Here is a 55,304-nt window from a genome sequence, read left to right as displayed (position 1 = left end):
GCGCGCTGGGGGACCACGCCGGAGGGCTGCTTATATTTTCGGTCGCTCGTCCGCCCGGCGCATCACCAAGCGTCCCCAATCACCCACAGTGGGTGATGGAGACGGTCACTCGCGGGCGGCGGGCTAGGAGAGGTCCTTGGTCGTCCGCTCGGCGTCGCGCCGGGCGGCGAGCTTCGCGGGATCCGCGTCGGTGACCTGCACCAGATGGGCACCCACGGACAGCGGGGCGAGAAAACCGTCGACGATACCTTCCGGCATGGTCCAATCCATAGTGGACAAGACCCGGTCACCCGCGGTGATTCCGGATTTCTCCGCACTCGCCCGGCAACGGGCCAGTATCTGTTCCACAGTGGACGCTTCGAGCGCCGGCGTGTCGTCCGGGACCGGGAAGGCCGGGCTGAAGGTGTCACCGCAGAGCCTGACCTCGGCCAGGTAGTCGAAGGAGCCGTCGCGCGGTGGCTCGGCGAGGCCACGCCCGAGCGGGTCGAGCGCGACCACCGCGGTCGTTTCCGCCGGACCCGACGCCTCCGGCGTGACGAAGGCCACTCGCGCCCCCGCGGTTTCCCCGGTCACATCCGCGCCGCACCACCACGCGCCGAGCAGCACGCCGGCGGTCTGCCAGTGCGCGGGCAGGAGGACCGCCACCGCGTCGCCCGGCTCCACGTCGAACTCATCGACCAGCCAGTTCGCCGTCTTGGCGGCCCAGTTCGCCACCGTCGCCACGGACAGTTCGATCCTGGTGCCCGCGGCGTCGTCGTAGTGGGTGAGCAGCGGGCGGCCCGGCTGAGCCAGGAGGGGGCGGAGCAGGTGATCGGTCAGGCTCATTTCAGTCCACGCATTCCACACCGTTGACACTGGTCGTCTGCAGCGGCGTGTCATAAGCCGCCGGGGCGATCCTGCCACCTGGTGTCCCGCCGTCCGGCGCCGCCGCCCTGCCCGCGAGTGTCGAGAAATACCGGCGGACCGCGTCGGGGTCGACCTGGACGATGCTCTGCTTGCCGTCGGGGCTCCAGCCGTTGATCGTGATCACCGGGATCGTGCCGAAGGTGATGCCGCCCGAGGTCAGCCCCTTGGCCTGCTGAGCCAGTTGCAACAGGTCGAAGCCGGGGTCCACGACGAGCGAACGGCTCAGCGCGTCGGTCAGCCCGCTCATCGTCGCCGGATTGGTCAGAGTGCCCGCGGTGAGCACCTTGCGCAGGGCCGAGGTCAAAAACGCCTGCTGCCGCTGGATCCGGTCCAGGTCGCCGTGCGGCAGGTTCTTCCGCTGACGCACGAAGGACAGCGCGTCACCACCGGAAATGGTCTGCAGGCCGCCGCGGAAGTGGGCGCCGGAGTCCTTGTCGTCGGTCGCGTGGTTGAGGCAGACCTCGACCCCGCCGAGCGCTTCGGTGAGCAGATAGAAACCGAGCAGGTTGACCTCGGCGTAATGGTCGATGCGAACCTGGGTGAAGTCCTGGACGGTCTGGACCAGTGCCCGTCGGCCGGCCTGGTCGGAATCCCGTTCGATCGCGGCGGCGTCCTCCTGGCCACGCAGCCGCGCGGCCTCGGCGTTCTTGGCCACCGCGTACACCGAGTTGATCTTGGCTTGGCCGCCCTGCGGAACGTCCACCCAGGTGTCGCGCGGGATCGAGGTGGCGGTCGGTTTTCCACCGCCCCGCGGCACCCGCAAGACGATCAGCGTGTCCGTGTTGAGTCCGTCCGCCTGCTCGGTGCGCAGGCGCTTGAGCACCGATGCCGGGAGCGGGTTGCCCTGACTGTCGGTCCGCGCGTCGGTCCCGACGAGCAGGATGTCCTCCGCGCCGTCGTCGGTGGGCGGGGCCTTCACGTCAGGTGGCAGCGCGAGGACGTCGCTGGTGTGCACGTCGCTTTGGACCCGGTGGTAGGTCAGGAAGCCGTAGCCGGTGGCCGCCAGGGCCACCACCGAAAGCAGGGACAGCGCCACCTTGCCCGCCGTCCGCACGGGGTGGTGCCTTTTCCGGACCACGGGCTCCGCGTCCGTTTCCGGTGAGATTTCCGTTTCGGTACCGGACACCTCGGCTGAGTCACCGACGTCTTCGTTCGAGACGGGCGCGCTGTCGTTTTCGGGGTCTCCCGAGGGATCCGGCCGCTTCGCGGTCGTCTCGTCCTCGTCCACCGGCCTACCCCCTCTTGGCGCTTTTGCTTTCAGGTTAAGGCAAAAGGGTCAGTTCACACAGGGAACTTCTCCGCCGGTAATGGGCTGCGGCGTGCTCGATGGCGGCACCGCTGTGGTGGAGACCACTGGATTACTCCGTCTGGCCGCGCCATTCGGCTGCGCTTTGGGCGCCGAGGAGGACGGCCGTGCCGGGGTCGTGCTCGCCGGCGTGCTCGTGGCCGCCGGGGCATCGGCGATCTGGCCGTCGACGAAGTCGTGCACGGCTGCCGGGTCGACCTTGAGCACGTCCGCACCGCCGATCGTCGCCGGGCCTTCGATGGGAATGGTGTGAAATTCCACGTTCCCGCTGTCGAGGCCGCGCATCTGGGCGGCGAACTGCACCACGTCCCAGTTGTCGGAGAGCACCACGGATTTCTTCACAGCCGCGATCACGTCCGAAATCCTGCCGGGGTTCAGCAGCATGTCCTTGGACAGCACCTTGCGGGCCAGGCCGGACAGGAACGCCTGCTGGCGCGCGATCCGGTCGAGGTCGTAGTTGGGCAGGTCGTAGCGTTGCCGGACGAACGCCAGCGCCTGCACACCCTCGATCGTCTGACGGCCGCCGGGCAGGTCGATGCCCGACTTCTTCTCCTTGACCGCGTGGTTCAGGCACACCTCGACCCCGCCGATGGCCTTGGTGATCTCGTCGAAGCTGGCCAGGTTGACCTCGGCGTACCGGTCGATCATGTGCGGCCTGCCGATCAACCGCTCCAGCGTGCTGATCAGGTTCTTCCGGCCGGCCATCTTGGCTTCCTTGTCGATCTCCTTCGGGTCGGTGACGCCGTGCCGCTGGAGTTCTTCCGCCTTGTCGTTGTAGGCGTAGGCGAACGCGCTGTTGAGCTTGTGCTTGCCGTAGTCCTGTCCGACATCGACCCAGGAGTCACGGGGGAACGAGATGGCCACCGCGTGCCGACCGTTCTGCGGGATGTGCACGAGGATCATGGTGTCGGTGTTGCGCTCGCCGTCGTCGTCCCCGGCGTGCAGGGCGTCGAGCACTTCGCGGGGCAGTGGATTGCCCTGGTTGTCGGTGCGGCTGTCCATGCCGACCAGCAGGATGTCGACGGCGCCGTCGAGCGGCACCGCGTGCGGCTCCTCGGGTTCGAACACCTGGGTCGTGGTCAGCCCCTCGTTGGGGTCGCCGACGAAATGCCAGCCGTACCAGGTCATCGCCAGCACCGTGATCGAAACCAGCGAGATCACGACCTTCCCGCCGCGCCGCAGGAACACCACGAAGGGGCGAGCCCGTCTCCGTTCCGGCACCTCGGGCACCTCAGGCGCGGGCTCCTCCGTCGCCTCGTCGCACGTCGCTACCCCCTCCGTCACCCCGTTCCTCCTGCCCCCGCCCGTTCTGTACGGTTCAACATTACTGTCGTCGCTTCAAAGACTCCGGCGGACAGGCGTACGTTGCATTTGCCGAGCAAAACTTTTCCAGGAGGGTGTCGATGCGGGTACTGGTGACCGGCGGAGCGGGTTTCATCGGGTCCCATTTCGTCCGGCAGATACTGTCGGGGGCCTACCCGTGGCTGACCGGCGCCGAGGTGGCGGTGCTGGACAAGTTGACCTACGCGGGCAACGAGGCCAACCTCGCACCGGTCGCCGCGGACCCGCGGCTGCGGTTCGTGCGCGGCGACATCTGTGACACCGACGTGGTCGCGACGCTGGTGTCCGGTATGGATCTCGTGGTGCACTTCGCGGCGGAGTCGCATGTGGACCGGTCCATCCACGGGTCCGCCGACTTCGTGCTGACCAACGTGCTCGGCACGCAAACCCTGCTGCAGTGCGCCCTGGAAGCCGGAGTGAGCCGTTTCGTGCATGTTTCAACGGACGAGGTGTACGGCTCGATCGAGACCGGTTCGTGGTCGGAAGACCACGTACTGGAGCCGAATTCGCCGTATTCCGCGTCCAAGGCGTCGTCCGATCTCATGGCGCGCGCGTTTCACCGCACGCATGGACTCCCGGTTTGCGTGACCCGGTGTTCGAACAACTACGGTCCGTACCAGTTCCCGGAAAAGGTCATCCCGTTGTTCGTCACGAATCTCCTGGACGGGCGGAAGGTCCCGTTGTACGGCGACGGGCTGAACGTCCGGGACTGGCTGCATGTGGACGATCACTGCCACGGCATCAACCTGGTGGCCGAACGTGGCCGGGCGGGTGAAATTTACAACATCGGTGGCGGGACCGAACTGACCAACCGGCAGCTGACCGAGCGTCTGCTCGCGGCGGTGGGGGTCGGCTGGGAGATGGTCGAGCCGGTGACCGACCGCAAGGGACACGACCGGCGCTATTCGGTGGACATCACCAAGATCGCCACCGAGCTGGGTTACCAGCCGCGGATTCCGTTCGAGCGGGGCATCGAGGAGACGGTGGCCTGGTACCGGGACAACCGATCGTGGTGGGAGCCGCTGAAGGAGCGGGCCGTGCTGGTGGGCGAGTGATGACGGGCGAACGCACCCCGCTGAGCGTGCTGGTCCCCGGTGGGACCGGCCAGCTGGGCACCGCGCTGGCGGCGCTGGCGTCACCGGAGGCCGAGGTGCGGGCCCCGGGCTCCGCGGAGCTCGACCTGACCGAGACCGGCGCGATCGTGCACGCGGTGAGCACGCTGGCGGAGGAGTCGGACGCCGACGGGCGCGCGCCGGTCGTGATCAACGCGGCCGCCTACACCGCCGTCGACGCGGCGGAAACCGACGAGCGGCGGGCGTTCGCGGTGAACGCGGACGGGCCCAGGGTGCTGGCGGCCGCCTGTTCGTCACGCCGGGTGCCGCTGGTGCACGTGTCGACCGACTACGTGTTCTCCGGTGACGCCGAGCGACCGTACGAACCGGAGGACGCGGTGAACCCGCGAACCGCCTACGGCCGCACGAAGGTCGCGGGTGAGGACGCGGTGCTCGGCTCCGGCGCACAGGCGTGGATCGTGCGGACAGCCTGGGTCTACGGTGCGGGCGGTTCGAACTTCGTGCGGTCCATCCGGCGGCTGGAGGCCGAACGCGCTGAACTGTCCGTTGTGGACGATCAGCGTGGTTCCCCGACCTGGACCGCCGATCTCGCCGCGGGTCTGCTGGAACTGGCCCGCCGCATCGTCGATGGCGCGGCTCCCGGGCGCCGGATCCTGCACTGCACCGGAGCGGGCGAAGTCACCTGGTACGGGTTCGCGCGGGCGATCTTCTCCGAGATCGGTGCCGACCCCGACCGCGTCCGGCCGTGCACCACGGCGGATTTTCCCCGTCCCGCCCCACGTCCCGCCTATTCGGTGCTTTCGGGCGAGTCGTGGCGCGACGCCGGGCTGACTCCGTTACGCCCCTGGCGGGAAGCGCTGCACGAATACCTTTCCACCGAGACCCTGGCCACCAGTTGATAATCGACTGTTTTCTCGAGTAGCCGTGGAGGAAGGGCTGTTTACTACGGATAGTCCGTAGTAAACAGCCCTTCCTCTTGTCTGCCGTCGCCCGTCGTCCGGCCGGTCAGATCCGGAAGAGGGCTTCGGCGTTGCGGTGCGTGATCTTTTCCCTTTCTTCGTCGCTGATGGGAAGGCCTTCGAGGAAGGCTCGCGTGCCGTCGAGCGTGAGATACGGGTAGTCGACCGACCAGAGGAGGCGGTCGATGCCGATGGTGTCGCGGATGAACCGGAAGTGCGGCGCGTCGAACATGCCGCTGGGCGTGACCCACACATTGCCGCGGTAGGTCTCGGTGATGGTCCTCGACAGGCCAGTGACGCTGGTCGGAAGGACACTGTCCAGCCGGCTCAGGTAGAACGGCACCATCTCACCCCAGTGCCCGCTAATGACCTGCAAGGTGGGAAATCGTTCGAAGACCCCGGACAGGATCAGCCGCAGCAGGTGGACGCCGGCTTCGTGGTGCCATCCCCAGCCGCCGAGGGAGAAGCCGGCCGTCACCTCCTCCGGCAGACCGGCGTAGTAGGCCTGCTGGACCTGGGGGAGTGGATAGAACGGGTGCAGGTAGAGCGGTACCCGCAGGTCGGTGAGCTTGCGCAGCACCGGTTCGTACCGGGGATCGTCGAGGAACGTCTCGCCCGGACGCCCGACGATGAGCACGCCCTTCAGGCCGAGCTCGGTGATCGCCCGGTCGAGTTCGTCGGCGGCGGCAAGAGGGGCTTGCCAGGGCAGCACCGCGAAACCGCTCAACCGGTCTGGGTGAGCGGCGATCGCCTGGGCCAGCCGGTCGTTGGCCGCTCGGGTCAGTGGTACGGCCTCGTCGGCCGGCGCGAACTGAGCGGGGCTGCTGTAGGAGACGATCTGCACGTCGATGCCGTGGGCGTCCATGTCGCGGAGCCGGTTGTCGCCGAGATCGGCGCTCAGTCGCACGGCTTCGCCCATCTCCACCACGACCGGCCGGTGCCGGTCCCGTGGCGCGGCGGTGGCGGTGGGTGAGCTCTGCCACCGCAGGTAGGGCGCATCCCTGTCCATTGTGGACTTTGAGGCGCGCGTGATCGCCGGGTCGGTGGCGTGTTCCTCGACGCAGATCAGTTTCATCGGTATCTCCTCGGTTGTCGTCAGGTTCACGCCGCGTCGAAGGCGGGCTTGAGCACGTCCTGGCACCACTGGCGGAACGTGGTGGGGGTGGTGTTCTCCGGCGTACGGGTCACACCTTCGTTCAGACCGTTGTTTCCGGCCAGCAACATGTCGACCATGGCCTGCGCCATCGGTTCGGACCAGCCGTAGGCGAGCAGGTCGTCCTTGAGGGAGTCTGCCGGGGTCTGCTCATAGCCGACCGGGATGCCCAGCGTGTCGGAGATGATCTCGGCCATCTCGTTGAACGACAGGTCTTCCGGGCCGAGCAACGGCACTTCGGCGAAGCCGGTCCAGTCGCGATCGAGCAGCAGGCCGGCGGCCGCGGCGGCGATGTCGCGGGTGGCTACCGTCGGCATCTTGCGGTCGCCGGCCACCGGGGAGCCGAACCTGCCTTCGGTCTTGATCGCGCGTACCGAGCGCAATGTGTTGTCCATGAACGCCGGGTTGGTCAGGGCGCGGTAGTTCACGCCGCGGCTCGCGATCAGGTCGTCCATGGCCAGGGTGGCCGTGACGTACCCGGCGTGCTCGGCGACGGGCAGGCCGCGGCCGAGGGCCGAGACGCCGACGACGTGTCCGACGCCGTGCTCGACGAACGCCTCGACGGCTGGGCGTGCGAAGTCGACGTAGGCGGCGTGCGCGCTGGGCGCCTGCCGGTCGGCCGGAACCAGCCAGAACACCGCGTCGGCGCCCGCGAAGGCCTTGTTCACCACTTCGGGGTCGTCATGTGAGCCGGGGACGACCTCGACACGGTCGCGGACGGTGGGGTGCAGCCGGGACGGATCACGGACAATGACCCGGACCTGTTCGTTCGCGTGGATCAGACGGTCGACGACCTGGCTGCCGATGGTCCCGGTTGGAGTGGTGGTAACGATCATGTGAAGCTCCCTGGCGCACGTTGGACCTAAGTAAACTCTACTGTACCGTTTCCTTTGCGAGGAAGGCACCTGTCATGGCGCTCAGGGGCGAGCGGCTGCGGGAACACATCCTGTGGACGGCCAAGGACGTGTTCATCGAGCTGGGTTTCGAGCGGACCTCCATGGACGTGGTGGCCGCGCGGGCGAAGACCTCGAAGCGTTCGCTGTACGCGCACTTCGAGAACAAGGACAAGCTGTTCGGCGCCGTCATGACGTTGGTGCGTGAGCTCTATCTCGGGAAGCTGCTGCGGACCCCGGCCGAGTACGGTGACGACCCCGCGGAGGCGATCGCGCGGTTCTGTGGCCGGCTCCTCCAGGTCCAGTTGTGGAATTCGGCGCTCCGAACGCTGCGACTGGGCATCGCCGAAGCCGAACGGCTGCCCGGCGTCGCCGCGGAGTACTACGAGTCGATCTTCGAGATCCCGCAACAGCGGCTGGCGGACTTCGTGGTCGAGCGCTACGGCGTCGACACCGGCGCGGCTCATGAGATCGCCCAGCGGCTTCTCGGCCGCGCGGTCTACCCCGTGTTGATCGGCGCTCTGCTCGGGGTGGGCGAACCTCTGGCCGAACGGCCCGAGGAAAGCACGCTCGAGACCGACGTCGATCTCGAACCACTGCGGGCCGCCGTCGCCGCCTTGCTCCCGCCGCTTCGGTAGGCGTTGCGGAGCAAGGGGCGTTTACTACGGACTATCCGTAGTAAACGCCCCTTGCTCCCAAAACAGGCCCCGGGCTACCGGCCGGCGGCGGTGCGGTAGGCGGCAACCGTGGTGACCGCGCAGCGGCGCCAGGTGTAGGCGGCGGCGTGGGCCCGGCGAGCGATGGATTCGGACGCGAGGCGCGGTTCGGAGACGGCGGCGCGCAGGGCTTCGGCAAGTGCGTCGACCTCGGCGTAGGGGACCAGCCGCGCGTAGCCACCGGATATTTCCCGGAGCGCGGGGACATCCGTGCACACCACCGGGACATCACACGCCAGGGCCTCCAGAACGGGCAGCCCGAACCCCTCGTCCCGCGAGGGCAGGACGAGCGCCGACGCGCCCGCGACCACCTGGCGAAGGTCGACATCGGACAGGTAGCCCAAGTGCCGGACCCGGTCCGACATCGCGAACGGCCCAGGTCCCGAGAACAGCAGCGGCGGCAGATCCGGCGCGGCGGCATGTGCCTTGAGCAGCCAGTCGAGCCCCTTGCGTGGCCCCGAAGCGCCGACGAACAGCAGGTATTCCGACGGCAGCCGCAGGCGTTGGCGCATCTCGGGGGTGGGAGTCCTGGCGGTGAACCACGCCGCGTCCACGCCCAGCGGCGTCACCATGACCTTCTCCCGCGGCACGTCCAGGCGGGACGCCACGTTGTCGGCGACGGCCGCGGTCGGCGTGCACACCACGTTCGCCCTGGCCACGCCGAGCCGGACGAGGGCGGGCAGATCCCGGTCGCTGGGGGCCAGTTCGTCCGGCGCGTCGAGGAAGGCCAGATCGTGCACGGTGAGCACGCTCGCCGCGCGCAGAGTCCCGGGCAGGACGAAGTTCGTGCCGTGCACCACATCGGCGAGGCCGGCGAACAACTCGACCGGTGGAAACGACGAACGCAGCCAGCACGCCCGCAGGAGCCGTGCCGAAACCGGCATGCCGCGGGCACGGGCGCCGTGCGGCAGGACGTACCGCAGCCGCCGCCAGCCGCGCAGTGTGAACGCCACGGCGCGCATGTCCACATCGGACAGTGAAGCCAGTTCCTCGGCGAGCGAGGCGGTGTACCGGCCGACCCCGGTCCGCCTTCCCAGCAGCGGAGTGCCGTCCAGCAGGACCTTCAGCGGCTTCGTTCTCGTGCGAAGCGCCTTCGATGCGGGCGACGATGGGCCGGCGGGTCTGGGGTCAACCACGCCCGCGCGCCACTTTCCGCACGCGCCCGGCGACCCGTCGCACCAGCTCCTTCGGCCCGCCGTCGGCCAGGTACTCGCGGATCAGGGCGAGATCACGCCGCATGACCTGGCCGCCGCTCAAGGGCGCGGCGACCACCAGATCCTCCGCGCCGGGGAGCCGGTCCGCGGCCGGGCGCGGGTCGCGGCAGAACTCCACCAGCGGTTCCAGTGCCTTCGGCCAGGCGTACCGCTGAGCGACCCTGGCGATGCGCTCCACACAACCGGCGGCGAAATCAGCGTCGTAGAGCGCCCGTTTCAGTGCTTCGGCGAGCGCGGCCGGGTCCTCGGCGGGTACGACCACCCCGAGCCGTTCCTGGCGCACGAGGTCCGCGAAGGCGTCACCGTCGGTGGTGACGATCGGCAGTCCCGCCCACAGGTAGTCCAGCACCCGGGTGCGGAACGCGAAGGTGGTCTCGACGTGCTCGAAGTGCGTGGTCACCCCGCAGTCGGCGTCGAGCAGCCAGTTCTGCCGCTCGTGGTAGGGCACCCATTGCTCGTTGAAGAACACGTGTTTGCCGGTCAGCCCGAGCGTGTCGGCGAGCCGGACCGTGCGCGCGCCGATGTCCATCTCGGCGACCTCGGGGTTGGGGTGGCGCATGCCGAGGAAGACCAGTCGCACGTCGGAGTGCTCGTCGCTCAGCTTCGCGATCGCGTGAATAAGGGTCAGCGGGTCGAACCAGCTGTAGACCCCACCGGCCCACAGCACCACGCGGTCGGTTTCGGCGAGGCCGAGCGCGGTCCGCAGGCCCGGCCCGGTGCGCACGGGCGGTTCGGGGGAGAGTCCGAACGGGACGACCGCGAGCAGGGACTGCGTTGTCGGATCGGCGTCGTAGAGCCGTGGGGAGAGACGGCCGAGCGCGGCCAGATGCCCCAGCCAGAACAGCCGCTGCCGTTCGGACGCGCAGATGAAGAAGTCGCCGCGTTCGAGTTGCGCGTCGAGGACCCTGGTGACCCCGGCCAGGTCCGCGGAACGCTTGTCGTCCGGCGCGCTCTTGCCTTGTTCGAGCAGCTCCAGATGCATCGGATCGTAGAGGTCGCAGACGACGATCTTGTGCGACTTCTTCAGCGCCGGTGCCATCTCGAGTACATGGCCCTGAAGAATCACGATGTCCGCCCACTCGACCGGCTCGGTGAGGTCCCGCTTGCGCGCGGCGCTCACCGGGAACGGCGCGGGCGGAGGCGCGGCCAGCGGATTGACCGTGACGAGCCGCACCTCGTGTTCGGCGGAGAGCACCGTGGCGATGTTCCACGCGCGGATCGCCGGACCGGCCATCCGGTCCGTGATGGCGTCCCCGGTGATCACCAGGACACGGCGCCGTTGCCCGAAGAGTTTTTCGATGCCGAACGCCTGGACCAGGATGTCGTGCGCGGCGAGGTAGCGAGGCAGGGGATAGGCGGGCTCCAATGCCTTGCGCAGCAAGGGAATCAGATCCGCGTCGGTGCGGACGCGGGCGGCTTGCTCGACCGCCCGCGACTCGGCCAGCGAGGGCAGCAGCTCGACGAACTGGTCCACGCCGAGAACACCGGCCAGCATGGTCCTCGGCACCTCGACGGGGGAAGTGTCGATCGGGCCGGTACCACGGGCCAGATCGAGTTCGGTCCCGTCCAGACCCGCCCGGGCGGTGGCGCGCCGCACCGCGAGGGCGAGCGCGGCGGGAAGCGCCTTGGCGAGGGTTTCGTCGGAAACGTTCTTGTAGAGCGCGGCCAAGGCGTTGCGCTCCAACAGGAAGGTTTCCCGGCCGGTGTCCGGGGAGTCCACTTCGGACATCGTCCCGTGATGCCGGTGGTAGGTCAGCGAGGCCGGCACGTAGCGCACCCGCCAGCCCCGCAGGTTCAACCGCCAGCCGAGATCCACGTCCTCGTAGAACATGAAGAAGCGCTCGTCGAAACCGCCGACTTCGGCGAACACCCCGGCGCGCACGAACATCGCCGAGCCGGTCGCGAAGAGCACGTCCTTGGGCTGCTCGTGCTCGGCCGCGGGTACGTCGGCGAGCGGGCTGCCCGCGTGCCGCTTGTAACCCATGCCGAACCAGGTCAGGCCCCCGTCGACGAAGTCCGCCGCGGTGCCCTCCCAGTCGAGCACCTTGCTCGCCACGGCCGCCACGCCGGGCTCGGCGCGTAATTCGGCGACCGCCGCCCGCACCCACTCACGGTCCGGGCGAGCGTCGTTGTTGAGGAAGGCGAGCACGCTTCCCTGTGCGTGTTCCGCCCCCAGGTTGCAGCCGCCCGCGAAGCCGAGATTGCGCTCCGAAGCGATGATCTTCACGCCCGGAACGGCTTTCAGACGCGCGAGATCGTCTCCGCCGGACGCGTTGTCCACGCACAGGATTTCCAGGTGGGGATAATCGAGGCCCTCGGTGAGCGCGCGCAGGCAGGTGATCGTGTCGGCGGCGCCGCGGTAGTTCACCACGATCACCGAGACCAGCGGCAGTGGTGCTTCTGCTGTTTCCCCCGGAGCCAACTCGCGACCTCCTCGATGTATGGCCCCGAATATTAGCGGGCGGCGGTGCCGTGGCTCAGGTGGTCCGCTCACCCGCGGTGAGCGCCGTGAACGCGTCGATCAGGATCTGGGCCGGGTTCTCGCCGTCGGCGCCGGAGAGGATCTCGCCGAACTCGGCGCTCTTGATGGCGATCTCGGTGCTCCGGGGGAACATGGCCTGCTCGTACTCGGTGAGGGCGGCCTCGATGTCCTTGGGGTGCTCGGCGATGGCGGTGCCGAGTTCGGCTCCGTCGAGCATGGCCAGGTTGGCGCCCTCGCCGTTAGGGGCCATGAGGTGGGCCGCGTCGCCGACCAGAGTCACCCCGGGTACGCGGTCCCAGCGGTGCTTGATCGGCAGGGTGTAGTGAGGGCGTAGGACCGGTGCGGTGTCACCATCGGTGATCAGCGCGGTCAGCTCCGGCGCCCAGCCGTCGAATTCGCGCGCGACCCGCGCGGCGGCCGCCGCGGCATCGGTGAAGTCGATGGTGGCGAACCAGTCCAGCGGCCTGCTCAGCATCACGTAGGTGTGCAGGGTGTCGCCGCTTTCCCGGTGGGCCATGATCGTCTTGCCCGACGCGTAAGTGCCCATCGACCCGCCGCCGACCGCTTTGGCGCTCCTCGGGTGGCGGGTGTCGGCGTCGAACAGGTAGGTCTCGACGAACGACGTGCCTGCGTACTCGGGGGTGGCACCGGACAGCAGCGGCCGGACCCGTGACCACGCGCCGTCCGCGCCGACCAGCGGGTTCGCGACGACCGTGGTGCCGTCGGCGAAGGTCACCTCGTGGCGGCCCTCGTCGAGGGTGCGGACGCCGGTGACCTTGTGACCCCACCGGACGGAGCCGGCCGGGAGTGAGTCGAGCAGCATCTGTCGCAGCTCGCCGCGTTGCACCTCAGGGCGTCCACCCGTGCCGTCGTCGGCTCTGTCGAACAGGACGGTGCCGTCCCGGTCGAGGAGCCGCATTTGCTGGCGGCCGTCCAGGATGAGGCCACGGAACTCCTCCATCAGGCCTGCCGCCTCGACGGCGAGTTGCCCGTTGTAGTCGTGGATGTCGAGCATCCCGCCCTGCATGCGCGCCTCCGGGGAGGGTTCCGCTTCGTAGACCGTCGCCGGAATACCGTGGATGTGCAGGACGCGGGCCAGCGTCAGTCCGCCGAGTCCGGCGCCGATGATCGTGACAGGGGTGTGCATTGAAGCTCCTTGGATTTCGAGGGCGTCTTCAGGCACCCGAAGGCTGACGCGGGTCGCTGACAAAGCGCGCACACGACGCTGACGCCCCGCTGTCTGAAGCGGTGGATCAGCCTTCTCGAGAAACCGGTGTGGCCCAGGTTCGCCAGACGCTGCGCCGGGAGACTTCCGACCGCCGGGTGATGGCGCGCCGGGCACGCAGTGCCGAGGGCAGGCGCAGCAGGACCTCGGCCAGTACACCGCACCGCAGGCCGACGCGGAAGTTCTCGGCGTCCGGAACGTCTTGACGTATCGGCAAGAGCGCGGTGAGCACGGCGAAGCGGGAAATCTCACGCACAGCGACACCGGCGGGAGCGCAACGTAAGAGGGTGAGTAAGCGGTTGCGCTCGTTCCACCGGTGGAACGAGCGGGAGCCCGGTCGAGTCGTCGCGCCGTGGCGGTGAGTCACCCGCGCGCCGGGAACGGCGACGATGGCGTGGCCGGCGAGGCGGATCCGCCAAGCCGTGTCGGTGTCCTCGTAATAGCAGAAGAATCCGGCGGGCACCCCGCCCACCGCGCGGAGAACGTCCGTCCGCAGCAAGGCGGCGCCACCGCAGAAACCGAAAGCGGGGACCGCGGTGGTGTCGGCGCCGTGGCCGTCCGGCGTGAGGCGGACGCCGAGGGACTGGAGCGTGCCGTCGGCGTACTCGAGCCGGGAAGTCGCCGCGGCGGCCGAGCCGATGGCGTCTTCCAGACGGGCGAGCCAGTCCGTGGCCGGTACCGCGTCGTCGTTCAGCCAGGCCATGAAGGGGGTATCGACCAGGGGCAGGGCGGCCTGCATCGCACCCGCGTAACCGGCGTTGCGCGGCAGCCGGACGACTCGCGGGCGGGACGGGTGGCCGGCGAGCAGCCGCGCCGTACCGTCGTCGGACGCGTTGTCCACCACCAATGTCCTATGTGGACGTTCTTGGGCGGCCAGCGCGTCCAGGCACGCGGCGATATGGCCCGCGCCACGCCAGGTGACCACCACGACCGTCGTGCGTTCCGGCACGGCGAGCACAATACGGGCCGTGCCGGAACTAGTGGTCATCGCCGAGCAATTGCTGGCGCCGGTCCCGGGCGGGACCGGGCGCTACACCGCCGAACTCCTGCGAGCGCTGGCGGCGACCGCGCCGGAGGGCTGGGTGGTTTCGAGCGTCGTCGCGCGCCATGCGGATGTGGCGAAAGCACAGGTCGAAGGGGTTGCCGGCCCGCGCGTGCTGCCCCTGCCACCGAAAGCGCTGACTCTCGCCTGGCAACTCGGGATCCCGTTCTGGCCTGGTGGTGACGCGGTGCACGCGCCAACACCGCTGGCCCCGCCCAAGCCCGGCCGGCACACGCTTTCGATCACCGTGCACGACACCGTGCCCTGGACCCACCCCGGAACTCTCACGCCTCGCGGGGTCGCCTGGCACCGTTCCATGATCACTCGCGCCGCCCGGCGGGCGACCGGACTCGTGGTCCCTACCAACGCGGTCGCCGAGGATCTGCGGCGGCATGTCGGCGTGGCGGTGCCGATACGGGTGGCCGGGCACGGCGTGGCCGCCGCCTTTACCGGTGAGATCGCCGCGGAGGAACACCTCCCCGTCGAACTTCCCGATCGCTATGTGCTGGCGATCGGCACGATCGAGCCGCGCAAAGGCATAGACGTCCTGGTCGAGGCCATGCGCGAGGTCGATGTTCCGTTGGTGCTGGCAGGCCAGCCGGGCTGGGGACGGGTGGACACCGGAGACGCCGTCGTACTCGGGCGGTTGACGGATCACGAACTGGCGGCGGTGCTGCGCCGCGCGACCGTGCTCGCCGCGCCGAGTCTCGCCGAAGGCTTCGGCCTACCGGTCCTGGAAGCCATGGCGGCCGGGGTGCCCGTGGTGCACTCGGACGCGCCCGCACTCGTCGAAGTCGCGGGAGCGGCCGGCGTCGTGGTTCCCCGTGGGAACGCGAAAGCGCTGGCCACGGCCCTGCGAGAGATCGTTTACGCACCGGCGCGACGGGCGGAACTGGCCGCGCTGGGCCGCGAACGCGCTTCCGGGTTCAGTTGGCATAAGGCGGCAATTGCGGTCTGGCGTATTCACAATGAATGTGAGTTTGTGAGTTCCTGACCGGCACGGGTTCCGGGGGTCGTACCCTTCACGGGTGGGAAGAGGCGAACCCAGCGTACTGATCGACGCCACCGCCGTGCCCGCGGACCGAGGTGGGGTCGGTCGCTATGTGGACTCCCTGGTGCAGGCACTCGACGCGGACGACGGCCGGATCAGCGTCGTCTGCCAGCCGCGCGACGCCGGTCTCTACCATCAACTCGCCCCGCGCTCGCGGATCATCCCGACCGTGCAGTCGACGGCGACCAGGACGGCCCGGCTCGCGTGGGAGCAGACCACGTTGCCCAGGCTGGCCCGGCGTCTCGGGGTCCATGTGGTGCACTCCCCGCACTACACGATGCCGTTGGCGAGCCCGGTCGCTTCCGTGGTGACCCTGCACGACGCGACGTTCTTCACCGACGCGGTGCTGCACTCGTCGGTCAAGGCCCGCTTCTTCCGGACATGGACGCTGACCGCGTTGCGACGCGCCACGGTATGCGTCGTGCCCAGCAAGGCGACCGCGGCCGAACTCGCGAGGGTGACCAAGGTGCGGCCGCGGCGAATGGAGATCATCGAGCACGGCGTCGACGTCGAACGTTTCCATCCGCCATCGCCCGAAGAGGTCCGGGCCGCCCGGGAAGCGATCGGTGTCGAGCGGATGCGCTACATCGCCTTCCTCGGGGCGCTGGAACCGCGGAAGAACGTGCCGGCCCTGATTCGCGGGTTCGTGAAGGCGGTCGAAGACCGGCCCGACCCGCCGGCCCTGGTGCTCGCGGGCCAGCCCGGCTGGGACACGCAGGTGGAAAAGGCCCTCGACGCGGCCCCGTTGCGGTTGCGCGTCATCCGCGCCGGCTATCTGCCGTTCGAGACGCTGGCGGGATTCCTCGGCGGTGCGGACCTGGTGGCGTACCCCAGCCTCGGGGAAGGGTTCGGGTTGCCGGTGCTGGAGGCCATGGCCTGCGGAGCCTGTGTGCTGACCACCAGGCGGCTGTCGCTGCCCGAGGTCGGCGGTGACGCGGTCGCCTACTGCGGCGTGGGCGCCGGTGACGTGGCGGTGGCACTCTCTGAACTTCTCGACGACCCGTCGCGCCGGGCCGCGCTGGCTGCCGCCGCGCAGCGAAGAGCGAAAGAGTTCTCGTGGGCCGCGTGCGCGGACCGGCACCGGGAGGCCTACGGCCGGGCCTGGCTGGCCCACCACCGCCGCTGAACCTGGGAAATGTGGACAACGAGGATTCGGTCGCCTACACTAGGTAGCGCGAGGCCCCGGTGGGGCCGAGAAGTGAGCCCGTGACGCGTCCGGACGGTCGTCTCACGGGCTTTGCGCTGTTCACAGCTCGATGACCCGCGCCACCGCCGAGCAGACCCTCCTGCGCCAGTCGCCTCCCGCCCCATGGCACCACGCGACGGTGTCGGAGATCCACAGCAGCGGCTCCGCGGCTGAATCCATGTGCTCATAGGTCAGTTCCGTCTTCGACGGGTGTGCGCCCAGAGCGCGCTGGAGTGTCACTTTGTCGTGGCGGTCACGCAGATCGCGGCTGTCGAAGACCAGGCGATGTGCCCCAACTTCGAGTAGGTCGCGCACGGCCCGTTCAAGGCATCGCTGCCTCGTCATCTCCTCAGTCCTGGGAGTACAGGGCGCCGTGTAGACATGGGCCGGTATGCCCAGTCCCGCGATGCGGTCCGCCAGGCTCCGTCGCCGTGGTTGTTTTTCCTTCTTGAAGTGGATCTCCCGCGCCCCGGGCAGGAGCAGGCCGACCAGTTCTTTTCGTGCCGACGTGAGACGGGAGGGCTCGACGATCGTCACACAGAGCAGGTAGCTGCCATTCCGGGTCGACTCGTCGATGAAGGCGTGAACTGACACCCTGCCGATACTCGCCGTTACTCCGGCGGGGTGTCGCCTGGTTGGCGACGGCTCCGCCCGATTGTGTGACTTCGCGCAGGTGAGCGCGGTTCATGGGGTGGCCCACGCGTCCGGCGCCGAACCCGGCACAATGACCAGGGTGACCGAGCCGACACGCTATGGCGATGGGCTCGCCGTGGTCGTCGTGACCTACTTCCCCGGCGAGGACCTCGAACGTTTCCTCGACACTCTCGAGAAGGCCACGACGCGCGACGTACGGGTCGTGCTGGCCGACAACGACTCCACGGACGACGCGCTCGACAAGGCCGCGCGGCGGGAGAACGTGCACCTGCTGCGGATCGGGGAGAATCTCGGTTACGGCGGCGGCGCGAACCGTGGTGTCGCCGAACTGGACGAAAGTTACGGCTGGGTCGTGGTGGCCAACCCCGACCTCGAGTGGGAGCCGGGTTCGCTCGACATCCTCCTCGAGGCCACGAAGCGGTGGCCCCGTGGCGGCGCTTTCGGGCCGCTCATCCGGGAGCCCGACGGCACGGTCTACCCGTCGGCCAGGCTGCTGCCTTCGTTCGGCCGCGGCATCGGGCACGCGGTCTTCGGCAAGATCTGGCCCGCGAACCCGTGGACCAGGGCGTACCGGCAGGAACGCGCGCCCGTGGAGCGGCGGTCGGAGTGGCTTTCCGGCTCGTGTCAGTTGTTCCGCCGCGAGGCCTTCGAGGCGGTCGGCGGATTCGACCCGAAGTATTTCATGTACTTCGAAGACGTCGATCTCGGCGACCGGATCGGGCGCGCCGGATGGCTCAACGTCTACGCCCCTTCGGCCGTCGTGACGCATATCGGCGGTAAGGCTACGTCCCGGGCGCCCAAGAAAATGCTGGCCGTCCACCATGAAAGCGCTTACCGCTACCTCGCCGACCGGCATCAGGGGCTCGCCTGGAAGCCCGTTCTGGCCTTGATCAAGGCGGGCCTGGCGGTTCGCCTCCGGATCGAGACGCGCGGCTAGCGCCGGCCTCCGGCAACGGAGGCCGGCACCGGTCAGCGCAAGATCAGAGGCCCTCGAGGCGGCGCGCGAGGTCGGACTGGCCGTTGGTCTGTGTCGTGGTCGGGAGCAGGCCGCCGACCTGGTCTTCCCACGGATGGTCCGCCCGCACCGCGGGCAGATCGACGCGGGTGTCCGGCTTGCGGAGGCTCTCCTGCACCGACTCGATCACCGACGACGGCACGACCGCGGTGGTCTCCGGATCTTCGCCTCGGTCGATCTGGTTGACCACCGACCGGGGAATCTGCTGCGTGTTCGCCGCGTCCATCGGTGAGGTCGCGTCTTCCGGCGTGACGACGAACGCGCCACGCGCCCGTGCCCGAGCCAGCAAAGCGTCCGCCCGCTCGAGGGGGTCCATCGCCTCGCCTCCTGATTCGAGCCAGGCCCCTCTGCGAGAGGGGCCACCCGTGTGCTGTCTAGGGTAGGCCCTCCGGGCCGTCACCGTTAGCGTTTCCCCCGGGTTTGTCGCCGGGGGTTGCGTGATAACAGGAGGAATTTGACCGTGGAACGAGATGCGCCAGACGCGGTGGTGCTGGTCGGTGGCAAGGGCACGCGCCTGCGCCCGCTGACCCTGTCCGCCCCGAAGCCGATGCTGCCGACGGCGGGGGTGCCGTTCCTGAGCCACCTGCTGTCCAGGATCCGGGCGGCGGGAATGACCCACGTCGTCCTCGGCACCTCCTATCACGCCGAGGTCTTCGAGCGGTTCTTCGGTGACGGCTCCGCGCACGGGCTGGAACTGGAGTACGTGGTGGAGGACGAGCCGCTCGACACGGGCGGCGCGATCCGGAACGTGGCCGGACATCTGCGGGCCGCCGACGCGGTGATCTTCAACGGCGACATCCTGTCCGGCGCCGATCTCGGCGCGCTCGTCCGCACGCACCGCGACGCCGGGGCCGACGTGACCCTGCATCTGCAACGGGTGGACGACCCGAGCCGGTTCGGCTCGGTGCCCACCGACGACGACGGCCGGGTCACCGCCTTCCTGGAGAAGGCCCCCAACCCGCCGACCGACCAGATCAACGCCGGTTGCTACGTGTTCCGGCGCGAGGTCATCGAGGGCATCCCGGCGGGACGCCGGGTGTCGGTCGAGCGGGAGACGTTTCCCGGGTTGCTCGCGGCGGGTGCCCACCTGCACGGTTTCGTCGACGCGTCGTACTGGCTCGATGTCGGTACCCCGGAGGCGTTCGTGCGTGGTTCGGCCGACCTGGTTCGCGGTGTCGCCCCGACCTCCGCGCTGCCCGGTCCGGCCGGCGACGCGCTCGTGCTGAACGGTGCCCGTGTCGATCCGGGTGCCGCGGTGACCGGCGGGTCCACGATCGGTTCCGGCGCCGAGGTCGCCGCGGGCGCTCAGGTGGTCGCTTCCGTGCTGTTCGACGGCGTTTCCGTCGCCGAGGACGCGGTCGTCGAGAACTCGGTACTGGGTGCGGGGTCGCGGGTGGCCAAGGGCGCCGTGCTGCGGGGCGTGGTGCTCGGCGACGGTGCGTCGGTCGGTGCGGGCTGTGAGCTGCTCACCGGCGCGCGGGTGTGGCCCAACGTCGCGCTGCCGGACGGATCGATCCGATTCTCCAGCGACGCTTGACACCCCGGGCCGGACGAGATGCGGTGAGGGCGTGAAGTCGCGGTGGCATCGCCCTGGTTTTCCGCTCGATCTCGGTGCGGTGCTGGCACCGCACGGCCGGGGCAAGGGCGATCCGTGTCAGCGCCACGACGCGGGCGTCATATGGCTGACCGGCAACGCGGCGGGTGGACCGGGCACGCTGGCGTTGCGCGGTTCCGCTGACGGGGGTGTCGAGGCAAGGGCCTGGGGGCCTGGCACGGACTCCCTGTTGGACGGGCTGCCCGCGCTGCTCGGCGCGAACGACGACGACAGCGCGTTCGTCGCGCATCACGACGTGGTGGCCGCGGCGCGCCGCCGCATGCCGGGGCTGAGACTGGGTGCGACGGGCCGGGTGTGGGACGCGCTCGTGCCGGCGGTGCTGGAGCAGAAGGTGACCGGAATCGAGGCTCGCCGGTCCTGGCGTGAGCTGTGCCGCTGGTTCGGTGAGCCCGCCCCGGGCCCGGCGCCTGCCGGTATGCGCGTGCCGCCGTCGCCGAAGGCGATATTGTCCATTGTGGACTGGAACTGGCACCGGGCCGGTGTCGATGTCAGCCGCAGGCGTGCGCTGATCGGCGCGGCGCAGGTCGCGCACCGGCTGGAGCGTGCCGCCGAACTCGGCGGCGCCGAGGGGCGTGCGCTGCTGCGCAAGGTGCCGGGCATCGGGGTGTGGACCGCGGCCGAGGTGGCACAGCGCGCCTGGGGCGACCCGGACGCGGTGAGTTTCGGTGATTTCCACATCCCGGCCATCGTCGGGCACGCCCTCGTCGGTGAAGGGCTCGACGACGCCGGCCTCGCCGAGGTCCTCGCCCCCTACGCGCCACAACGACAGCGAGCCGTCAGATACGTCGAGGCGGCCGGGTTTTCCCGTCCGCGCTTCGGCCCCCGCCTGCCGGCACGGGACTACCGCGCGATCTGACCGGCAACGCGTTTCTGGAGGAAGGTGTGTTTACTACGGATGATCCGTAGTAAACACACCTTCCTCCGCAACCGCGACTCGCGCCCGCGCGCCCGCGAGCGGTCCGGCCAGGTCCGCCGAATCCGGTGGCAGCCCGTCCAGCGGCCACCAGCGCAGATCGTCGGACTCGTCGCTGCGCACGGCTTTCGCCCCGCGCGGTGCCTTGATCGCGAACCGGACGTCGAAATGCCGCGTCGGCACACCGAGCGAGCACGTGATCGGGTGCACGTCCAGGTGGACCGGTTCGGGGTCGATACGCAACCCGTCGATGCCGGACTCTTCGTGTGCTTCCCGCAGCGCGGCCGCGACCAGCGAATCGTCCCCGGGCTCGCAGTGACCGCCGAGCTGAAGCCAACGGCCGACGCGCGGGTGCAGGGTGAGCAGCACGTTCTCCCCATCCGCGTCGAGCACCATGGCCGACGCGGTGAGATGACCGGCGGCACAGGATCGCGCGCAGGCGTCCTCCCGTGCGGCGAGGAACCCGAGGAAGGCCTGGCGCAAAGCCTCCTGCCCGTGTTCCAGCGGTCGCCACTCGGCCAAAACGGACACCGCGGACTGATGCAGGGGCGTCACAGTTCGAGCAGCCCTTCCGTCAGCGGTTGACGTGGTGTGGCGGGCTCTTCGGGGTGCCCGACCGCGACCGCGCCGAGCGGTCGCCATTCCGGCGCCAGGCCCAGCACTTCACGAGCGAGGTCCGCGGCGAAGATGGTCGAGCCGATCCAGCACGAGCCGAGTCCTTCCGCGGCCAGCGCGATCAGCAGGCTCTGCACGGCCGCGCCGCCCGCCACCGTGAACATCGTCCGCTCACAGTCGTTGCGGCGATCGTCCGGGTAGGTGTGCGCGCCCTCGGGCGTGAGGAACGGCAGCACGACTTCCGGTGCCTCGAACAGGATGTCCCCACGGCCGATCCGCTTCGCGATCTGTTCGTCGGTGAAGCCGTCGCCCCGCAGATCCGCTCGCCACGACTCGCGCATGGCTTCGAGGAGTTTCCGCCGCAATCCCCGGTCGCGGAGCCAGACGAACCGCACCGGTTTGCTGTGATGCGGCGCCGGTGCGGTCAGCGCGGCACCGATCGAACGACGCAGCGTGTCCGGGTCCACCGGCTCGGCGGTGAAGCGGCGCACGGAACGACGCAGCGGCACGGCTTCTCGGCGCCCTTGAGCGATCGCTTCGGCCGTGCCCATCCGGAACATGTCCTCCGCGGCCGGTCGCACCAGGTCGCGAGCCTGAGAGCCATCGTCCACAAAGGACATTCCGCGGACCACCGCGACCGGGACCGCGCCGAGCTTTCCTTTCACCAGGTCCGCCGCGGCGGCCAGCTCGTCGGCCACGGCGATCTCGGTGACCTGCAGTTCGTTGCCCTGACCATCGACCTTGCCCTCGTAGGAGTGCAGGACCTTCAGGCCCGAGGCGCCGATGGCGGCGTCGATCTGCCCGACCCGCCAGGCGCGGCCCATGGTGTCGGTGATGATCACGGCCACCTCGACACCGAGCCGTTCCCGCAACCCGTTGCGCAGTGCGAGGGCGGAGGCGTCCGGATCGGCCGGCAGCAACGCGATCTCGTTCCCGGCCACGTTCGACCCGTCGACCCCGGAAGCCGCCTGCACCACGCCGATCCGGTTCTGGGTGATCAGGGTCCGGCCGAACCGGGCGAGCACATGCACGGCCTCCCGCTCGACCAGTTCGCGCCGTGCCGCGTCCCGTTCCTCCGGGTCGGTGGGCACGCGGATGAGCCTGCCCTCGATCTTCGACACCACCTTGCTGGTGACGACGAGGACGTCCCCGGAACGCAACCAGCGTGCGGCGGCCGCGATGGCCCCGGTCAGGTCGTCGCCCGGCCGGAACTCCGGCAACCCCTCGACGGGAATGATCTCCAGACGTCCGGCGGCATGGTCGTGTCTACGCTCGCGCTGGCTCAAGGTCCACTCCAGACAGCTCGAGGGCCGCCCTCGCCATCGCGGCGGTGGCGTCCACATCGGACATCAGCAGCGGCACCGCGCGCACCGCGACCCCGGGCACGTCGACGGTCTCGCCCTCGGCGACCAGCCAGCCGTCGAGCAGGCCGTCGTCCGAGGTCTGGCGGGACCCGTAGTGACGTCCCACCGCCTCGGCGGAGGTCTCGACGCCGATCGCGGTGAGGCACGCGTCGGCCATCCCTCGCAGCGGTTTCCCGTTGATGATGGGGGACACGCCGACCACGCCGGCCTTCGTCGAGCGCAGGGCGTCTCGCACCCCGGGCACCGACAACACCGTGCCCACCGACACGACCGGGTTCGACGGCGCGAAGAGCACCGCGTCGGCCTCGCCGATCGCCTCGATCACCCCGGGCGCCGGCTTGGCCTCGTCGGCACCGACCGGCACGATCGAATGCGCGGGGAGCCCGGCTCGGTAGCGCACCCACCATTCCTGGAAATGCAGGGCCTTCCGCTGGCCGGCCTGGTCGGGGTCGTCCACCACGACGTGTGTCTCGACGCGATCGTCGGTCATCGGCAACAGCCGCGCGCCCGGGCGCCACCGGTCGCACAGGGCCTCGGTGATCGCGGACAGCGGGTATCCGGCGCGCAGCATCCTGGTGCGGATGAGGTGGGTGGCGATGTCCTTGTCGCCGAGACCGAACCAGGTGGGCTCGGCGCCGTAGGCGGCGAGTTCCTCCTTGACCGTCCATGTCTCGTCCTGATGGCCCCAGCCCCGTGCGGGGTCGATCCCACCGCCCAGGGTGTACATGCAGGTGTCCAGGTCCGGAGCGATCCGGAGGCCGTGCATCCACACGTCGTCGCCGGTGTTCACCACCGCGGTCACTTCGTGTGGCGATTCGCCCTCGCCGACCGGGGGGAGGCCGAGCGCGGCCTTTACGCCGAGCAGGAAGCGGGCTCCGCCCACTCCGCCGACTACTACGACTACCTTCACGGGGTCCGATCCTCGCACGCCGATTCACCGAACCCAGTACCTGTACCTGTGGTGCTCTGCGAAGCCGAGGGCCCGGTAGAGCGCAAGCGCCGGCTCGTTGCCGATGGCGACCTGCAGCACGCACGTTTTCGCACCGCGTTCGGCGGCCCACGGGCCACAAGCCGCCATCAGGGCCTTCGCCAGTCCCTGTCGCCGGTACTGGGGGCGCACGGCGAGCCGGGCCACGAGCAGGATGTCCCCGGCGACCGCCGCCCGTAGGGCGCCTGCGGTGACGTCGCCCGCCTCGATGGTGCCGAACCCGACCTCGCCGGTGGTGAGCACATGGCGTTGCGCCGGGCTGGGGTGCGTGGTTCCGACGGTGAGGTCCCACCAGCCGGGTGACGGACTCGACGAAAGGGTGACCTCCGGCGCCCCATCGCCCAGGGCGCCGGTCAGGACCGAAACGACGTGGCCGGCGGCGTGCCCCGAGTGCGGTACCCACCCCGCCCCCGCGATCTCCCGCTCGGTCTCGCTGTCCTCGATCGCCTGCACGACAGGGGGATTCCGGTGGCTGTGGGCGAACTCACAGACCGTTTTCAGCGCCTCGGCCACCGGCAGGCCCGGATCGCCGACCGCCAGCGTGCTGTTGGCGCGTGCGGTGAAGGGGACGGCAGACGCCGCGTTCCTGTCGTCACCCGCCTGGGTGTCGCTGGAGGCCCGCACCTGGTCTTCCCGAGGGCGGCTCCCCGGAGGCCGATCCGCGGCGGCTCTCAGGCGCCAATCCCCGACCTTCTCCTCGATCACGGCGGGCCAGGCGTCGGCACAGCGGAGTTCGAGTGTTTCCGGAGTCCACACGGGTTACATTGTGCGGTAGAGGGGGAAGGATAAGGTTCCCCTTACCTGGAAACCACACCCAGGAACCGCGTAATGTCCGACGCTGTAGCTGGATCTCATTCACAAAGCAGGAGAGCGCAGTGACCTACGTGATCGCCGAGCCCTGCGTCGACGTGCTCGACAAGGCGTGCATCGACGAGTGCCCCGTCGACTGCATCTACGAGGGCGACCGCATGCTCTACATCCACCCCGACGAGTGTGTTGACTGCGGTGCCTGCGAGCCGGTGTGCCCGGTGGAAGCCATCTACTACGAGGACGACGTCCCCGACGAGTGGGCCGAGTACACCAAGGCCAACGTCGACTTCTTCGACAAGCTGGGCTCGCCCGGCGGGGCCTCCAAGGTGGGCAAGGTCAGCGACGATCCGCAGTGGATCAAGGACCTTTCGCCGCGCGGCGAATGACGCCTCGCCTGCCGGACTTCCCGTGGGACACCCTCGCCGGGGCCGACGCGACGGCCCGGGCGCATCCGGGCGGCATCGTCGACCTCTCGGTGGGGACCCCGGTCGATCCGGTGCCGGAACCGGTCCGGGCCGCCCTGGCCTCGGTGTCGGAGATCCCGGGCTATCCCACGACGCACGGCACGTTGGCCTTGCGGACGGCCGCGGTGGAAGCACTGCGCCGCCGGCATGGTGTCGTCGGCATCGAGCCGGACGGGGTGCTGCCGACCATCGGTTCCAAGGAACTCGTGGCCTGGCTGCCGCGCCTGCTGGGCGTCGGGCCCGGGGACACGGTGGTCATTCCCGAGCTGTCCTATCCGACGTACGAGGTCGGTGTCCTGCTGGCCGGGGCGTCCATGCTGCGCGCGGACGGCTTGCTGGCGCTGGGCCCGCAGCGGCCCCGGATGGTCTGGCTGAACTCGCCGTCCAACCCGACCGGGCGCGTGCTCGGTGTGGACCACCTGCGCAAGGTCGTCGAATGGACCCGGGAGCGGGACGTCTGCCTGGTCTCCGACGAGTGTTACCTGACGCTCGGCTGGGAGGCCGAACCGCTGTCGATACTGCATCCCGACGTCTGCGACGGACGGATGGACGGTCTCCTCGCCGTGCATTCGCTGTCGAAGTCGGCCAACATGGCCAGCTATCGCGCGGGCTTCGTGACCGGTGACCCGGCGCTCGTGGCCGACCTGCTGACCGTGCGCAAGCATGCCGGGATGATCGTGCCGAGGCCGGTGCAGGAGGCGATGACCGTCGCGCTGGCCGACGACGAGGCCCTGGCGGCACAGCGGGAGCGCTACGCGCGGCGGCGGATCGTGCTGCGGAAGGCGTTGGAGGGCAACGGCTTCCAGATCGGTCACTCCGAGGCCGGCCTCTACCTGTGGGCGACCCGGGACGAGGATGCCTGGCGGACCGTGGACTGGCTGGCCGAGCGAGGCATCCTCGTCGCGCCGGGCACCTTCTACGGCCCGACCGGTGGCCGTCACGTCCGCGTCGCCCTCACCGCGACCGACGAACGCATCGACGCCGCCGCCGACCGCCTGACCTGAACACCCCTCTGAATCGTTCCTGAAAAGAAGCAAGGGCTGTTTACTACGGATGTTCCGTAGTAAACAGCCCTTGCTTCCTAAAAACGCGGTCAGGCGACCATCCGGGAGGCGAGGGCGCTGACGGCGGCAAGAGCGTCGGGCCAGACCGAGCGGGCCTCGGTGCGCCGACAGGTTTCGTGCTCGACGACGCGGCCGGCCACGAAGTCGACGGGCGGGGCCCCGGAGAGGGCGGCCACGGCGCGCACCCGGGCCGCGGCGACCACGGCGTCCTGATGGTCGCCCAGCACGTCCTGCAACTTCTTGGCCGCCTTGACCAGTGAACCAAGCCGCTTGGCCTGCTTCTTCCCGGCCGCGGGCGTGGCCATTTCGGCGGCGTAGCGCAAGCGTTTGCCACGGATCCGCAGGGCGTGCAGTTCGGCGTCCGACGGGATCTCGGGCAGGCGCTTGGCCGCCTTGGTGAGCTTGCGGTAGGGCTTCCGCAGCGCCTGAGCCGCATCCAGCCGGGAGGTCTCCGGTGTCGACCGGACCTCGGCGTCGCGGCTCAGTTCGGCGATCGCGATCAGCAATGAGTCGTATCGTGAGCTGCCGAGCGCCTGGTTCATCCGGCGCCTTGCCTCCGCCCGCTCGGCGTCGAAGAGTGCGATGAGCAGAGCGGCGGGCTCGCGGTCCTGGTCGTCGAACCGGTCGACCACATCACGCAGATGTGCGATGAGCACGTCATAGTCACGCACCTCGCCGAGCGCGGTGCCCAGCCATTTCAGCTCGGCGCGCACGGTCTCCGCGTCGCGGCCCTCGGCGACCCGGAGCACGCTTCGCATGCGCCGGACGGCCACGCGCATCTGGTGGAGGTCCTCGGGGTCACGACCCGACCGCGTGCCCGCCTCGGTCGCCAACAGCACGCGCAGTTCCGCGTCGAGTTTGGCGCGAAGGTGCGCTTGTGAGGTGTCCTGGGGCCCCGCGCGCCTGGGCTCGTCACCCAGACCGAGGTCGGCCGGTGACCTCACCTCGGCCGCCGCGGGCAGCGTTTCGGCGCTCATCCAATGATAATAGGGGAACCGGCGCGCGCCCGACCGGATGTCTACAAAGGACTGTTCAGTCGTTGGCGTGGAGCGCGGCGTTGAGTTCGACCGTCGAACCGGTCCTCGGCACCACCTCGACGGCACCGGTGGCGGAGTTGCGGCGGAACAACGCGCCGGAGATGCCCGACAGCTCCCGTGCCTTGACCGACCGGCCTTCCACCAGCACCTTCGTGCCCGCGGTCACGTAGAGACCCGCTTCGACGACCGAGTCGTCGCCGAGCGAAATGCCGATCCCGCCGTTGGCGCCGATCAGGCAGCGCTCGCCGAGCGAGATCACTTCCTTCCCGCCACCGGACAGCGTGCCCATGATCGAGGCTCCGCCACCGACATCGCTGCCGTCCCCGACCACGACGCCCGCGGAGACCCGTCCCTCGATCATCGACGCGCCGAGCGTGCCCGCGTTGTAGTTCACGAACCCCTCGTGCATGACCGTGGTGCCGGACGCCAGGTGCGCGCCGAGCCGGACCCGGTCCGCGTCACCGATGCGCACCCCGGAGGGGACGACGTAGTCGACCATGCGCGGGAACTTGTCGATCCCGTACACGGTGACCGCGCCTCGCGCACGGAGCCGTAGCCGGGTCGCCTCGAAACCCTCGACCGGGCAGGGGCCATGGTTGGTCCAGACCACATTGGCGAGCAGGCCGAAGATGCCGTCCAGGTTCTGCCCGTGTGGCCCGACCAGGCGGTGGGAAAGCAGGTGCAGCCTCAGGTACAGGTCGTGCGCGTCGGCGGGTGCGTCGGCGAGCCGGGCGATGGTGGTGCGCACGGCGACCACTTCGACGCCGCGGTCCGTGTCCGGCCCGAGCAGCTTCGCGGCGGCCTCGCCGAGCACCTCGGCCGCCTGCTCCCGGGAGAGCCGTTCGGTGCCGGGGGCCTGTCCGGCGCCGGTCAGTTTCGGCTGCGGGAACCAGGTGTCCAGGACCGTTCCGTCGGTCGTGACCGTGGCCAGCCCTGCGGCGGCGGCACCGGTAGTCTCGGGGTTCGGCGTCTCGCTCACTGTTTCCTCCGCTGTGGTCACCCTGACAGCCGCTGGTCGGCACAGGGGCTGTCTCGGAGCCAACCGTAAACGTCGCCCTTTATCGGCTGGTGACCTGGGTGTCCAGCTTGTCTCTGGTGGCGGTGAGTGTCGCGGCGATGTCCGTCAGCGTCCGCGAGCAGGGGTCGCCCGGCGCCGGGACGGTCTCGCAGTGTGCGGCGTGGTAGTCGGCGACCTCCTTGGCGAGACCGTCCGCCTGTGCGGTGAAACCGGGCTGTTCACGGATCATGCCGACCGTGCTCCCCAGTTCGTTGACGTACTTCGCGCAGCCCTGCGGAGCCTGCTGGACGGGAGTGCGCCAGCATTCGTCGGTGTTGAGCGCACGGAGCTTGACCGCGAGCGCGTCCGGTGTGGTGGCCTGGCCCCCACCGCCGTGCGGCGTCGGGCCGGCCTCCTGCCCGCTGCAGGCCGTGAGCGCGAGCGTTACCAATCCGAGCGAAAGCAGGCGGAGGCGGTCCGCAGCCGACCTGTCCGCAGACACCCGTTTCCGCCGTGGCTGCCCTCGGGTTGGTAACGAACGGCACGGTAAGACGCCGAGAGCCAAGGTCTTTCGCATGTGCACGCGCATCACCGTAGTCTCCCTCGCATGACCCGTCTCGACCTGCACGCCGACCCCGTCGACATCGCCTGCGCCCTGGTGGACATCCCGAGCGTGTCCGGTGACGAGGCCGTCATCGCCGGCGCGGTGGAGTCCGCGCTCGGCCGGGAGGCGCATCTCGAAGTCGAGCGGGTGGGCAACACGGTGCTGGCCATGACGAATCTGGGCAGGCCGGAGCGGGTGGTGCTCGCCGGACATCTGGACACCGTGCCGGTGAACGAGAACCTGCCGCTTCGGCGCGAGGGTGACGTGCTGCACGGCCTCGGGACCGTCGACATGAAGGGCGGCGACGCGGTGTTCCTGCACCTCGCGGGCACGGTCACCGAACCGGCGCACGACCTCACCTTCGTCTTCTACGACTGCGAGGAGGTCGAGGCCGCGCGGAACGGGCTCGGCCGGATCGAGCGGGAGCGGCCGGACTGGTTGCGTGGTGACCTGGCGATCGTCGGCGAGCCGTCGAACGCGGTGATCGAAGCGGGCTGCCAGGGCACCATGCGGATCGAACTGCGATGCACGGGCAAGCGCGCCCACACCGCACGGGCGTGGATGGGCGTGAACGCCATCCACGGCCTCGCCGAGCCGTTGCGCCGGCTCGCGGAGTACCGGGCCAGGGACGTCGAGATCGACGGTCTGACCTACCGGGAGGGACTTCAGGCCGTTCGGATCGGCGGTGGGGTCGCCGGGAACGTGGTCCCGGACGAGGCGGTGCTCACCGTCAACTTCCGGTTCGCTCCGGACCGCACGCCGGAGCGCGCGGAGAGGCACCTGCGTGAGGTCTTCGACGGTTTCGATCTGTCCGTTGTGGACTGCGCGGCCGGGGCGTTGCCGGGGCTTTCCGCGCCCGCCGCGGCCGGTCTGATCGAAGCGGCAGGCGGGAAGGCGGCGCCGAAACTCGGCTGGACCGACGTTGCCCGGTTCGCCGCGCTCGGCATGCCGGCGGTGAACTTCGGACCCGGCGACCCGACGCTGGCACACACCCGTGAAGAACACGTGTCCGCCACGGAAATCCGGCAGGTCGCCCAGGTGCTGCACCACTTTCTCGGCAAGTGACCGGCGAATCCGATCGCGCGACGGGGAAAGCACGCCCTAAGCTCGCCGAGGTGACAGAAGAGCAAGTCGAATACCCCGAGCACCCACGGGAGAAGCAGCGGGGGCCGGTGGTGCTCAGGCGTGGCCGGCGCGTGGAAGCCACCACGACGGACCAGCGCCTGCTGGACTCACGGGGCCCGTCGGACTGGGTACACACCGACCCGTGGCGAGTCCTGCGAATCCAGGCCGAATTCGTCGAAGGTTTCGGCGCGCTGGCCGAGGTGCCTCGCGCGGTCACCGTGTTCGGCTCGGCGCGCACACCCCGCGACCATCCCGAGTACGAGCAGGGGCGGCAACTCGGCGCCGCGCTGGCCACCGCGGGGTTCGCGGCGATCACCGGTGGTGGCCCCGGCACGATGGAGGCCGTCAATCGTGGGGCCTCCGAGGCGGGCGGGTTGTCCATCGGCCTCGGCATCGAACTGCCCTTCGAACAGGGCCTGAATCCGTGGGTCGATCTCGGCGTCAACTTCCGCTATTTCTTCACCCGCAAGACCATGTTCATCAAGTACGCCCAGGCGTTCATCTGCCTGCCCGGTGGTTTCGGCACACTGGACGAGCTGTTCGAGGCCCTCACCCTGGTGCAGACCAAGAAGGTGACCAAGTTCCCGGTTGTCCTTTTTGGACGATCATATTGGGGCGGACTCTACGACTGGGTGAAGAACTCGGTCTACGGCGAGGGAAAGATCGGCGAGAAGGACCTGGCGCTGTTGCACGTCACCGACGAAATCGACGACGCCGTGCGGATGGTCCAGGAGTCCTACAAGGCATGGGAGGACACCCACTAGATGCGCCGGATCTGTGTGTTCTGCGGATCGTCCACTGGCAACGATCCGGTCTATGCCGAGCACGCCACCGCGGTAGGCAAGCTCCTCGCCCAGCGCGGGATAGGAGTGGTCTACGGCGGCGGGCGCGTCGGGATCATGGGCGTGGTCGCGGACGCGGCCCTGGCCGAGGGCGGCGAGGTGATCGGGGTGATCCCGAAGCACCTGATGCGCGCCGAAATCGCGCACGACGGCCTGACCGAGTTGCACGTCACCGCGGACATGCACGAGCGCAAGGCGAAGATGGCCGAGCTGGCGGACGGTTTCCTCGCGTTGCCCGGCGGTGCCGGCACGCTGGAGGAACTGGCCGAAGTGTGGACCTGGGCCCAGCTCGGGCTGCACGCCAAGCCCATCGGTCTGGTGGACACCGCGGGTTACTTCCGCCCGCTGCGCGACTTCGCCGACCACATGGTGACCGAGGGCTTCCTCCGCCCGCAGCACCGCGACCTCATCTTCGTCGACCCCGACCCAGTGGTGCTGCTGGAGTCGTTCGCCTCCTACCGTCCCCAAGCCACCCCGAAGTGGACCGACTGACCCACGCCCTGGATGTGGAGGAAGGTGGATTTACTACGGATGATCCGTAGTAAATCCACCTTCCTCCAGTACGCGAACCTCTCAGGCGGCCTCGCCGGGGCGCTTGTGGTAGGTGTCGACGTATTCCTGTTCGGAGAGCTCGAGGATCGCGTACATGACCTCGTCCGTGACAGAGCGCCGCACGGCCGGCGAGGAGCGCATGCTCTCGTAGCGGCGGAAGTCGAGTGGTTCCCCGAACCGGACGGTGACCTTCGCCAGACGCGGGAAACGCTTGCCGACGGGCTGCACCCGCTCGGTGCCGGTCAAGGCGACCGGGACCACCTTGGCCCCGGTCGCGAGCGCCAGCGCGCCGACGCCGGTATGCCCGCGGTGCAGCCTCCCGTCCAGGGAGCGCGTGCCCTCCGGGTAGATCCCGAACACGCCCCCCGCCTCCAGGACCTTGCGCGCGGACTCCAGCGCGGACAGCCCCGCGGCCGCGTTACCGCGCTTGACGGGCACATAACCCAGCGCCCGCAGGAATGCCGCGGTGAACCGTCCCTGCGGTCCCTTGCCGGTGAAATATTCCGCCTTGCCCAGGAACGCGACCGGGCGCGGGGACGCGATCGAGATCACCGCGGTGTCGACGGCCGCGCGGTGGTTCGCGGCCAGGATCACCGGACCGGTGCTGGGTACCCGTTCGGCTCCGTGTATTTCGGGCCGGTAAGTGAGACGTGCCAGCGGGGCCAACCCGCGCCGGATCAACAGCTGTAGCAAGGCTCCTCCCGACTCCCCTCGGATCAAGCATGGCATGCGCGATCACGACGGGGTACGGCGATCGCGCCGGAGAGTGGCGGCTCACCACCTGTCGCGGTGACGCCGCCTGCCTCGTTCGCGTGACCCGGTCCGGGCGTCGGCAGGCCTTCGCCCCAGCGGGTGACCGGCCCTGTACCCGCCGCGGGAACGCCGTTGCGCGCCGGTGCCGTCACCGTCCGCCGCGAGGGCGTGTCCGGACCCGCTCGCGCGACGGCCGTCGCGTTCGTGTGCCACGATCGTCGCTGTGACGACCGCGCTTATCTACCTCGTAGTCATGCTGCTGGTGGCGGCGGTGGTGTTCCTGCTCGCCGCAGTCGTGTTCGGCCGGGGCGAAGAGCTCGCGCCCCTGCCGCCGGGCAGTTCGCCGACCAGGCTGCCCGCGGGCGAGGTCACCGGTGAGGATGTGCGGAACGTCCGCTACCAGCTCGTGCTTCGCGGATACAAGATGTCCGAAGTGGACTGGGTGATGGAGCGGCTCGGCGCGCAGATCGACGAGCTTCGTGCCCGGGTGACCGAACTGGAGGCACAGCGCACCCGATGACCGACTTGGTGTTTTCGGTCGATGTGGCCGCGCCCGCCGGCACCACGTGGCTCGCGCTGACCGACTGGTCCCGGCAGCACGAGTGGATGCTCGGCACCAAGGTTCGCGTGGTCGGCGGCGACGGCCGGAGCGTCGGTTCCCGGCTTTCGGCGGTCACCGGTCCGGGTTTGCTCGGGTTCACCGACACGATGGAAATCACGGCGTGGGAGCCTCCGGTGCGGTGCACGGTACGGCACCTGGGAAGGCTGGTGCGTGGCAGCGGGGCGTTCCACGTGCACGCGAAGGGACCTCAGTCCTCGACGTTCGTCTGGACCGAGAGCCTGGACCTGCCCTTCGGCCCAGTCGGCAGAATGGGGTGGCCGCTGGTGAGACCGGCGTTCGCGCTGGGGGTGCGCGAGTCGCTGCGCCGGTTCGCCCGGTTCGCCGAGAACTACTCGATGGGGGCGCGATGACGCTGGTCGGAACGGATGGTGTGGCTCGATGCCCATGGGGCAACTCCGCGCCGGACTACGCCGAGTACCACGACACCGAATGGGGCGTGCCGCTGCACGGCCAGGACGAGCTTTACGAACGCTTGTGCCTGGAGGCCTTCCAGTCCGGTCTGTCCTGGATCACCATTCTGCGCAAACGCGAGGGCTTCCGGCGGGCGTTCGCCGGCTTCGTCCCGGAGAAGGTGGCCGCCTTCTCCGACGACGACGTCGCACGTCTGCTCGCGGACAGCGCCATCGTGCGAAACCGCGCCAAGATCGCCGCCGCGATCACCAACGCCAGGGCGATCGCCGAACTGGACCGGCCGCTGGACGACCTGCTGTGGTCGTTCGCGCCGTCGGAGCCCCGGCCGAAACGTCCGCGCACCATGGCCGACGTGCCGGCGATCACCCCGGAGTCGAAGGCGATGGCCAAGGAGCTGAAGCGGCGGGGCTTCGCGTTCGTCGGCCCCACCACCTGTTATGCGCTCATGCAGGCCACCGGCATGGTCGACGACCACTTGGCAGGCTGCTTCCGCGCGTCCTGACCCGCGCCCTCGACGGCCCTTTTTCGGTAGCAAGGTGGCTTTACTCGGCCGGAGGCGGCGACGCTGGCCGCCCAAGACCTCTGCTGTCCGCCGGAGGCCGCTCCACGCGGCCGGACACGCTTTTCGTCCGGCCGCTGATCGACACGGATAGTCCGTAGTAAAGCCACCTTCCTCCAATAGAGCCGTGGGCCTTCGGCTACTTGCCCTGGAACTCCGGTTTGCGCTTGGCGACGAAGGCTTCGACGGCCTCGCGGTGATCGGCGGTGGCGCCGAGGACGGTCTGGGCCGCGTCCTCGACGGCCAGGGCTTCGTCCAGGGTGCTCGTCGCGGCCGCGCTCAGTACCTCCTTGATCTTGGCGTAGGTCAGGGTCGGCCCGGCGGCCAGGTTCGCGGCCACCGCGTGTGCGCGGGTCGCGAGCTCGTCGTCCTCGATGACCTCACTGACCAGGCCGAGCCGGAGTGCTTCGACGGCGTCGACCGGCCGGCCCAGCAGCATCAGTTCGGCAGCGCGGCCGTAACCGACAAGCCGCTGCAGCGTCCACGACGCCCCCGAGTCGGGGCCGAGCCCGACGCCGGCGAAAGCCATCACGAAGTTCGCCGAGGCCGCCGCGAGCCGCAGGTCACAGGCGTAGGCGAAGGCGGCACCCGCACCGGCGGCCGGACCGTTGAGCGCGGCGATCACCGGCTTGGGCATGTCGACGATGGTTCGCACGATCGGGTTGTAGTGGTCGGTGACGGTCCGCAGGGGCGCCGGGTCCCCCGCCTGGAGCAGCGCGACATGCTGCTTGAGGTCCTGCCCCGCGCAAAACGCCTTGCCCGCTCCGGTCAGCACGACCGCGCGGACTTCGGGCGTTTCGGCCGCGTCGCGCAGGGTTGCCAGAAGACGTTCCTTCAACTCGACGGTGAGCGCGTTGTACGCCTTGGGTCGATTGAGGGTCACCGTCCGGACACCGTGCGCGTCGGTGGTGAGTAGCACGTCCTCAGTGGTCACTGTGGTGCTCACTGTCTCCTCCTGATCGAGAGCGCTCCTGGGCCGCATACCAGCACCTATGCAAACACGAAAAGATCGGTCCGCGTTCGCGTGCCCAGGTTGATGAGGGAGAATGGCGCATGACACCCGGTTGGCTTAGGCGAGCGCGACCCGGGCGCGCCGGTTGAGACGGAGGGAGCACGCTATGGCGGCCATGAAGCCCCGGACCGGAGATGGTCCCCTCGAGGTGACTAAGGAGGGGCGGGGCCTCGTGATGCGCGTTCCGCTCGAGGGTGGCGGGCGGCTTGTCGTCGAACTGTCTGCCGAGGAGGCCAAGGACCTGGGCGTCGCGCTTCAGGAGGCCACCAGCTGACCTCCGTCCCGTCACGCACTCCCACCACCGGCTGAGGGAACCTCGGCCGGATTTCGTCGTCTCGTCGATCGGCGGCATCGCCGGCCGCTCGTCCCGCCGTCCCGCCCGGACGGCGTAATCGTTTTCGCGCCCAGGTCGCGAAGGACGGAGGTGTCCTGTGGCCCGGTTCCCACTGCCGGCCATTCCCAGTCGCTTGATCGAGCTCGAGCTCGCCGAGGCGCCCCGGCGCGGCGTGCCCGTCGCCGAGGTCGTGCGCTCCGGCGACGGCCCCCGCGAGATCGGGGGCGTCCGGCACATGGGGAGGACCGGGGAGGTGCTCGAGGTCGGAGGTGACGGCCCGCGCTGGCTGGTCGGCGTCGGCGACGGCACCGTGCGGGACTGGGTCTCCGCCGGAGCGGCGCTGGTCCGGGCCGCCGGTGAGGACGACCGCGTGCGCACCGTCCAGGTCGACCTGGCGGGGGAGACGGCCGGCGAAAGCGTCGCCGCTCTGGCGACGGGTGCCTTGCTCGGCGGCTACCGGTTCAAGGTCAGCTCGGATGCGGGCAAACCGGGTGTCCGCGCGCTACGCCTGCTCACGCCGTCCGAGCACGAACCCGAGTATTCACGGAGGCTTGCGCGGGTCCGGGTACTCGCGGAGGCGGCCACGGTGGCACGGGACCTGGCGAACACGCCGTCGAATATCAAGAACCCGGAGTGGCTGGCCGCCACGGCGGAACGGCTCGTGTCGGACGTCCCGGGCGTGAAGGCGACGATCCGCGACGAACGATGGCTTGCCGAGCAGGGTTTCGGCGGAGTGCTCGCGGTGGGCGGTGGTTCGGCGTCTCCGCCCCGGTTGATCGAGTTGAGTTACCGGCCGCGCGCGGCTTCGCGGCATCTGCTGCTCGTCGGCAAGGGCATCACGTTCGACACCGGAGGTCTGTCGATCAAGCCCGCGGAGGGGATGCACCTCATGCGGACCGACATGGCCGGTGGCGCGGCCGTGATCGCCGCGACCCGGGCGATCGCCGCGCTGCGGCTGAATGTCCGGGTGACCGCCCTGGTACCGGCCGCGGAGAACCACGTCTCCGGTGGCTCCTACCGGCCCGGCGATGTCGTTCGTCATTACGGGGGAAAGACCACCGAGGTGTCGAACACCGACGCCGAGGGCCGCATGGTGCTCGCCGACGCGCTGGTCTACGGAAGCCGGCGGTTCCGGCCGGACGCCGTGGTGGACGTCGCGACCCTCACCGGCGCCATGAAGGTCGCGCTCGGGTTGCGCATCGGTGGCTTTTTCGCGGGGGACGACGATCTCGCGTCGCGCATCCTGGCGGCCGGTACGCGGGCGGGCGAGGCGTGGTGGCGGATGCCGTTGCTCGAAGAACACGCCGGCGCGGTGCGCGGCGAGATCGGTGATGTCCGGCAGTCCCCGGGCGGGCCCGGAGGCATCACGGCTGCGCTCTTCCTGCGCGAGTTCGTCGAGGGCGCCACCCCGTGGGCCCACCTGGACATCGCGGGCCCTGCGCGTGCCGAAAAGCCCTACGCGGATGTCACGCCCGGCGGTACCGGATTCGCCGCCCGCACCCTTGTCGAACTGGCCGCTTCCTATGCCGAGCAGGACCAGGTGAAATAGCCGTCGTAGTCGCCCACTGGCCGGGAAGAGGAACACCATGAGCGTCATGGCGCGGCCGCCGTCATCGCTCGACGGGCGGGTGTGGACGCCAGGGGCGGCAGGGCCACGAGGACGGGTGGCGACCACTCCGGACCGATATCCAGACTGATGTCCCGGCAGTGTGACCGCTTGGTCCGGGTCACGTACACCGGCTCGCCGGCCACACCCGACACCGTGCGCACGGGCACAAGCTGCGCTTCGGGGCCGGCCCGCGAGGGCAGCGCCGACGACATCAGCCAGTACGCTCCCGGCGGCACACCAGTGAGGATGAAATCGCTCGTTTCCCCCAGTAGCGTGCCGCTGACCGGTTTTCCCCTCGCGGCACGACGCGGGAACAGGCCGACGTAAATCGACGGAGAGTCGCCAAGCAAGGCCACAGCCGCCGCGCTCAGGCGCACCGAGCCGGCGACCGTCCCGCCGACGCTCGCGTCGCCGGGAACCATCACCGGCCGGGGCGGCGCCTGGGCGAGTGCGTCGGGAAGCCTGCGGAACTCCAGCGGGGTCCGGCCGACGGCGGCGGCGAACCGCGTGGTGAAGGTGCCCACCGAGGTGAACCCGACCTCGTGACAGATGTCGATGATCCGCTCGTCACCGGACAACAGGAGCCGCTTCGCCCGCTGGAAGCGGTGTGCCGCGAGGAACTGCCCCGGCGGCATGCCGAGGTGCCGCTCGAAGGTGCGGGCCAGGTGGAACGGGCTGTAGCCGACGTGATCGGCCACGTCCGCGAGCGTGATCGGCTCGGCGGCTCGCGCGGCGAGGAACCGCGCGGCCTCGGCCACGGCTTCCCGCATGGGCACCTCCCCGGATGTCCGACTCCCATGGCGACATCAGGCACAAACGGAAAGCATTGTGCGCTGGTGTTCTCCCTACAGGGGACATGCTCCCACCGGGGTCCGACAGTTTCCGTTCACGCGGCTGCCGAGCGGAGTACGGATGCCGGTCAGCGCATGGCGGCCACGAGCAGGCCCGGCAACAGCGCGGGCACCAGCCGGGTGTCTTCGCGGACCGCCCTCGCCAGCTCACGCGCCGCGACCACGCCGGGGTCGCGGCGCGGGGGGTCGGTTCGCGGGTTCAGCACACCGTGGAAGACCAATACGCCTCCCGGCCGCAGCAGGTCCACCCCGTGCTCGTAGTAGCCGGGGTACTCGGACCGGGCCGCGTCGACGAAGACCAGGTCGTAACCACCGGTGGTCAACCGCGGCAGGACGTCCAGGGCACGGCCGATGATCAGCCGGGTCCGCCCGGACGGGAAACCGGCGTCCAGGAACGTCTTGCGGGCCGCGCGGTGGTATTCCGGCTCGATGTCGATCGACGTCAGCACCCCGTCAGGCGCCATCCCGCGCAGCAGGTACAGCCCGCTCACCCCGGTGCCGGTGCCGATCTCCACCACCGCCCGTGCCCGCAGGCCCGCCGCCAGGAAACACAGCGTCGTGCCCTCCGCCGTGCCGACCGGGACGCAACCGAACTCCTCCGCCCGGCCACGGGCGGCGAGCAGCACCTCGTCGTCGGGCACGTAACTGTCGTCGGAGGTCACCGGGAGAGGTTAGCGTCGGCCCTGGAGCAAACCGCGCAAGACAGGAACTTGTTGCGATATCGCACGCCGCGGGTGGGTTGACGGCGGCTCCGCGGGGCATACCCGGTGTTCGGACCGGAACTCTCAGGACGCTCTCAGTGGCGTCTCACTAGACACATAAGTGGGTGGACCAAGCTTGTTACCGGACGCGGGAACACGGCACGGATCTACCGCGTTGGACCGATCAGTTGGGAGAACTGCCTGATGGAGGTGCCTTCCCCGCCGATGCAGAAGAGCGCGACGAACGAGGAGCTCGCGGTAGAGGGCCGTCCGGTGACGGTCGACGAGACCGCATGGACACCTCCGTCCTGGGATGAAGTCGTGCGCGAGCACGCCGACCGGGTTTACCGGCTCGCCTACCGTCTCACCGGCAACACGCACGACGCCGAGGACCTCACCCAGGAGACCTTCATCCGGGTGTTCCGATCACTGGCCTCGTACAAGCCCGGCACCTTCGAGGGGTGGTTGCACCGCATCACCACCAACCTCTTCCTCGACATGGCCCGCCGCCGTTCGCGGGTCCGCATGGAGGGCCTGCCGGAGGACACCGACCGGATCGTCGGCGACGATCCGAGCCCGGAGCAGGTCTACAGCGAGACTCACCTGGATCCTGACCTGCAGGAGGCTCTGGACGAGCTGCCGCCGGAGTTCCGTGCCGCCGTGGTGCTCTGTGACGTCGAAGGACTGTCCTACGAGGAGATCGGTGCCACGCTGGGGGTGAAGCTGGGCACGGTGCGCAGCAGGATCCACCGTGGGCGGCAGGCGCTGCGCGCCGCGTTGGAACGACGCCGCGCGCTGGAGCGAGAATCGGTGGAGGCTTCCGCATGACACGACCTGTGCCGACTCGCCACCGTCAGGACGACGCGTGCGAACTCGCGGAGGAGCAAGTATGACCGAACCGCGTGGATGGGGACCTTTTTCCGAAACGCATCTGATGCCCGATGCGGTCGTGGCGTTCGTGGACGGCGAGTTGTCGCTCGGCGCCCGGGATCGCGCCGCGTCCCACATCGCCCGATGCCCCTGCTGCACCGCCGAGATCGCGGCGCAGCGCCAGGCTCGTGCCGCGGTCAAGCGTGCTCAGGCACCCCGGATCTCGGCCGGCTTCCTGGCCGCCCTGCGGGACATTCCGCAGCAAACCGACCTCCCGACCGCGCCCGACAACCTGGCGATGACCGAGGAAGGTCAGCTGGTCGCGATCCAGCGGCCGGACCGCGTCACCGGTCTGCGCATGCAGTCGGCGCTGGGCTCGTCGGCACCCCTTGGATCGGCCACCCCGCTGGGAAGCGGTGCCGTCCTCGGAAGCAGGCAACGCTCCGGTTCGGTGCGGCGGCGGGCCGCTCAGGGCGCCGGGGTGGTCGTGTCCGGGCTGGTACTGAGCGCGCTCGCGATCGTGGTGACCTCTTCTGGTGGGAGCGGCAGTGCGGGCCAGGCCCCCGAGCAGGGTGGTGGCACCCAACCGGGTGTGTTGCGTGCCCAGATGGGTGCCGCGCCGGTGGCCACGACGACGACCACCTCGACCGCTACGAGCGCGGCCGCGGTGCTCGACAGTCACTGAACCGGCTGAGCGCTGCCCACGGGCTCCGGGCGCTGACACCTGCTTCACTGAGGGGACGGAAGGATCAGTGGCGTATCGTCGCCCGAAAACCGTCTATCCCGGGGAAAGATGAACCAGCCCACTCCGTCCGATGAGCCTCGCCTGGCGCCCAGGCCCGTCGAACGGCCGCCGGTGGATCCCGCGCAGGCCGCCGCCTTCGGCAGGCCGCGCGGCGTGGAGGGCGCTTTCGACAAGCTCTATGCCCCGGCCCAGTCCGCCGACGGCAAGATCATCGCGCAACCACCGGCGCCGGAATCCCTCGCCGAGGCGTTCGGCCGTCCGCCCGGAGCCGAAGGCGTGGTGCTCCAGCGACCCGCGGACGACAGCGGGCCCGGTGACGGTCAGCCGGAACCGGCGCTGTGGTCGCGGAAGACCGATCCTTGGCGGGATCCCGGCGCCCCGGCCGTCCTGGGCGTTCCGGCGCTGGAGGCCGGGAACGGTGACGGGGACGGGGCCGAACCCGGGACCTTCCCGATGCTGTCGCTGCCCGAGGTGGTGTTCGGGCGCCGCGTCAAACCGTCCGCGCTGGCCCTGCTCGGTGCCGTCTGCCTGCTGATCGGAGCGGTCGGGGGCCTGGTGGGCTGGTGGATCGCCGACACGGGCAACGCGCTGACCGGCCAGGCGACCATTTCCGAGGCCCAGGCCGGCAAGGAAAGAGCTCCCGGTTCGGTCGCCGACATCGCCCGGCGGGTGTCCCCGGCGGTGATCTCGATCGAGGTGGTCTCCGGCCAGGCGGGCAGCGTCGGATCGGGCGTGATGGTCGACCCGGCGGGCTACGCCGTCACCAACAACCACGTCATCGCCCTGGCCACCACCGAGCCACAGGCCAAGATCACCGCGGTGTTCTCCGACGGCACCCGGACGGAGGCGAAGGTGGTCGGCACCGATCCGAAGACCGACCTCGCGGTCGTCAAGGTCGCGGTGGCCAACCCGGTGGTCATCCAGGTGGGCAAGTCCTCGGACCTGCAGCCGGGCGACTCGGTGATCGCGGTGGGTTCGCCGCTGGGCCTGCAGAACACGGTCACCGCAGGCATCGTCAGCGCCCTGCATCGGCCGGTCACGGCTCAAGGGGACAACGGGGAACCGCCGGTCACCTATGACGCCATCCAGACCGACGCGCCGATCAACCACGGCAACTCCGGCGGCGCGCTGGTGGATGCCACCGGTGCCCTGATCGGGATCAACTCGTCGATCCGCACCGACGGGGACACCGGACAGGGCGGCAGCATCGGCATCGGCTTCGCCATCCCGGCCGGGGACGCCATCAAGATCGCCCGGCTGCTGATCAGCAACGGCCAGGTCAAGCACGCCGACATCGGCATCAACGCCGCGTCCGTCTCGGCGGACACCTCGGAGGGCGCGCAGGTGCTCAACGTCGCCGACGGCGGGCCCGCGGCCAGGGCCGGGATCGCCGAGGGAGACGTCATCACCAAGGTGGGCGATCGCATGGTCCGCAACGCTCCAGAGCTGACCGTCGCCGTGCGAGCCCGCAACGCCGGCGATGTCGTGCCGGTGCAGCTGGTGCGCCAGGGGCGGCCGCTGGTCGTGAACGTGACATTGGGTTCCGACTGAAACGAGTCGCTGGTGGAGGTACTCATCGGGGGTACGCTGAGAGCGGTTCGAGAGGGCACGGAGGTTGACAGGTGTTCGACAGCGTCGGCTGGGGCGAGATCCTTGTGCTCATCGTCGCCGGTCTGTTCATCCTCGGTCCCGAGAGGCTTCCCCAGGCGGCTTCATGGCTCGGGCAGAGCGTTCGCAAGATGCGAGAGTTCGCCAACGGCGCGCGGGACCAGTTGCGGGACGAAATGGGCCCGGAGTTCGACGACCTCCGCAAGCCCTTGGAGGACCTGCGCGAAATCCGCAACTTCGACCCGCGCCGAGCGGTGACCAGGCATCTGTTCGACGGTGACCCGGACCCGCTGGGCCTCAACGGCACCAGCGGCGGCAGCACCAAGCCGAACGGCTACCCTCTCCCGGCCGCCAAGCCGGAGCCCCTCAAGCCCGGTGAGAAGCCCCCCGTCGACCCCGACGCCACCTGACCTCAGCGTTCTCCCTGATCGGGCAGAGGCTGCCGCCGGAGAGCACCGTCTGCCCGGCCGACCACGGGCCTTCCGACCCGCAACAACCCGTTTTCCCCTCACCAAGCCACGTGCCGCCCGGTCGACCGGGCGGCACGTCCGGGGCTAGCTGCGGGTGGGGGTGAGGTTGAGCATGCGGCCGGCCAGGCCGCGAGCGCGGGTGCCGAGGTTGGTGGCGATCTCGCGCAGGACGGCGGCGGCGGGCGCGGCGGGGTCGGCGAGGACGATCGGGGTGCCGGCGTCGCCGTTTTCCCGCAGGCGCGGGTCGAGCGGAACCTGGCCGAGCAGGGGCACCGTCGAGCCGGTGGAGCGGGACAACGACTCCGCGACCGTCTGCCCGCCGCCGGAGCCGAAGATCTCCATCCGGCCGCCGTCGGGCGTCTCCAGCCACGACATGTTCTCGATGACACCGGCGAGCCGCTGGCGGGTCTGCAACGCGATCGCACCGGCGCGCTCGGCCACCTCCGCGGCGGCCTGCTGCGGTGTGGTGACCACGAGGATCTCCGCGTTGGGAATCAGCTGGGCGACCGAGATCGCGATGTCCCCGGTGCCCGGGGGAAGGTCCAGCAGGAGGACGTCCAGATCGCCCCAGAACACGTCGGCGAGGAACTGCTGCAGCGCACGGTGCAGCATCGGGCCCCGCCACACCACCGGGGTGTTGCCCGGGGTGAACATGCCGATCGAGATGACCTTCACCCCGTGCGCCTGCGGCGGCATGATCATTTTCTCGACCTTGGTCGGCTTCTCGCGCGCACCGAGCATCCGGGGCACCGAATGCCCGTAGATGTCGGCGTCCACGACGCCCACCGAGAGGCCCCGCTCGGCCATCGCGGCCGCCAGGTTCACGGTGACACTGGACTTGCCCACGCCACCCTTGCCGGACGCGACGCAGTAGACGCGGGTCAGTGAACCGGGCTGGGCGAAGGGGATCACCGGCTCCTCGGCATCGCCCCGCAGCGACTTCCGCAGCTCGGTGCGCTGCTCATCACTCATCACGTCGAGGTCGACCCGCACCCCGGTCACGCCGTCGAGCTTGCCGACGGCGGCGGTGGTGTCCCGGGTGATGGTCTCCTTCAAGGGGCATCCCGCGACGGTCAGGTACACCCCGACGGTGACGACGCCGTCCTCGCCCACCACGACGTCCTTGACCATGCCCAGATCGGTGATCGGCCGCTTGATCTCCGGGTCATGGACGTTCTTCAGCGCTTCACGGACGTCATCGACGCTGGGAACCTGGTGCGTGCTGGTCATCCCTCCATGCTACGGACCGGTCTTGACCTTGCGCGGTTTGGCGTTGAGATCCTCGCGAAGTTTGTCCAGCTCGCCGCGCAGGTAGTCGCGGGTCGCGACCTCGCCGATCGCCAGGCGGAGCGCCGCCAGCTCTCGTGCCAGGTACTCGGTGTCCGCCTTGGTCTGCGCGGCCCGGCTGCGGTCCTCCTCGAGCGCCACGCGGTCGCGATCGTCCTGCCGGTTCTGGGCGAGGAGGATCAACGGCGCCGCATACGCGGCCTGGGTGGAGAACGCGAGGTTGAGCAGGATGAACGGGTAAGGGTCCCAGCGCAGCGCCACGGCACCCAGATTGAGTCCGACCCACACGATCACCGTCAGGGTCTGCCAGAACAGATACTTGCCGGTGCCGAGGAAACGGGCGAGCCGTTCGGACAGCCTGCCGAAGGCGTCCGGGTCGATCGAGATCACTCTGCGGGCCGACGCCCTGGGCTGGTCGAGCCGCCGCTTGGCGAGCAGTTCGGGCATGTTCCACCTCCTCGTCCTTCGCGTCTGGGCGCGTCCGCCACGGCAGCCGAGGTGACCTCGCCGACCGTGGTCGGTGTCAGCTTGTCCTACTCGTCTCTTCGTTTCTCACATCGTGGAGACCGGTCTCCCTCCAGTCTTCCGGCAGCAGGTGGTCGAGCACGTCGTCGACGGTGACGGCGCCGACGAGATGGTCCTGCGCGTCCACCACCGGGCCGCAGGCCAGGTTGTAGGCGGCGAAGTAGCGGGTGACCTCGGCCAAGGGTGCCGTGGGGCGCAGCGCGGGCAGGTCGCTGTCGACCGCGCTGGCGACCAGTTCGGCGGGTGGTTCCCGGAGCAGGCGCTGGAAGTGCACGCAGCCCACGTACCGGCCGGTGGGCGTCTCGGTGGGTGGCCGGCAGACGAACACCATGGTCCCCAGAGCGGCGGGGAGATCGGGGTTCCGGATGTGCGCGAGTGCCTCGGCCACCGTGGCGTCCGGGGTGAGCACGACCGGTTCGGGGGTCATCAGGCCGCCCGCGGTGTCGCGGGAGTAGGCGAGGAGCCGTTTGAGCGGTTCGGACTCCTCCGGCTCCATGAGATCCAGCAGCCGGTTCTTGTCGGCGGGCGCCAGTTCGGCGAGCAGGTCGGCCGCGTCGTCGGGGTTCATCGCTTCGAGGATGTCCGCGGCCCGTTCCTCGGACAGGTGGGCCAGCAACTCCTTCTGGTCGTCCTCGGGCAGTTCTTCCAGCACGTCGGCCAGCCGCTCGTCGTCCATCGAGTCGGCGACCTCGTGGCGGCGCTTCACCGGGAGGTCGCGGACCGTCGCGGCGATGTCGACCGCGCGCATGGTGTCGAACAGCATGAGCAGCTGTCCCGCGCCCTGAGGCTGGCCGGAGAGGTCGGTGAGCCCCAGGCCGGAGATGTCCTGCCACGGCAGTACCTGGAGTGACGATCGCCGCCTGCCCAGGCCCAGCCGGGCGCCGCGTTCCCGGACCGCCACCTTCGCCAGCACCCAGTCGCGCGTCCGGGTGGGCTCCATCGCGGCGTCGAGCACGGTGAGCCGGGTCCCGGTGTCGGTCAGGCTCGCGTGCGCGTCGGTGAGCTGGCCCAGCACCAGCACTTCGTTGGGCCGCTGGTGGAACTGGCGCATGTTGACCGAGCCGGTGGCCAGGGTGACCGCGTTGGGCTCGATCGAGGTGATCCGCAACATGGGCACGAAGACCCGCCGCCGGGTGGCCAGTTCGACGACCAGTCCGAGCACCCTCGGCGGCTGCTGGTCGAGCCGGAGGCCGGCTACCACGTCCCGGACCTTGCCGATCGATTCACCGTCCGGGCCGAAAACCGGCAATCCGGCCAGTTGTGCGGCAAAAACCCTGTTCACGGGAGCCATGGCTAGAGGCTAATGAAGTCGCTGCCCTGGTGCTGGCAGGAGTCGGCCAAGCCACAGCCGGGCGCGGGCGCGGCACCGCCATCGGTCGCCGTCCCGGGAGGGGCGCTCGGCGGTACCGGACGTCCGCCCCGTCACGGGCGTAGCATCTGACCTGGGGAAACGAACAACCAGGAGCAAGTCATGGTGGTGGAAGTCGTTTCCGCGGTCGCCGCCGTGGGCGTGGTGGGGCTCGCCGCGAGTGTCCGTGTGATCAAACAGTTCGAACGCGGCCTGGTGTTCCGGTTCGGCCAGGTCCACCGGAGGCTCAGGGGACCGGGGCTGGTCGTGCTGGTGCCGATGGCCGACCGTCTGCAGAAGGTCAACATGCAGATCGTCACCATGCCGGTGCCTGCCCAGGAGGGCATCACCCGCGACAACGTGACGGTCCGGGTCGACGCGGTGGTCTACTTCAAGGTCATCGATCCGGTGGTCGCGGCCGTCAACGTGCAGGACTACCGGTTCGCGGTGGGGCAGGTCGCGCAGACTTCGCTGCGTTCGATCATCGGCAAGAGCGACCTCGACGACCTGCTGTCCAACCGTGAACGGCTCAACCAGGGGCTGGAGTTGATGATCGACAGTCCCGCGCTGGACTGGGGCGTGCACATCGACCGGGTGGAGATCAAGGACGTGGCGCTGCCCGAGGCGATGAAACGCTCGATGTCACGGCAGGCCGAGGCGGAGCGGGAGCGTCGCGCGAGGGTGATTTCGGCGGACGGTGAACTGCAGGCTTCGGCCAAGCTGTCCCAGGCGGCCGCCGCGATGTCGGGCACGCCGGCGGCGTTGCAGTTACGCCTGCTCGAGACGGTTGTCCAGGTCGCCGCGGAAAAGAACTCCACGCTCGTGCTGCCGTTCCCGGTGGAACTGCTGAGGTTCCTCGACCGTGCGGGCCGTGAAGGGGAGAAACCCACGGTGGCCGAGGAAGAACACGTGCAGCCGAAGGCCACGCCGTTGCCCCGGGTGTCCGGGGAAAACGGGTGAGCGCCGTCATGGCACCGCTACGGACCAACAGTCATACTCGTCGGTAACGACCGCCGTCCTGTGTTCTCGCGGGTCGGTGGCCCCGCAAGAACACAGGAGTCGTGCATGGCCCGTCTCGCCCAGACCGCCGGTCTCACCGAGGTGCAGTCCGAAATCCTGTCCACGGTGCGCTCGTTCGTGGACAAGGAGATCATCCCGCACGCGCGGGAGCTGGAGCACTCCGACACCTACCCCGCCGACATCGTCGAGGGGATGAAGGAGATGGGGCTGTTCGGGCTCACCATCCCGGAGGCCTACGGCGGGCTCGGCGAATCGCTGCTCAGCTACGCGCTCGTGGTGGAGGAGATCGCGCGCGGCTGGATGAGCGTTTCCGGTGTGATCAACACACATTTCATCGTGGCGCACATGATTTCCCGGCACGGCACGCCGGAGCAGAAGGAGTATTTCCTGCCCAAAATGGCGCAGGGAATCGTGCGTGGCGCTTTCTCGATGTCCGAGCCGGATCTGGGATCCGATGTCGCGGCCATCAAGGCCCGGGCCCGGCGGGACGGTGACGACTACGTCATCGACGGCGCGAAGATGTGGCTCACCAACGGCGCCACGTCGAATCTGATCGCGCTGCTGGTCCGCACCGACGAAGACGAGTCCGCGGGTGGGAAACCGCACGAGCGGCTCACCGCTTTCCTGGTGGAAAAACCCGAAGGATTCGGCGAGGTCGCGCCCGGGCTGACGATTCCCGGGCGGATCGAGAAAATGGGCTACAAGGGCGTCGACACCACCGAGGCGGTGTTCAGCGGATACCGGATCGGCGCGGACAAGGTGCTCGGCGGGGCCGTCGGCAAGGGATTCCCGTTCATGATGGACGGCATCGAGGTGGGTCGCGTGAACGTGGCCGCACGCGCGTGCGGGATCGCGATCCGGGCGTTCGAACTCGCCGTGGACTACGCGCAGCAGCGCAGGACGTTCGGCAAACCGATCGCCGAGCACCAGGCGATCGCGTTCAAGCTGGCGGAAATGGCGACCAAGGTCGAGGCCGCGCACCTGATGATGGTCAACGCCGCCCGGTTGAAGGACACCGGCGCCCGTAACGATGTCGCGGCCGGCATGGCGAAGCTGCTCGCCTCCGAATACTGCGTGGAGGTCACCCAGGAGGCGTTCCGTATCCACGGTGGCTACGGCTACTCGAAGGAGTACGAGATCGAGCGGCTCATGCGGGAGGCGCCGTTCCTGCTGATCGGCGAGGGCACCAGCGAGATCCAGAAGATGATCGTCAGCCGGGGCGTGCTGCGCGAGTACCGCTCGAAGGGGTGACGCGGTGGCCACGGCCTGCCGTGGCCACCGCGTTGCCGATCCGTTGCCGACAGATGCCGGGTTCGCGTGGTTTCCTGGGGATTGGCAGGATGAGTGGACCCCGTTGGCAGACACAGCACAGGTGATGACCGTGACCGGCTCGTTTTCCTCCCCAGGACGTCCTAGCCAGGGTCTGCCGCGTACACCGACGCCCCCGAGCGGGTGGCCGATAGGTTCCTACGCCACCTATGCCGAGGCGCAGCACGCGGTGGAACACCTCGCGGACAACGACTTCGCCGTCTCCGACGTGACGATCGTGGGCGTCGATCTCATGCTCGTCGAGCGGGTGATCGGCAGGCTTTCCTGGGGCAAGGTGCTCGGCACCGGCGCCGTTTCCGGCGCCTGGTTCGGTCTGTTCGTGGGCCTGCTGCTGAGCTTTTTCAGCGGTGGCACGAGCATCACCTACCAGCCCATTCTGGTCGGCCTGCTCTCCGGCATGCTGTTCGGCCTGGTCTTCGCCGGGATCAGTTACGCCTCGACCCGCGGTCGCCGGGACTTCTCCTCCGCGAGCCAACTCGTCGCGGGCCGTTACGACGTGCTGTGCCAGCCACGGACCGCGGAACAGGGTCGGGATCTGCTGGCGAAACTCGCCATGCGCCCCTCCGGGTCAGCGGGCTGAATCGTTACGGTTGCTTGCCAACAAAGATCCCTCCGGCATACGTTGTACCCCCACCGATTCACAGGCACGGCGTCGTGCGGTCCTCATCGGCGTGCCTGTCGGGGAGGAGATCTGATGGGGAAGCAGAAGACGCTGGCGGCGCTTGGTGCCGGCATGCTCGCGGCGGGGTTGCTCACCGCGTGCAGTTCCGGTAACGGCACCACGATCAATATCTACTATGCGCCGGAAGACACTTTCCAGACCGTCGTGGACAACTGCAACGCCAAAGCGGCGGGGCGTTACCACATCGTCTACAACAAGCTGCAACGCGGCGCGGACGACCAACGACAGGCCATGGTGCGCAGGCTCGCCGCCGGTGACGCCGGGCTCGACATTCTGGGGCTCGACGTGACGTGGGTGCCCGAGTTCGCCGAGGCGGGCTGGGCCGAGGAATGGACCGGCGCGAACAAGGCGGCCGCCGAGGACGGAGTCCTGCCGGGCCCGCTGGAAACCGCGACGTGGAACGGAAAGCTCTACGCGGCGACCAAGAACACCAACGTGCAACTGCTCTGGTACGACGATCGGCTCACTCCCGATCCCCCGAAGACGTGGGATCAGATGATGACCGAAGCGCACCAGCTCAAGGCGGCGGGCAAGCCCGGTGCCGTGCTGTTCACCGGTACTCAGTACGAGGGGCTGGTGGTGGTCTACAACACCCTCGTCGAGTCCGCGGGCGGCCACATCCTGTCCGACGACGGCAAATCCGTGGTGATGGACGCGGGAGCGGTCAAGGCGCTGGAAATCCTCAAGCAGGTGAGCTCGACCGGTATCACCGACCCGTCACTGACCAACTCGAAGGAAGACGACGTCCGCCAGGCCTTCCAGCGCGGCAACGGCGCCTTCGAACTCAACTGGCCGTTCGTCTACGCCTCCTATGCCAAGTCGAAAGCGGCCGACCTGCCGCATTTCAAGTGGGCGACCTATCCGGCGGTGAGCGAGGGAGAGCCGGCGAAGACCACGATCGGCGGTTACGACCTGGCCGTCAGCACGTACTCGCGGCACAAGCCCGAGGCGTTCGAAGCCGCGTTGTGCTTGCGTGACAAGGAGAATCAGAAGTTCTCCGCGCTGAAGGACGGCGTGCCGCCGACCATCGAGTCGATCTACGGCGACGACACCGGACTCGACCCGGCCAAACCGGTCGACGCCAAGAACAATCCGAGCATGGCGACCGCGTATCCGATGCGGGACACGATCCTCACCGCGCTGCGCAACGCGGCGGTCCGACCGCTGACGCCGGCGTACCAGAGCCTGTCCACGGTGATCTCCAAAGTGCTCTCACCACCGTCGAAGATCGACCCGCAGGCCACGGCGGCCGAGTTGCGCGACAAGCTTTCCGATGCGCTGCAGTCGAAAGGGGTGATCCCGTGAGCGAGGCGGTGTCCGAAGTGCCGGCCACACCGACGGTGCCGGTGACGCCGGCGAGGCCGTCGAAGGCCAAACCCGCGCTGAGTGAAGGGAAAAAGGCCGAGCGGCGGCTGGGCCTGCTGTTGTGCGCCCCGGCCGCGATCGTGATGGTCGCGGTCACCGGATGGCCGATCATCTACTCGATCTGGCTGTCGTTGCAGCGTTACGATCTCCGGTTCCCGAGCCAGCGGATGTTCATCGGTCTCGACAACTACGTGACCGTGCTGACGAACTCGTACTGGTGGACCGCGTTCGGCACCACCATGGCGATCACGGTCGTGTCGGTGGTGATCGAACTGGTGCTGGGCATGGTCCTCGCACTGATCATGCACCGCACCCTCGTGGGCCGGGGCCTGGTGCGGACGGTCGCCCTGATCCCGTACGGGATCGTGACCGTCGTGGCCGCGTTCTCCTGGTACTACGCATGGACGCCGGGCACCGGCTACCTGGCGAACACGCTCGGCCCGGACGCCGCTCCGCTGACCCAGTACCTGCCTTCGCTGGCGATCATCGTGCTGGCCGAGGTGTGGAAGACGACGCCGTTCATGGCGTTGCTGCTGATGGCCGGCCTCGCGCTGGTGCCGGACGACCTGCTCAAGGCGGCGTCGATGGACGGTGCGAACGCGTGGCAGCGGTTCGTCAAGGTGATGGTGCCGGTGATGAAGCCGGCGATCCTGGTGGCGCTGCTGTTCCGCACGCTCGACGCGTTCCGCATCTTCGACAACATCTTCGTGCTCACCAGCGGCGCGAACGACACGTCGTCGGTGTCCATGCAGACTTACAACAACCTGCTGAAGGGATTGAACCTGGGCATCGGTTCGACGATGTCGGTGCTGATCTTCATCACGGTCGCGATCATCGCGTTCGTCTTCATCAAGCTGTTCGGCACCGCCGCGCCGGGCTCGGATCCCGGCGCCGCCGGGAGCAAGCAAGGGGGCAAGCGCTGATGGCCATGCGGACAGCCGTCACCACCGGCCGCAGGACCCGCTGGACGCTGATCGACATCGTGGTGGTGGTCTACGCGCTGGTGCCCGTGCTGTGGATCCTGTCGTTGTCGTTCAAGACCAAGGACACCCTCGACGACGGGAACTTCATCCCGCGCGCGTGGACGTTCCAGAACTACGTCGACATCTTCGCCACCTCGGACTTCGTCCGGGCACTGATCAACTCGCTCGGGATCGCGATCATCGCGACCCTGATCGCGGTGGTGCTCGGCACGATGGCGGCCTACGCCGTCGCCCGGCTCGATTTCCCCGGCAAGCAGCTGCTGGTCGGGCTCTCGCTGCTGATCGCGATGTTCCCGCAGGTGTCGCTGGTGTCGCCGCTGTTCAACATCGAGCGTTCGCTCGGTCTCTTCGACACCTGGCCGGGGCTGATCCTGCCTTACATCACCTTCGCGCTGCCGCTGGCCATCTACACCCTGTCGGCGTTCTTCCGCGAAATCCCGTGGGAGCTGGAAAAGGCGGCGAAGATGGACGGCGCCACCCCGGCTCAGGCGTTTCGCCGGGTGATCGCGCCGCTGGCCGCGCCGGGCGTGTTCACCACCGCGATCCTGGTGTTCATCTTCTGCTGGAACGATTTCCTCTTCGCGATCTCGCTGACGTCGACCAACGCCTCACGGACGGTGCCGGCCGCGTTGTCGTTCTTCACCGGGGCTTCCCAGTTCGAAGATCCGACCGGGACCATCTCCGCGGCCGCGGTGGTGATCACGATCCCGATCATCGTGTTCGTGTTGTTCTTCCAGCGTCGCATCGTCGCGGGGCTGACTTCCGGTGCCGTGAAGGGGTAAGGGCATGGCTGAGATCATTCTGGACAAGGTGAGCAAGCGGTACCCCGACGGCGCGCTTGCGGTGTCCGAAGTGGACATTCAGATCGCCGACGGCGAGTTCATCATCCTGGTCGGGCCCTCCGGCTGCGGCAAGTCGACCACGCTGAACATGGTCGCGGGCCTCGAGGACATCTCGTCGGGCGAGCTGCGCATCGACGGCCAGCGGATGAACGAGCGGGCGCCCAAGGATCGCGACATCGCGATGGTGTTCCAGTCCTACGCGCTGTACCCGCACATGAGCGTGCGGGAGAACATGGCCTTCCCGCTCCGGCTGGCCAAAGTGGACGAGGCCACCGTGCGTCAGAAGGTCGAAGAGGCCGCGCGCGTGCTCGACCTGACCCAGCACCTCGACCGCAAGCCGGCGAACCTTTCCGGCGGGCAGCGGCAGCGGGTGGCGATGGGGCGTGCCATCGTGCGCAGTCCCAAGGCGTTCCTGATGGACGAGCCACTGTCCAATTTGGATGCCAAACTGCGCGGTCAGATGCGCACCTCGGTGTCGAAGCTGCAGAAACAGCTCGGCACGACCACGCTGTATGTCACGCACGACCAGACCGAGGCGATGACCCTGGGCGACCGGGTGGTGGTGCTTCGGGCCGGGTACGTGCAGCAGATCGGCAGCCCGCAGTTCCTCTACGAGCATCCGGCGAACCTGTTCGTCGCGGGGTTCATCGGATCGCCTTCGATGAACTTCGTGTCGGCGACCCTGGAGGTGGGGCAGCTCAAGAGCGCGCTCGGGTCGTTCGCGCTACCGGACCGCCTTCGGAGGTCGGCCGAGGCCTCGAACGCGCCGCGAGAGGTCATCGCCGGCGTTCGTCCCGAGCATTTCGAGGACGCCGCGCTCGTCGAGGAGCACGCCAGGCAGTCCGGCGTGACCTTCACCGCGCACGTCGACGTGCTGGAATCGATGGGGGCGGAGAAGTACGCCCACTTCACCCTCGAAGGCGGCGGCGTGACTTCGTCGGATCTGGCGGAACTCGCGGCCGACAGTGGTTCGGACGACGTGCCCGGCGGCGGTGGCGCGCAGATCGTCGCGCGGCTTTCCGCCGCCTCCGGCGTGGCCGAGAGCGCCCCGATCGACATCTGGTTCGACCCGGCCAAGGTCCAGCTGTTCGACCCCTCCAACGGCAAGAACCTCACCTACGACGCCTGACCGGAGGGCTGGGTTTTGGAGGAAGGTGGCTTTACTACGGTTCATCCGTAGTAAAGCCACCTTCCTCACGAACGAGCAGCGGCGCTACTTGGCGGCCAGTTCGGGGTGGTCGGCGATGACGATGGCCACGACGGCGATCCAGACCACCGACAGGGTCAGCGCCCAGAACTTGAGGTTGGTCAGCAGACGGGACATGGGAAGACTCCTTTGGCGCCGATCAGGAAGGACTACAGCCAGCGGTTCTTCCTGAATATTCGGTAAAGGAGCAGGCAGATCCCGAGGATGACGACCAGGACCACGGGATAGCCGAACTTCCAGTGGAGCTCGGGCATGTAGTCGAAGTTCATGCCGTAGATGCCGGCGATCATCGTCGGCACGGTGATCATCGCCGCCCAGGCGGTGATCTTGCGCATGTCGGTGTTCTGTTGCAGGGAGATCTTGGCCACGGTGGCGTCGACCAGTGTGGTCAGCAACTCGTCGAAGGCGGCGACCCGTTCGGAAACGGTGGTGAGGTGGTCGTCGACGTCACGGAAGTACGAGCGCACCTCGTCGGGGACGAGCCGGGTGAAGCCCTCGGCCAGCCGCCGTACCGGGGTGGCCAGCGGCATCACCGCCCGGCGCAGTTCGAGGACCTCGCGTTTCATCAGGTAGATCTGCTCGGCGCTGACCTGAGTGCGGGGCGCGAAGACCCGTGTCTCCATCTCCTCGATGTCGTCCTCGACCGAGCTGGTCACCTCGAGGTAGTGGTCGACGACGTGGTCGGTGATGGCGTGCAGCACGGCGGCGGGGCCGATCCTGAGCTGTTCCGGGTCCTCGTCGAGTTCGCCGCGCAAGGTCGCGAGGCCGGAGTGCGCGCCGTGCCGGACCGTGATGATGAAGTCGAGGCCGAGGAACGTCATGAGTTCGCCGGTCTCCACGATCTCGTTGGCCGTGGTGGGCGACTCGTGCTCCACGTAGCGAAGCGTCTTGAGCACCATGAACAACGTGTCGTCGTAGCGTTCGAGCTTCGGCCGCTGATGCGCCTGCACCGCGTCCTCGACGGCCAGTTCGTGCAGTCCGTAGGCCTCGGCGATGCCCTGGATCTGTTCGTGGGCGGGCTCGTGCAGCCCGATCCACACGAATCCCTCGCGCCGCCGCCGCACCTCCTTGATCGCGTCGGCGTGCGTCCAGTGTCCGGGCAGGCGTTTGCCGTCGACATAGACGGCACAGTCCACGATGTAGTCGGAAACGGGTACCGAGAGCGTCGGCGCGACACGGGCGCGGCCGTTGCCCCGGCCCCGGAGGCCGCCGAGGGAAGGAATCGCGGGCATGGGATCTCCTGGCTGACGTAGTACGTGCTACGACGGCCGAGCGGTTTTTCGTCCGCCCGGCGACCAGCGCTCCCGAAGGTGTCCTACCGGCGATGAATCGGGCAGGCCGTCACGGTGAGAACGCTGGTTTGACTGGGGAGCGGACTATCACCACTACTCATCGTGCGTTCCTCACCTCCTTGGGCCGGCCTGCCAGTACTCCCGTTTGACGGGTTACCACCGATGGTCGAGGGTACTCCTCGACATTCCATAACGTCGCCCGAGGTCGGTGTGGCGTTACCCGCAGGGAGGTTCCTGGCGTGCAGTTCGGGCGTTACTTCGACGAGTTCGAGGTCGGCGCGGTGTACAAGCACTGGCCCGGCAAGACGGTCACCGAATACGACGACCACCTGTTCTGCCTGCTCACCATGAACCACCATCCGCTGCACCTCGATGCCCACTACGCGGGGGAGACCACCGACTTCGGGCGGAACGTGGTGGTCGGCAACTACATCTACTCGCTGCTGCTCGGCATGTCGGTGGCCGATGTCTCGGGCAAGGCCATAGCCAACCTCGAGGTGGAGTCGCTCCGCCACGTCAAACCGACCTTCCACGGGGACACGATCTACGGTGAGACGGAAGTCCTGGAGAAGACGCCGTCGAAGTCCAAGGACGACCGCGGCGTGGTCTCCGTGGAGACCAGGGGGTACAAACAGGACGGGACGATAGTCTGCGTCTTCCGCAGGAAGGTGCTGGTGCCGAAGCGCTCCTACGGCGATGTCCGTGGTGGTGAGCAACCCGGCCGCCCGGTGCCGCACGAGTGACGTGGGCGGTGTGGCGACCAGCCGGGAGGGACGAACCGTGACTCTGGACGAGATCAAGCGGGGCCTTCGCGCGTTCGCCGCTGGGCAGGCCGCCGGCGTCTCGCCGCTGTACGAGCATCTCGCCGAACGGGCCGCCGACGACGACGAGGTGGCCGGGCTGCTGGCGCCCGCCGCCGAACCGGCACTGCTGCTGGCCGCCGCGCACCGGCTCGTCCAGGCCGATCCGGTCCACCCGCTGTCGCGCTACTACCCGTCACTCGGTGGCTTCGACGGGGTGGACTCCGGCACCTGGCCGACCTTCCGCGACTTCCTGCTGGAGCGAACGGATCGAGTGCGCGAGCTGATCGCGTCGCACCGGATCGAAACCAACGAGGTCGGCCGGGCGGCCGGGCTGTATCCCGCGGTGGCGAAGGCGGCCAAGGAAGCGGGCGGGAAGATCGGGTTGCTGGAAGCCGGCTGTGCCGCCGGCCTCCTGCTCGGCCTCGATCGGTTCGGTTATCGCTACCAGTGCGACGGCGGCGAGCAACTCGTCGCCGGGCCTGCCAAGGCACCGGTCGGGCTGCACTGCGCGCTGGACCTCGGCGAGGGCGCGGTGACGCCGAAGCCGGCCAAGAAGATTTCCGTGGGGGCGAGGGTCGGCCTGGACACCGCGCCGATCGATGTCTCGGACGAAGACGAGCTGGCCTGGCTGGAGGCATGCGTGTGGGCGGACCAGCTCGACCGCATTCGCCTGCTGCGCACGGCGGCCGCGGCCCAGCGCAAGGATCCGCCGGAACTCGTCGCCGGGGACGCGGTCGACGACCTCGCCGCGGCCGCCGCGAGGGTGCCCGAAGAGCTGCCGTTAGTGGTGATCACCTGCCGCCTTCTCGCGCACGTGCCCGAAGGACGGCGCGGCGACTTCGTCTCCGAGCTGGCGAAACTGGCCGGCAC

The 55,304-nt window shown here is 69.0% G+C and carries 57 protein-coding genes (1 of these 57 running past the window's edge); 31 read left to right on the top strand and 26 right to left on the bottom strand.

Annotation, left to right across the window (positions count from 1 at the left end):
• Positions 1-123 precede the first annotated feature (123 nt).
• From ACFSXZ_RS37610 to ACFSXZ_RS37600, 3 genes are read right to left on the bottom strand one after another with little or no spacing between them, the layout of a single operon-like run.
• Positions 124-825, bottom strand: coding sequence for a TIGR03089 family protein (locus tag ACFSXZ_RS37610; protein ID WP_378270952.1), 702 nt, complete (start codon positions 823-825; stop codon positions 124-126).
• Position 826: 1 nt separating this feature from the next.
• Positions 827-2,134, bottom strand: a complete 1,308-nt coding sequence (locus tag ACFSXZ_RS37605) for an LCP family protein (protein WP_378270951.1) — start codon at positions 2,132-2,134, stop codon at positions 827-829.
• Between the two features lie 48 nt (positions 2,135-2,182).
• Complete coding sequence (locus ACFSXZ_RS37600) at positions 2,183-3,496, bottom strand: LCP family protein (protein ID WP_378270949.1); 1,314 nt, start codon at positions 3,494-3,496, stop codon at positions 2,183-2,185.
• A 119-nt stretch (positions 3,497-3,615) separates the two neighbouring features.
• Between ACFSXZ_RS37600 and rfbB the strand changes: the two genes are divergently transcribed.
• Positions 3,616-4,608, top strand: a complete 993-nt coding sequence (gene rfbB / locus ACFSXZ_RS37595; RefSeq protein WP_378270948.1) for a dTDP-glucose 4,6-dehydratase — start codon at positions 3,616-3,618, stop codon at positions 4,606-4,608.
• The gene (gene rfbD, locus ACFSXZ_RS37590) at positions 4,608-5,525 is read left to right on the top strand and encodes a dTDP-4-dehydrorhamnose reductase (protein ID WP_378270947.1); all 918 of its coding nucleotides are present in this window, start codon (positions 4,608-4,610) and stop codon (positions 5,523-5,525) included. The genes rfbB and rfbD overlap by 1 nt, the downstream gene beginning before the upstream one ends.
• A 106-nt stretch (positions 5,526-5,631) precedes the next feature.
• On the opposite strand, the gene ACFSXZ_RS37585 is transcribed toward rfbD, so the two are convergent.
• Together ACFSXZ_RS37585 and ACFSXZ_RS37580 are read right to left on the bottom strand one after the other, a co-directional pair.
• The gene (locus ACFSXZ_RS37585) at positions 5,632-6,660 is read right to left on the bottom strand and encodes an amidohydrolase family protein (protein WP_378270946.1); all 1,029 of its coding nucleotides are present in this window, start codon (positions 6,658-6,660) and stop codon (positions 5,632-5,634) included.
• Positions 6,661-6,686: 26 nt separating this feature from the next.
• Positions 6,687-7,574, bottom strand: a complete 888-nt coding sequence (locus tag ACFSXZ_RS37580; protein WP_378270945.1) for an NAD(P)H-binding protein — start codon at positions 7,572-7,574, stop codon at positions 6,687-6,689.
• A gap of 74 nt (positions 7,575-7,648) precedes the next feature.
• Here ACFSXZ_RS37580 and ACFSXZ_RS37575 point away from each other — a divergent pair, with 74 nt between their 5' ends.
• A complete protein-coding gene (locus ACFSXZ_RS37575; RefSeq protein WP_378270943.1) occupies positions 7,649-8,269 on the top strand; it encodes a TetR/AcrR family transcriptional regulator in 621 nt (206 codons plus the stop codon).
• Positions 8,270-8,343: 74 nt separating this feature from the next.
• Here the strand turns inward: ACFSXZ_RS37575 and ACFSXZ_RS37570 are convergent, their stop codons facing one another.
• The 4 genes from ACFSXZ_RS37570 to ACFSXZ_RS37555 form a co-directional block, all read right to left on the bottom strand.
• Entirely contained in the window at positions 8,344-9,414 is a 1,071-nt protein-coding gene (locus ACFSXZ_RS37570; RefSeq protein ID WP_378271068.1) for a glycosyltransferase family 4 protein, read from the bottom strand.
• Positions 9,415-9,475: 61 nt separating this feature from the next.
• Positions 9,476-11,983, bottom strand: coding sequence for a glycosyltransferase (locus tag ACFSXZ_RS37565; protein ID WP_378270942.1), 2,508 nt, complete (start codon positions 11,981-11,983; stop codon positions 9,476-9,478).
• A gap of 55 nt (positions 11,984-12,038) precedes the next feature.
• Positions 12,039-13,190, bottom strand: a complete 1,152-nt coding sequence (locus ACFSXZ_RS37560; protein ID WP_378270940.1) for an FAD-dependent oxidoreductase — start codon at positions 13,188-13,190, stop codon at positions 12,039-12,041.
• A gap of 106 nt (positions 13,191-13,296) precedes the next feature.
• Positions 13,297-14,256, bottom strand: coding sequence for a glycosyltransferase family 2 protein (locus ACFSXZ_RS37555; RefSeq protein WP_378270939.1), 960 nt, complete (start codon positions 14,254-14,256; stop codon positions 13,297-13,299).
• Here ACFSXZ_RS37555 and ACFSXZ_RS37550 point away from each other — a divergent pair.
• Positions 14,237-15,304, top strand: a complete 1,068-nt coding sequence (locus ACFSXZ_RS37550) for a glycosyltransferase family 4 protein (RefSeq protein ID WP_378270938.1) — start codon at positions 14,237-14,239, stop codon at positions 15,302-15,304. The two genes, ACFSXZ_RS37555 and ACFSXZ_RS37550, sit on opposite strands and share 20 nt — an antisense overlap.
• 34 nt (positions 15,305-15,338) lie before the next feature.
• Positions 15,339-16,487, top strand: coding sequence for a glycosyltransferase family 4 protein (locus tag ACFSXZ_RS37545; protein ID WP_378270936.1), 1,149 nt, complete (start codon positions 15,339-15,341; stop codon positions 16,485-16,487).
• Positions 16,488-16,607: 120 nt separating this feature from the next.
• Here the strand turns inward: ACFSXZ_RS37545 and ACFSXZ_RS37540 are convergent, their stop codons facing one another.
• Positions 16,608-17,141: a hypothetical protein gene (locus ACFSXZ_RS37540; protein ID WP_378270934.1), complete on the bottom strand. Its 534-nt coding sequence runs from the start codon at positions 17,139-17,141 to the stop codon at positions 16,608-16,610.
• A gap of 130 nt (positions 17,142-17,271) precedes the next feature.
• On the opposite strand from ACFSXZ_RS37540, the gene ACFSXZ_RS37535 reads away from it, so the two are divergent.
• Positions 17,272-18,138: a glycosyltransferase family 2 protein gene (locus tag ACFSXZ_RS37535; RefSeq protein WP_378271067.1), complete on the top strand. Its 867-nt coding sequence runs from the start codon at positions 17,272-17,274 to the stop codon at positions 18,136-18,138.
• Between the two features lie 43 nt (positions 18,139-18,181).
• Here ACFSXZ_RS37535 and ACFSXZ_RS37530 read toward each other — a convergent pair whose 3' ends face one another.
• A complete protein-coding gene (locus ACFSXZ_RS37530) occupies positions 18,182-18,532 on the bottom strand; it encodes a hypothetical protein (protein ID WP_378270933.1) in 351 nt (116 codons plus the stop codon).
• A gap of 138 nt (positions 18,533-18,670) precedes the next feature.
• Here ACFSXZ_RS37530 and ACFSXZ_RS37525 point away from each other — a divergent pair, with 138 nt between their 5' ends.
• Together ACFSXZ_RS37525 and ACFSXZ_RS37520 are read left to right on the top strand one after the other, a co-directional pair.
• On the top strand, positions 18,671-19,753 hold the full coding sequence (locus ACFSXZ_RS37525; RefSeq protein ID WP_378270931.1) for a sugar phosphate nucleotidyltransferase: 1,083 nt from the start codon (positions 18,671-18,673) through the stop codon (positions 19,751-19,753).
• A 31-nt stretch (positions 19,754-19,784) separates the two neighbouring features.
• Positions 19,785-20,687 (top strand): DNA-3-methyladenine glycosylase family protein, encoded by a 903-nt coding sequence (locus tag ACFSXZ_RS37520; protein WP_378270929.1) that lies wholly within the window; start codon positions 19,785-19,787, stop codon positions 20,685-20,687.
• A 33-nt stretch (positions 20,688-20,720) separates the two neighbouring features.
• Here ACFSXZ_RS37520 and ACFSXZ_RS37515 read toward each other — a convergent pair whose 3' ends face one another.
• From ACFSXZ_RS37515 to ACFSXZ_RS37500, 4 genes are read right to left on the bottom strand one after another with little or no spacing between them, the layout of a single operon-like run.
• A complete protein-coding gene (locus ACFSXZ_RS37515) occupies positions 20,721-21,275 on the bottom strand; it encodes an NUDIX hydrolase (protein ID WP_378270927.1) in 555 nt (184 codons plus the stop codon).
• A gap of 20 nt (positions 21,276-21,295) precedes the next feature.
• A complete protein-coding gene (locus tag ACFSXZ_RS37510; RefSeq protein WP_378270926.1) occupies positions 21,296-22,702 on the bottom strand; it encodes a coenzyme F420-0:L-glutamate ligase in 1,407 nt (468 codons plus the stop codon).
• Entirely contained in the window at positions 22,626-23,633 is a 1,008-nt protein-coding gene (gene cofD / locus ACFSXZ_RS37505) for a 2-phospho-L-lactate transferase (protein WP_378270924.1), read from the bottom strand. The genes ACFSXZ_RS37510 and cofD overlap by 77 nt, the downstream gene beginning before the upstream one ends.
• 24 nt (positions 23,634-23,657) lie before the next feature.
• Complete coding sequence (locus ACFSXZ_RS37500) at positions 23,658-24,467, bottom strand: GNAT family N-acetyltransferase (RefSeq protein WP_378270923.1); 810 nt, start codon at positions 24,465-24,467, stop codon at positions 23,658-23,660.
• Positions 24,468-24,586: 119 nt separating this feature from the next.
• On the opposite strand from ACFSXZ_RS37500, the gene fdxA reads away from it, so the two are divergent.
• Both fdxA and dapC read left to right on the top strand, forming a co-directional pair.
• Positions 24,587-24,907, top strand: coding sequence for a ferredoxin (gene fdxA / locus ACFSXZ_RS37495; protein WP_378270921.1), 321 nt, complete (start codon positions 24,587-24,589; stop codon positions 24,905-24,907).
• The gene (gene dapC / locus ACFSXZ_RS37490; RefSeq protein ID WP_378271066.1) at positions 24,904-25,989 is read left to right on the top strand and encodes a succinyldiaminopimelate transaminase; all 1,086 of its coding nucleotides are present in this window, start codon (positions 24,904-24,906) and stop codon (positions 25,987-25,989) included. The genes fdxA and dapC overlap by 4 nt, the downstream gene beginning before the upstream one ends.
• A gap of 89 nt (positions 25,990-26,078) precedes the next feature.
• Here dapC and ACFSXZ_RS37485 read toward each other — a convergent pair whose 3' ends face one another.
• The 3 genes from ACFSXZ_RS37485 to ACFSXZ_RS37475 all read right to left on the bottom strand — a co-directional run bounded on the left by ACFSXZ_RS37485 (position 26,079) and on the right by ACFSXZ_RS37475 (position 28,585).
• On the bottom strand, positions 26,079-27,026 hold the full coding sequence (locus ACFSXZ_RS37485) for a CHAD domain-containing protein (protein ID WP_378270919.1): 948 nt from the start codon (positions 27,024-27,026) through the stop codon (positions 26,079-26,081).
• 55 nt (positions 27,027-27,081) lie between these two features.
• A complete protein-coding gene (gene dapD / locus ACFSXZ_RS37480; protein WP_378270917.1) occupies positions 27,082-28,065 on the bottom strand; it encodes a 2,3,4,5-tetrahydropyridine-2,6-dicarboxylate N-succinyltransferase in 984 nt (327 codons plus the stop codon).
• 79 nt (positions 28,066-28,144) lie between these two features.
• On the bottom strand, positions 28,145-28,585 hold the full coding sequence (locus ACFSXZ_RS37475; protein WP_378270916.1) for a hypothetical protein: 441 nt from the start codon (positions 28,583-28,585) through the stop codon (positions 28,145-28,147).
• A 105-nt stretch (positions 28,586-28,690) separates the two neighbouring features.
• On the opposite strand from ACFSXZ_RS37475, the gene dapE reads away from it, so the two are divergent.
• The 3 genes from dapE to ACFSXZ_RS37460 are packed head-to-tail and all read left to right on the top strand — an operon-like array spanning position 28,691 to position 31,146.
• Positions 28,691-29,752 carry a succinyl-diaminopimelate desuccinylase gene (dapE, locus tag ACFSXZ_RS37470; RefSeq protein WP_378270915.1) on the top strand — a complete coding sequence of 354 codons (1,062 nt, stop codon included), beginning with the start codon at positions 28,691-28,693 and terminating at the stop codon, positions 29,750-29,752.
• Positions 29,753-29,802: 50 nt separating this feature from the next.
• Positions 29,803-30,576 (top strand): LOG family protein, encoded by a 774-nt coding sequence (locus ACFSXZ_RS37465; RefSeq protein ID WP_378270913.1) that lies wholly within the window; start codon positions 29,803-29,805, stop codon positions 30,574-30,576.
• Complete coding sequence (locus ACFSXZ_RS37460; protein WP_378270911.1) at positions 30,577-31,146, top strand: LOG family protein; 570 nt, start codon at positions 30,577-30,579, stop codon at positions 31,144-31,146.
• Between the two features lie 81 nt (positions 31,147-31,227).
• Here the strand turns inward: ACFSXZ_RS37460 and ACFSXZ_RS37455 are convergent, their stop codons facing one another.
• A complete protein-coding gene (locus ACFSXZ_RS37455; RefSeq protein ID WP_378270909.1) occupies positions 31,228-31,899 on the bottom strand; it encodes a lysophospholipid acyltransferase family protein in 672 nt (223 codons plus the stop codon).
• Positions 31,900-32,182: 283 nt separating this feature from the next.
• On the opposite strand from ACFSXZ_RS37455, the gene ACFSXZ_RS37450 reads away from it, so the two are divergent.
• Genes ACFSXZ_RS37450 through ACFSXZ_RS37440 form a run of 3 tightly spaced genes read left to right on the top strand, consistent with a single transcriptional unit; the run spans position 32,183 to position 33,494 of the window.
• The gene (locus ACFSXZ_RS37450; RefSeq protein ID WP_378270908.1) at positions 32,183-32,479 is read left to right on the top strand and encodes a DivIVA domain-containing protein; all 297 of its coding nucleotides are present in this window, start codon (positions 32,183-32,185) and stop codon (positions 32,477-32,479) included.
• Entirely contained in the window at positions 32,476-32,931 is a 456-nt protein-coding gene (locus ACFSXZ_RS37445; protein WP_378270906.1) for an SRPBCC family protein, read from the top strand. The genes ACFSXZ_RS37450 and ACFSXZ_RS37445 overlap by 4 nt, the downstream gene beginning before the upstream one ends.
• A complete protein-coding gene (locus tag ACFSXZ_RS37440) occupies positions 32,928-33,494 on the top strand; it encodes a DNA-3-methyladenine glycosylase I (protein WP_378270905.1) in 567 nt (188 codons plus the stop codon). The genes ACFSXZ_RS37445 and ACFSXZ_RS37440 overlap by 4 nt, the downstream gene beginning before the upstream one ends.
• A gap of 196 nt (positions 33,495-33,690) precedes the next feature.
• Here the strand turns inward: ACFSXZ_RS37440 and ACFSXZ_RS37435 are convergent, their stop codons facing one another.
• The gene (locus ACFSXZ_RS37435; protein ID WP_378271064.1) at positions 33,691-34,485 is read right to left on the bottom strand and encodes an enoyl-CoA hydratase-related protein; all 795 of its coding nucleotides are present in this window, start codon (positions 34,483-34,485) and stop codon (positions 33,691-33,693) included.
• A 184-nt stretch (positions 34,486-34,669) separates the two neighbouring features.
• On the opposite strand from ACFSXZ_RS37435, the gene ACFSXZ_RS37430 reads away from it, so the two are divergent.
• A complete protein-coding gene (locus ACFSXZ_RS37430; RefSeq protein WP_081617745.1) occupies positions 34,670-34,837 on the top strand; it encodes a DUF3117 domain-containing protein in 168 nt (55 codons plus the stop codon).
• Positions 34,838-34,994: 157 nt separating this feature from the next.
• Complete coding sequence (locus ACFSXZ_RS37425) at positions 34,995-36,446, top strand: leucyl aminopeptidase family protein (protein ID WP_378270903.1); 1,452 nt, start codon at positions 34,995-34,997, stop codon at positions 36,444-36,446.
• Positions 36,447-36,490: 44 nt separating this feature from the next.
• On the opposite strand, the gene ACFSXZ_RS37420 is transcribed toward ACFSXZ_RS37425, so the two are convergent.
• Positions 36,491-37,276, bottom strand: coding sequence for a helix-turn-helix transcriptional regulator (locus ACFSXZ_RS37420; protein ID WP_378270902.1), 786 nt, complete (start codon positions 37,274-37,276; stop codon positions 36,491-36,493).
• Positions 37,277-37,425: 149 nt separating this feature from the next.
• The gene (locus tag ACFSXZ_RS37415) at positions 37,426-38,019 is read right to left on the bottom strand and encodes an O-methyltransferase (RefSeq protein WP_378270900.1); all 594 of its coding nucleotides are present in this window, start codon (positions 38,017-38,019) and stop codon (positions 37,426-37,428) included.
• Positions 38,020-38,262: 243 nt separating this feature from the next.
• Between ACFSXZ_RS37415 and sigE the strand changes: the two genes are divergently transcribed.
• From sigE to tatB, 4 genes are all read left to right on the top strand, one after another.
• Positions 38,263-38,886, top strand: a complete 624-nt coding sequence (sigE, locus tag ACFSXZ_RS37410; RefSeq protein WP_378270898.1) for an RNA polymerase sigma factor SigE — start codon at positions 38,263-38,265, stop codon at positions 38,884-38,886.
• A 61-nt stretch (positions 38,887-38,947) separates the two neighbouring features.
• Positions 38,948-39,613, top strand: a complete 666-nt coding sequence (locus ACFSXZ_RS37405; RefSeq protein ID WP_378270896.1) for a hypothetical protein — start codon at positions 38,948-38,950, stop codon at positions 39,611-39,613.
• A gap of 108 nt (positions 39,614-39,721) precedes the next feature.
• A complete protein-coding gene (locus ACFSXZ_RS37400) occupies positions 39,722-41,224 on the top strand; it encodes a S1C family serine protease (RefSeq protein ID WP_378270895.1) in 1,503 nt (500 codons plus the stop codon).
• A 71-nt stretch (positions 41,225-41,295) separates the two neighbouring features.
• Positions 41,296-41,691, top strand: a complete 396-nt coding sequence (tatB, locus tag ACFSXZ_RS37395) for a Sec-independent protein translocase protein TatB (protein ID WP_378270894.1) — start codon at positions 41,296-41,298, stop codon at positions 41,689-41,691.
• A gap of 144 nt (positions 41,692-41,835) precedes the next feature.
• Here the strand turns inward: tatB and ACFSXZ_RS37390 are convergent, their stop codons facing one another.
• From ACFSXZ_RS37390 to ACFSXZ_RS37380, 3 genes are all read right to left on the bottom strand, one after another.
• Positions 41,836-42,981, bottom strand: a complete 1,146-nt coding sequence (locus tag ACFSXZ_RS37390; RefSeq protein WP_378270893.1) for an Mrp/NBP35 family ATP-binding protein — start codon at positions 42,979-42,981, stop codon at positions 41,836-41,838.
• Between the two features lie 9 nt (positions 42,982-42,990).
• The gene (locus tag ACFSXZ_RS37385) at positions 42,991-43,485 is read right to left on the bottom strand and encodes a DUF1003 domain-containing protein (RefSeq protein ID WP_378270891.1); all 495 of its coding nucleotides are present in this window, start codon (positions 43,483-43,485) and stop codon (positions 42,991-42,993) included.
• A 76-nt stretch (positions 43,486-43,561) separates the two neighbouring features.
• Complete coding sequence (locus tag ACFSXZ_RS37380; protein ID WP_378270890.1) at positions 43,562-44,854, bottom strand: magnesium transporter MgtE N-terminal domain-containing protein; 1,293 nt, start codon at positions 44,852-44,854, stop codon at positions 43,562-43,564.
• Positions 44,855-45,034: 180 nt separating this feature from the next.
• Here ACFSXZ_RS37380 and ACFSXZ_RS37375 point away from each other — a divergent pair, with 180 nt between their 5' ends.
• The 7 genes from ACFSXZ_RS37375 to ACFSXZ_RS37345 all read left to right on the top strand — a co-directional run bounded on the left by ACFSXZ_RS37375 (position 45,035) and on the right by ACFSXZ_RS37345 (position 52,261).
• Entirely contained in the window at positions 45,035-45,871 is an 837-nt protein-coding gene (locus tag ACFSXZ_RS37375; protein ID WP_378270888.1) for a slipin family protein, read from the top strand.
• 105 nt (positions 45,872-45,976) lie between these two features.
• Positions 45,977-47,182: an acyl-CoA dehydrogenase family protein gene (locus tag ACFSXZ_RS37370; protein WP_378270887.1), complete on the top strand. Its 1,206-nt coding sequence runs from the start codon at positions 45,977-45,979 to the stop codon at positions 47,180-47,182.
• Positions 47,183-47,306: 124 nt separating this feature from the next.
• Positions 47,307-47,840: a general stress protein gene (locus ACFSXZ_RS37365; RefSeq protein WP_378271062.1), complete on the top strand. Its 534-nt coding sequence runs from the start codon at positions 47,307-47,309 to the stop codon at positions 47,838-47,840.
• Between the two features lie 114 nt (positions 47,841-47,954).
• Positions 47,955-49,247, top strand: coding sequence for an ABC transporter substrate-binding protein (locus tag ACFSXZ_RS37360; protein WP_378270886.1), 1,293 nt, complete (start codon positions 47,955-47,957; stop codon positions 49,245-49,247).
• Between the two features lie 8 nt (positions 49,248-49,255).
• Positions 49,256-50,230, top strand: coding sequence for a carbohydrate ABC transporter permease (locus ACFSXZ_RS37355; protein WP_378271060.1), 975 nt, complete (start codon positions 49,256-49,258; stop codon positions 50,228-50,230).
• Complete coding sequence (locus ACFSXZ_RS37350; RefSeq protein WP_378270884.1) at positions 50,230-51,072, top strand: carbohydrate ABC transporter permease; 843 nt, start codon at positions 50,230-50,232, stop codon at positions 51,070-51,072. Before ACFSXZ_RS37355 ends, ACFSXZ_RS37350 begins: the two co-directional genes overlap by 1 nt.
• Positions 51,073-51,076: 4 nt before the next feature.
• Entirely contained in the window at positions 51,077-52,261 is a 1,185-nt protein-coding gene (locus ACFSXZ_RS37345; RefSeq protein ID WP_378270882.1) for an ABC transporter ATP-binding protein, read from the top strand.
• A gap of 227 nt (positions 52,262-52,488) precedes the next feature.
• Here the strand turns inward: ACFSXZ_RS37345 and corA are convergent, their stop codons facing one another.
• Positions 52,489-53,571: a magnesium/cobalt transporter CorA gene (gene corA, locus ACFSXZ_RS37340; RefSeq protein ID WP_378270880.1), complete on the bottom strand. Its 1,083-nt coding sequence runs from the start codon at positions 53,569-53,571 to the stop codon at positions 52,489-52,491.
• A gap of 299 nt (positions 53,572-53,870) precedes the next feature.
• Here corA and ACFSXZ_RS37335 point away from each other — a divergent pair, with 299 nt between their 5' ends.
• A complete protein-coding gene (locus ACFSXZ_RS37335; protein ID WP_378270878.1) occupies positions 53,871-54,374 on the top strand; it encodes a MaoC family dehydratase in 504 nt (167 codons plus the stop codon).
• A gap of 37 nt (positions 54,375-54,411) precedes the next feature.
• Positions 54,412-55,304 carry the 5' portion of a DUF2332 domain-containing protein gene (locus tag ACFSXZ_RS37330; RefSeq protein ID WP_378270877.1) on the top strand. Its footprint extends 202 nt past the window's final position, so 893 of the gene's 1,095 nt are visible here — the first part of the coding sequence; its start codon is at positions 54,412-54,414; the stop codon falls past the right edge of the window.

Source organism: Amycolatopsis pigmentata (genome assembly GCF_042684065.1).
GTDB lineage: Bacteria > Actinomycetota > Actinomycetes > Mycobacteriales > Pseudonocardiaceae > Amycolatopsis_E > Amycolatopsis_E pigmentata.
The sequence above is the reverse complement of the archived record's forward strand: the minus strand, read 5'-3'. Positions and strand labels throughout refer to the sequence as shown.

Bases quoted from the DNA above. Each gene is read 5' to 3' on its own strand.
- ACFSXZ_RS37610 (WP_378270952.1), bottom strand. From the start codon at position 825: ATGAGCCTGACCGATCACCTGCTCCGCCCCCTCCTGGCTCAGCCGGGC.
- rfbB (WP_378270948.1), top strand. From the start codon at position 3,616: ATGCGGGTACTGGTGACCGGCGGAGCGGGTTTCATCGGGTCCCATTTC.
- rfbD (WP_378270947.1), top strand. From the start codon at position 4,608: ATGACGGGCGAACGCACCCCGCTGAGCGTGCTGGTCCCCGGTGGGACC.
- ACFSXZ_RS37585 (WP_378270946.1), bottom strand. From the start codon at position 6,660: ATGAAACTGATCTGCGTCGAGGAACACGCCACCGACCCGGCGATCACG.
- ACFSXZ_RS37580 (WP_378270945.1), bottom strand. From the start codon at position 7,574: ATGATCGTTACCACCACTCCAACCGGGACCATCGGCAGCCAGGTCGTC.
- ACFSXZ_RS37575 (WP_378270943.1), top strand. From the start codon at position 7,649: ATGGCGCTCAGGGGCGAGCGGCTGCGGGAACACATCCTGTGGACGGCC.
- ACFSXZ_RS37560 (WP_378270940.1), bottom strand. From the start codon at position 13,190: ATGCACACCCCTGTCACGATCATCGGCGCCGGACTCGGCGGACTGACG.
- ACFSXZ_RS37555 (WP_378270939.1), bottom strand. From the start codon at position 14,256: ATGACCACTAGTTCCGGCACGGCCCGTATTGTGCTCGCCGTGCCGGAA.
- ACFSXZ_RS37535 (WP_378271067.1), top strand. From the start codon at position 17,272: ATGACCAGGGTGACCGAGCCGACACGCTATGGCGATGGGCTCGCCGTG.
- ACFSXZ_RS37530 (WP_378270933.1), bottom strand. From the start codon at position 18,532: ATGGACCCCCTCGAGCGGGCGGACGCTTTGCTGGCTCGGGCACGGGCG.
- ACFSXZ_RS37510 (WP_378270926.1), bottom strand. From the start codon at position 22,702: ATGTGGACGCCACCGCCGCGATGGCGAGGGCGGCCCTCGAGCTGTCTG.
- dapC (WP_378271066.1), top strand. From the start codon at position 24,904: ATGACGCCTCGCCTGCCGGACTTCCCGTGGGACACCCTCGCCGGGGCC.
- ACFSXZ_RS37485 (WP_378270919.1), bottom strand. From the start codon at position 27,026: ATGAGCGCCGAAACGCTGCCCGCGGCGGCCGAGGTGAGGTCACCGGCC.
- dapE (WP_378270915.1), top strand. From the start codon at position 28,691: ATGACCCGTCTCGACCTGCACGCCGACCCCGTCGACATCGCCTGCGCC.
- ACFSXZ_RS37460 (WP_378270911.1), top strand. From the start codon at position 30,577: ATGCGCCGGATCTGTGTGTTCTGCGGATCGTCCACTGGCAACGATCCG.
- ACFSXZ_RS37445 (WP_378270906.1), top strand. From the start codon at position 32,476: ATGACCGACTTGGTGTTTTCGGTCGATGTGGCCGCGCCCGCCGGCACC.
- ACFSXZ_RS37440 (WP_378270905.1), top strand. From the start codon at position 32,928: ATGACGCTGGTCGGAACGGATGGTGTGGCTCGATGCCCATGGGGCAAC.
- ACFSXZ_RS37430 (WP_081617745.1), top strand. From the start codon at position 34,670: ATGGCGGCCATGAAGCCCCGGACCGGAGATGGTCCCCTCGAGGTGACT.
- ACFSXZ_RS37420 (WP_378270902.1), bottom strand. From the start codon at position 37,276: ATGCGGGAAGCCGTGGCCGAGGCCGCGCGGTTCCTCGCCGCGCGAGCC.
- sigE (WP_378270898.1), top strand. From the start codon at position 38,263: ATGGAGGTGCCTTCCCCGCCGATGCAGAAGAGCGCGACGAACGAGGAG.
- ACFSXZ_RS37405 (WP_378270896.1), top strand. From the start codon at position 38,948: ATGACCGAACCGCGTGGATGGGGACCTTTTTCCGAAACGCATCTGATG.
- ACFSXZ_RS37400 (WP_378270895.1), top strand. From the start codon at position 39,722: ATGAACCAGCCCACTCCGTCCGATGAGCCTCGCCTGGCGCCCAGGCCC.
- ACFSXZ_RS37390 (WP_378270893.1), bottom strand. From the start codon at position 42,981: ATGACCAGCACGCACCAGGTTCCCAGCGTCGATGACGTCCGTGAAGCG.
- ACFSXZ_RS37385 (WP_378270891.1), bottom strand. From the start codon at position 43,485: ATGCCCGAACTGCTCGCCAAGCGGCGGCTCGACCAGCCCAGGGCGTCG.
- ACFSXZ_RS37380 (WP_378270890.1), bottom strand. From the start codon at position 44,854: ATGGCTCCCGTGAACAGGGTTTTTGCCGCACAACTGGCCGGATTGCCG.
- ACFSXZ_RS37375 (WP_378270888.1), top strand. From the start codon at position 45,035: ATGGTGGTGGAAGTCGTTTCCGCGGTCGCCGCCGTGGGCGTGGTGGGG.
- ACFSXZ_RS37370 (WP_378270887.1), top strand. From the start codon at position 45,977: ATGGCCCGTCTCGCCCAGACCGCCGGTCTCACCGAGGTGCAGTCCGAA.
- ACFSXZ_RS37365 (WP_378271062.1), top strand. From the start codon at position 47,307: ATGACCGTGACCGGCTCGTTTTCCTCCCCAGGACGTCCTAGCCAGGGT.
- ACFSXZ_RS37360 (WP_378270886.1), top strand. From the start codon at position 47,955: ATGGGGAAGCAGAAGACGCTGGCGGCGCTTGGTGCCGGCATGCTCGCG.
- ACFSXZ_RS37350 (WP_378270884.1), top strand. From the start codon at position 50,230: ATGGCCATGCGGACAGCCGTCACCACCGGCCGCAGGACCCGCTGGACG.
- ACFSXZ_RS37345 (WP_378270882.1), top strand. From the start codon at position 51,077: ATGGCTGAGATCATTCTGGACAAGGTGAGCAAGCGGTACCCCGACGGC.
- corA (WP_378270880.1), bottom strand. From the start codon at position 53,571: ATGCCCGCGATTCCTTCCCTCGGCGGCCTCCGGGGCCGGGGCAACGGC.